Origin of the sequence: Ideonella margarita, from assembly GCF_038066635.1 — a bacterium.
Lineage (GTDB): Bacteria > Pseudomonadota > Gammaproteobacteria > Burkholderiales > Burkholderiaceae_C > Ideonella > Ideonella margarita.
In genome coordinates, this window is record NZ_JBBUTI010000003.1 from 115,344 (window position 1) to 172,889 (window position 57,546).

46 protein-coding genes (2 of these 46 running past the window's edge) are annotated in these 57,546 nt (G+C 68.5%); 18 read left to right on the plus strand and 28 right to left on the minus strand.

The genetic code is table 11. The annotated features are described in order from the left end of the window. A protein-coding gene (gene gshA / locus AACH00_RS04985; RefSeq protein WP_341397982.1) for a glutamate--cysteine ligase crosses the window boundary here: on the plus strand, window positions 1-828 show its 3' portion. 468 nt of this gene lie to the left of the window's left edge; 828 of the gene's 1,296 nt are visible here — the last part of the coding sequence; the start codon falls outside the window, past its left edge; its stop codon occupies window positions 826-828. Here the strand turns inward: gshA and AACH00_RS04990 are convergent. The 3 genes from AACH00_RS04990 to AACH00_RS05000 form a co-directional block, all read right to left on the minus strand. Next, window positions 819-4,547 (minus strand): glycosyltransferase, encoded by a 3,729-nt coding sequence (locus tag AACH00_RS04990; protein ID WP_341397983.1) that lies wholly within the window; start codon window positions 4,545-4,547, stop codon window positions 819-821. The two genes, gshA and AACH00_RS04990, sit on opposite strands and share 10 nt — an antisense overlap. Before the next feature lie 111 nt (window positions 4,548-4,658). Further along, the gene (locus tag AACH00_RS04995) at window positions 4,659-5,948 is read right to left on the minus strand and encodes a hypothetical protein (protein WP_341397984.1); all 1,290 of its coding nucleotides are present in this window, start codon (window positions 5,946-5,948) and stop codon (window positions 4,659-4,661) included. Further along, the gene (locus AACH00_RS05000; RefSeq protein ID WP_341397985.1) at window positions 5,945-6,685 is read right to left on the minus strand and encodes a CatB-related O-acetyltransferase; all 741 of its coding nucleotides are present in this window, start codon (window positions 6,683-6,685) and stop codon (window positions 5,945-5,947) included. The genes AACH00_RS04995 and AACH00_RS05000 overlap by 4 nt, the downstream gene beginning before the upstream one ends. Window positions 6,686-6,909: 224 nt before the next feature. Between AACH00_RS05000 and AACH00_RS05005 the strand changes: the two genes are divergently transcribed. Beyond that, window positions 6,910-8,799, plus strand: a complete 1,890-nt coding sequence (locus tag AACH00_RS05005) for a potassium transporter Kup (protein WP_341397986.1) — start codon at window positions 6,910-6,912, stop codon at window positions 8,797-8,799. A 14-nt stretch (window positions 8,800-8,813) separates the two neighbouring features. After that, window positions 8,814-9,971, plus strand: a complete 1,158-nt coding sequence (locus AACH00_RS05010; RefSeq protein WP_341397987.1) for a benzoate/H(+) symporter BenE family transporter — start codon at window positions 8,814-8,816, stop codon at window positions 9,969-9,971. A 3-nt stretch (window positions 9,972-9,974) separates the two neighbouring features. Here the strand turns inward: AACH00_RS05010 and AACH00_RS05015 are convergent, their stop codons facing one another. Further along, on the minus strand, window positions 9,975-10,529 hold the full coding sequence (locus tag AACH00_RS05015; RefSeq protein ID WP_341397988.1) for a hypothetical protein: 555 nt from the start codon (window positions 10,527-10,529) through the stop codon (window positions 9,975-9,977). 163 nt (window positions 10,530-10,692) lie between these two features. On the opposite strand from AACH00_RS05015, the gene gshB reads away from it, so the two are divergent. Further along, on the plus strand, window positions 10,693-11,652 hold the full coding sequence (gene gshB / locus AACH00_RS05020; RefSeq protein WP_341397989.1) for a glutathione synthase: 960 nt from the start codon (window positions 10,693-10,695) through the stop codon (window positions 11,650-11,652). Window positions 11,653-11,665: 13 nt separating this feature from the next. On the opposite strand, the gene AACH00_RS05025 is transcribed toward gshB, so the two are convergent. Continuing rightward, window positions 11,666-13,459 carry a GGDEF domain-containing protein gene (locus AACH00_RS05025; protein ID WP_341397990.1) on the minus strand — a complete coding sequence of 598 codons (1,794 nt, stop codon included), beginning with the start codon at window positions 13,457-13,459 and terminating at the stop codon, window positions 11,666-11,668. Window positions 13,460-13,671: 212 nt separating this feature from the next. On the opposite strand from AACH00_RS05025, the gene AACH00_RS05030 reads away from it, so the two are divergent. The 6 genes from AACH00_RS05030 to AACH00_RS05055 all read left to right on the plus strand — a co-directional run bounded on the left by AACH00_RS05030 (window position 13,672) and on the right by AACH00_RS05055 (window position 21,620). Then, entirely contained in the window at window positions 13,672-15,558 is a 1,887-nt protein-coding gene (locus tag AACH00_RS05030; RefSeq protein WP_341397991.1) for an ATP-binding cassette domain-containing protein, read from the plus strand. A gap of 90 nt (window positions 15,559-15,648) precedes the next feature. Continuing rightward, complete coding sequence (locus AACH00_RS05035; RefSeq protein ID WP_341397992.1) at window positions 15,649-15,882, plus strand: DUF2256 domain-containing protein; 234 nt, start codon at window positions 15,649-15,651, stop codon at window positions 15,880-15,882. Further along, complete coding sequence (locus tag AACH00_RS05040; protein WP_341397993.1) at window positions 15,879-17,141, plus strand: FAD-binding domain-containing protein; 1,263 nt, start codon at window positions 15,879-15,881, stop codon at window positions 17,139-17,141. Before AACH00_RS05035 ends, AACH00_RS05040 begins: the two co-directional genes overlap by 4 nt. A gap of 53 nt (window positions 17,142-17,194) precedes the next feature. Then, on the plus strand, window positions 17,195-18,568 hold the full coding sequence (locus AACH00_RS05045) for a M16 family metallopeptidase (RefSeq protein ID WP_341397994.1): 1,374 nt from the start codon (window positions 17,195-17,197) through the stop codon (window positions 18,566-18,568). Then, a complete protein-coding gene (locus tag AACH00_RS05050; RefSeq protein ID WP_341397995.1) occupies window positions 18,565-20,037 on the plus strand; it encodes a M16 family metallopeptidase in 1,473 nt (490 codons plus the stop codon). Before AACH00_RS05045 ends, AACH00_RS05050 begins: the two co-directional genes overlap by 4 nt. Beyond that, window positions 20,034-21,620 (plus strand): cryptochrome/photolyase family protein, encoded by a 1,587-nt coding sequence (locus AACH00_RS05055; RefSeq protein ID WP_341397996.1) that lies wholly within the window; start codon window positions 20,034-20,036, stop codon window positions 21,618-21,620. The genes AACH00_RS05050 and AACH00_RS05055 overlap by 4 nt, the downstream gene beginning before the upstream one ends. A gap of 55 nt (window positions 21,621-21,675) precedes the next feature. On the opposite strand, the gene AACH00_RS05060 is transcribed toward AACH00_RS05055, so the two are convergent. Continuing rightward, window positions 21,676-23,493, minus strand: a complete 1,818-nt coding sequence (locus tag AACH00_RS05060) for a cation acetate symporter (RefSeq protein WP_423221897.1) — start codon at window positions 23,491-23,493, stop codon at window positions 21,676-21,678. After that, entirely contained in the window at window positions 23,493-23,801 is a 309-nt protein-coding gene (locus AACH00_RS05065; RefSeq protein ID WP_341397997.1) for a DUF485 domain-containing protein, read from the minus strand. The genes AACH00_RS05060 and AACH00_RS05065 overlap by 1 nt, the downstream gene beginning before the upstream one ends. Window positions 23,802-24,021: 220 nt before the next feature. Between AACH00_RS05065 and AACH00_RS05070 the strand changes: the two genes are divergently transcribed. Further along, window positions 24,022-26,109, plus strand: a complete 2,088-nt coding sequence (locus AACH00_RS05070; protein ID WP_341397998.1) for an ATP-dependent helicase — start codon at window positions 24,022-24,024, stop codon at window positions 26,107-26,109. A gap of 94 nt (window positions 26,110-26,203) precedes the next feature. Continuing rightward, window positions 26,204-26,842 carry a phage tail protein gene (locus AACH00_RS05075; RefSeq protein ID WP_341397999.1) on the plus strand — a complete coding sequence of 213 codons (639 nt, stop codon included), beginning with the start codon at window positions 26,204-26,206 and terminating at the stop codon, window positions 26,840-26,842. Between the two features lie 4 nt (window positions 26,843-26,846). On the opposite strand, the gene AACH00_RS05080 is transcribed toward AACH00_RS05075, so the two are convergent. The 8 genes from AACH00_RS05080 to AACH00_RS05115 all read right to left on the minus strand — a co-directional run bounded on the left by AACH00_RS05080 (window position 26,847) and on the right by AACH00_RS05115 (window position 35,252). Beyond that, the gene (locus AACH00_RS05080; protein ID WP_341398000.1) at window positions 26,847-27,569 is read right to left on the minus strand and encodes an ABC transporter ATP-binding protein; all 723 of its coding nucleotides are present in this window, start codon (window positions 27,567-27,569) and stop codon (window positions 26,847-26,849) included. A gap of 57 nt (window positions 27,570-27,626) precedes the next feature. Next, window positions 27,627-29,555: a branched-chain amino acid ABC transporter ATP-binding protein/permease gene (locus AACH00_RS05085; RefSeq protein ID WP_341398001.1), complete on the minus strand. Its 1,929-nt coding sequence runs from the start codon at window positions 29,553-29,555 to the stop codon at window positions 27,627-27,629. 7 nt (window positions 29,556-29,562) lie between these two features. After that, window positions 29,563-30,438, minus strand: coding sequence for a branched-chain amino acid ABC transporter permease (locus AACH00_RS05090; protein ID WP_341398002.1), 876 nt, complete (start codon window positions 30,436-30,438; stop codon window positions 29,563-29,565). Window positions 30,439-30,532: 94 nt separating this feature from the next. Beyond that, window positions 30,533-31,750, minus strand: coding sequence for an ABC transporter substrate-binding protein (locus AACH00_RS05095; RefSeq protein WP_423221899.1), 1,218 nt, complete (start codon window positions 31,748-31,750; stop codon window positions 30,533-30,535). Window positions 31,751-31,917: 167 nt separating this feature from the next. Next, window positions 31,918-32,550, minus strand: coding sequence for a response regulator transcription factor (locus AACH00_RS05100; RefSeq protein WP_341398004.1), 633 nt, complete (start codon window positions 32,548-32,550; stop codon window positions 31,918-31,920). A 6-nt stretch (window positions 32,551-32,556) separates the two neighbouring features. Next, a complete protein-coding gene (locus AACH00_RS05105) occupies window positions 32,557-33,927 on the minus strand; it encodes a cache domain-containing protein (protein ID WP_341398005.1) in 1,371 nt (456 codons plus the stop codon). Window positions 33,928-33,937: 10 nt separating this feature from the next. After that, window positions 33,938-34,429 (minus strand): GNAT family N-acetyltransferase, encoded by a 492-nt coding sequence (locus AACH00_RS05110; protein ID WP_341398006.1) that lies wholly within the window; start codon window positions 34,427-34,429, stop codon window positions 33,938-33,940. Window positions 34,430-34,523: 94 nt separating this feature from the next. Then, complete coding sequence (locus tag AACH00_RS05115; protein WP_341398007.1) at window positions 34,524-35,252, minus strand: cytochrome b/b6 domain-containing protein; 729 nt, start codon at window positions 35,250-35,252, stop codon at window positions 34,524-34,526. Window positions 35,253-35,444: 192 nt separating this feature from the next. Here AACH00_RS05115 and AACH00_RS05120 point away from each other — a divergent pair, with 192 nt between their 5' ends. The 3 genes from AACH00_RS05120 (at window position 35,445) to AACH00_RS05130 (ending at window position 38,798) form a co-directional block, all read left to right on the plus strand. Continuing rightward, window positions 35,445-35,897: a c-type cytochrome gene (locus AACH00_RS05120; protein WP_341398008.1), complete on the plus strand. Its 453-nt coding sequence runs from the start codon at window positions 35,445-35,447 to the stop codon at window positions 35,895-35,897. Window positions 35,898-35,990: 93 nt separating this feature from the next. Continuing rightward, complete coding sequence (locus tag AACH00_RS05125; protein WP_423221900.1) at window positions 35,991-38,105, plus strand: ATP-dependent helicase; 2,115 nt, start codon at window positions 35,991-35,993, stop codon at window positions 38,103-38,105. 39 nt (window positions 38,106-38,144) lie between these two features. Beyond that, window positions 38,145-38,798, plus strand: coding sequence for a DsbA family oxidoreductase (locus AACH00_RS05130; RefSeq protein ID WP_341398009.1), 654 nt, complete (start codon window positions 38,145-38,147; stop codon window positions 38,796-38,798). Between the two features lie 54 nt (window positions 38,799-38,852). Here AACH00_RS05130 and AACH00_RS05135 read toward each other — a convergent pair whose 3' ends face one another. The 6 genes from AACH00_RS05135 to AACH00_RS05160 all read right to left on the minus strand — a co-directional run bounded on the left by AACH00_RS05135 (window position 38,853) and on the right by AACH00_RS05160 (window position 43,947). After that, complete coding sequence (locus AACH00_RS05135; protein ID WP_341398010.1) at window positions 38,853-39,530, minus strand: VOC family protein; 678 nt, start codon at window positions 39,528-39,530, stop codon at window positions 38,853-38,855. A 62-nt stretch (window positions 39,531-39,592) separates the two neighbouring features. After that, the gene (locus AACH00_RS05140; protein WP_341398011.1) at window positions 39,593-40,432 is read right to left on the minus strand and encodes a PhzF family phenazine biosynthesis protein; all 840 of its coding nucleotides are present in this window, start codon (window positions 40,430-40,432) and stop codon (window positions 39,593-39,595) included. 30 nt (window positions 40,433-40,462) lie between these two features. Beyond that, window positions 40,463-41,677, minus strand: coding sequence for an aminotransferase-like domain-containing protein (locus tag AACH00_RS05145; protein WP_341398012.1), 1,215 nt, complete (start codon window positions 41,675-41,677; stop codon window positions 40,463-40,465). A 21-nt stretch (window positions 41,678-41,698) separates the two neighbouring features. Then, entirely contained in the window at window positions 41,699-42,403 is a 705-nt protein-coding gene (locus AACH00_RS05150) for an aspartate/glutamate racemase family protein (RefSeq protein WP_341398013.1), read from the minus strand. Further along, window positions 42,400-43,347, minus strand: coding sequence for a DMT family transporter (locus tag AACH00_RS05155; protein WP_341398014.1), 948 nt, complete (start codon window positions 43,345-43,347; stop codon window positions 42,400-42,402). Before AACH00_RS05155 ends, AACH00_RS05150 begins: the two co-directional genes overlap by 4 nt. Window positions 43,348-43,350: 3 nt before the next feature. Next, complete coding sequence (locus AACH00_RS05160; RefSeq protein WP_341398015.1) at window positions 43,351-43,947, minus strand: LysE family translocator; 597 nt, start codon at window positions 43,945-43,947, stop codon at window positions 43,351-43,353. Between the two features lie 129 nt (window positions 43,948-44,076). Here AACH00_RS05160 and AACH00_RS05165 point away from each other — a divergent pair, with 129 nt between their 5' ends. Further along, window positions 44,077-45,543 carry an aminotransferase-like domain-containing protein gene (locus tag AACH00_RS05165; RefSeq protein ID WP_341398016.1) on the plus strand — a complete coding sequence of 489 codons (1,467 nt, stop codon included), beginning with the start codon at window positions 44,077-44,079 and terminating at the stop codon, window positions 45,541-45,543. Between the two features lie 16 nt (window positions 45,544-45,559). Here AACH00_RS05165 and AACH00_RS05170 read toward each other — a convergent pair whose 3' ends face one another. From AACH00_RS05170 to hemE, 7 genes are all read right to left on the minus strand, one after another. Further along, a complete protein-coding gene (locus AACH00_RS05170) occupies window positions 45,560-46,729 on the minus strand; it encodes an SMP-30/gluconolactonase/LRE family protein (protein ID WP_341398017.1) in 1,170 nt (389 codons plus the stop codon). Between the two features lie 4 nt (window positions 46,730-46,733). Beyond that, a complete protein-coding gene (locus tag AACH00_RS05175; protein ID WP_341398018.1) occupies window positions 46,734-48,707 on the minus strand; it encodes an aminotransferase class I/II-fold pyridoxal phosphate-dependent enzyme in 1,974 nt (657 codons plus the stop codon). 148 nt (window positions 48,708-48,855) lie between these two features. Further along, complete coding sequence (locus AACH00_RS05180) at window positions 48,856-49,911, minus strand: MBL fold metallo-hydrolase (RefSeq protein ID WP_341398019.1); 1,056 nt, start codon at window positions 49,909-49,911, stop codon at window positions 48,856-48,858. A gap of 20 nt (window positions 49,912-49,931) precedes the next feature. Next, window positions 49,932-50,867 carry a DUF805 domain-containing protein gene (locus tag AACH00_RS05185; RefSeq protein WP_341398020.1) on the minus strand — a complete coding sequence of 312 codons (936 nt, stop codon included), beginning with the start codon at window positions 50,865-50,867 and terminating at the stop codon, window positions 49,932-49,934. A 61-nt stretch (window positions 50,868-50,928) separates the two neighbouring features. Next, window positions 50,929-52,284, minus strand: coding sequence for a tryptophan--tRNA ligase (locus tag AACH00_RS05190; RefSeq protein ID WP_341398021.1), 1,356 nt, complete (start codon window positions 52,282-52,284; stop codon window positions 50,929-50,931). A gap of 99 nt (window positions 52,285-52,383) precedes the next feature. Continuing rightward, window positions 52,384-54,570 carry a primosomal protein N' gene (locus tag AACH00_RS05195; RefSeq protein WP_341398022.1) on the minus strand — a complete coding sequence of 729 codons (2,187 nt, stop codon included), beginning with the start codon at window positions 54,568-54,570 and terminating at the stop codon, window positions 52,384-52,386. A 386-nt stretch (window positions 54,571-54,956) separates the two neighbouring features. Beyond that, the gene (gene hemE, locus AACH00_RS05200; protein ID WP_341398023.1) at window positions 54,957-56,048 is read right to left on the minus strand and encodes a uroporphyrinogen decarboxylase; all 1,092 of its coding nucleotides are present in this window, start codon (window positions 56,046-56,048) and stop codon (window positions 54,957-54,959) included. 144 nt (window positions 56,049-56,192) lie between these two features. Here hemE and AACH00_RS05205 point away from each other — a divergent pair, with 144 nt between their 5' ends. Both AACH00_RS05205 and AACH00_RS05210 read left to right on the plus strand, forming a co-directional pair. Continuing rightward, window positions 56,193-56,852 (plus strand): LemA family protein, encoded by a 660-nt coding sequence (locus AACH00_RS05205; protein ID WP_341398024.1) that lies wholly within the window; start codon window positions 56,193-56,195, stop codon window positions 56,850-56,852. A gap of 12 nt (window positions 56,853-56,864) precedes the next feature. Beyond that, a protein-coding gene (locus AACH00_RS05210) for a TPM domain-containing protein (protein WP_341398025.1) crosses the window boundary here: on the plus strand, window positions 56,865-57,546 show its 5' portion. The gene runs 302 nt beyond the window's last position; only the first 682 of its 984 coding nucleotides appear in the window; it begins with the start codon at window positions 56,865-56,867; its stop codon lies off the right edge, out of view.

Consider the following 57,546-nt stretch of genomic DNA (forward strand, 5'->3'; position numbering starts at 1 on the left):
CGCAGCGCGCGCCGCCTGGGCCTGAAGCACTTCGACCCCTGCACCATCCTGCTGAACAACGATCTGTCTGCCGGCATTCCGAAGGTGCTGGAGAACCTGCACGAGCAATACCTGCTGCCGCCGCTGCACGCCGGCTGGGCCATGCGGCGCAAGTCGCAGCACTTCCAGAGCTACGAGGAAGTGGCCAAGAAGTTCGCCAAGCTGCTGGGCATGGACCCGTGGCTGATCAACCCGATGTTCAGCCAGTGCGGCGAAGTGAACTGGGATGAAGGCACCGGCCTCGACTGCGTGCAGACGCAGGTCGACGCGCTGCTGACCAAGATCCGCCGCAAGCACAAGGAATACGGCATCAACGAGAAGCCGTTCGTGGTGGTGAAGGCCGACAACGGCACCTACGGCATGGGCATCATGACCGTGCGTGACGCGAAGGAGCTCGACGAAGTCAACCGCCGCACCCGCAACAAGATGGGCGTGATCAAGGACGGCCAGGAAGTCACCCAGGTCATCATCCAGGAAGGCGTGCCGACCTACGAGCGCATGAACGAGGCGGTGGCCGAGCCCGTGGTCTACATGATCGACCGCTATGTGGTGGGCGGCTTCTACCGCGTGCACGCCGACCGCGGCATCGACGAGAACCTGAACGCCCCGGGCGCGAGCTTCGTGCCGCTGGCTTTCTCGGAAAGCCACCACCTGCCCAAGCCCGGTGCCAAGCCGGGCGCCAGCGCACCGAACCGCTTCTACATGTACGGCGTGATCGGCCGGCTGGCGATGCTGGCGGCCTCCTACGAACTGGAAGCCACCGACCCCGACGCCGAGGTCTACGACTGAAGCGACGGCGCCGTCACGCCCAGGGCCTGCCACAGGGCCTGCGGCTGCTGCGCCAGTGACAGCGGCACGATGTAATCGGTGAAGCCCATGGCGCGCAGGCGCCGGGCCGGCGCGCCGATGTCGAACACCGCCACGCGGCAGCCCGAGGCAATCGCCGCGCTCAGCACATAGCTGTAGGTTTCCGGCCAGATCGACGGCAGCAAGATCAGATCAGGCGCCGTCCGGGCCAGCAAGCCGGGCAACTGGGTGTCGTCATAACGGCCCAGCACATGCACGCCGGCGGCCGTCAGCGCCGCATCGTCCATCGAATAGCCCAGCAGGCTGATGCGCGTGCCCAGCTGGTCGCGCCGGCTTTGCAGCGCCAGCTGGCGCACCACCTCATAGCCCTTGATCACGCCGAGCGCGCCGATCACCGCCACATGGTGCACGGGGCCACGCTCCGCCCAGGGGCGCGGGTCGGGTGATGCCACCTCATCGTGCGGGGCCACCTGCACATCGAGGCCGGGGAAGTAGCGCGCCATGCGCTGCGCCACGTCGTCGTCGGGCACCCGCACCTGCCGGGCGGCGCGCAGCAACTCGCCGGCGTCGCGGCGCCAGGTGACGATGCTGAGCGGCTCGTCAGACGGGCCCGCCAGCGGGGCCACGCAGCGGTCACAGGTGGCCGCCTCCACGGGCTCGCCACAGAACTGCCCGTCGGCATTCACCAGGTTGATGCGCGGACACACCAGGTGGTAGTCGTGCAGCGTCACGTCCATCGACACGCCCAGCCGCTGCACCAGCGTCTGCATGTGGCGGCGAAACACGGGCGGGAAATCAACGAGGTGGTGCAGCTGCACGGCTTCCACCGCCAGCGGCTGCAGCAGGCTGATCAACTCGTCCAGCGGTTGCTGGCCTTCCAGCGGAATGAAACCCAGGTTGGGCAGCTCCAGCACATCGGGCGCACGCAGGCACAGGCCCTGCCCGTCGGCCGAGGGGCGCAGCAGCAGCACGCCACGGCCGAGCGCCTGCAGGCGCCGGGCTTCTTCGGTCTCATGGCGCGCAGTGCCGCCGCCACGGTCGTGGCTGACCATCAGCACCACCGGGCCGGGCATGGCGGCCTGGAGCCGGGCGATGTCGAGGCGGGCCCGAACGCCGCGCAGCGGATCGACTTTCAGCCAGTCGTCGATGCGCTGCTGGTAATCGGGATACAGGCCTTGCAGGGTGCTCAGTGCGGCCTGGATGCGCGGGCTGGTTTCACCCTGGAACGAGACGGAGCCCAGGTGCTCGACATACACATCGGTGGCCGCCAGATGGCGCCAACCTGCGCGGCTGGCACGCATGCACCAGTCGTTTTCCTCACCGTAGCCGCGACCGAAGCGCTCGGCGTCGAGCAGGCCGATGTCGGCCATGCAGGCCCGGCGCAGGAACATGCAGAAGCCCATGCCGGTGGGCACTTCAATGCCCACGCCGGCGTGGGCGGTGGCCATCAGGTGATCGACCTCGGCGGGCGGCAGGTCAGGCAGCGCCGCGTTGTCGGCGTTCATCAGCGGGTAGCTGAAGATCGTCGCGTTGTTGGACATCGGCGTGATGCTGGCCACCGTGGTGTCGCGGCGCGCATGGGCCGTGATGCGGCTCAGCCAGTCGGCATGCACCCGGGTGTCTGAGTTCAGGATGACCACGTCGCGCTCATCGTGCAGCGCCAGACCGCGGTTCACCGTGCCCACGAAGCCCAGGTTCTGCGGATTGACGTGCAGGCTGATCAAGCCGGCCTGTGCCAGCCAGCGCAAGCGGGCGCTCAGGGCGGGCTCGGGGCTGCAGTCGTCCAGCACCACCAGCTCGAACGGCAAGGGCTCGGCGGCGGCCAGAACCGACCACAGACAACGCAAGGTTTCCTGTGCGCCTGCATACACCGGCACCACCACATCCAGCTTGGCCGCAGCCTGCCGGGCAGCGCTGTCGCCGCGGGGCGTCAGGCCTTGCCACGGTGCATCGGCCAGGTAGTTCACGCCGTCCAGCGACTGCGGCGTCTGCCACGGCAGCAAGCCGTGGATGGGCCGCGGCACGTTCGCGGGCAAGCCCGCCAGCAGCGCGGCCATGCGGGGGTCGGCCACGCGGGCGCTCAAGACCCGGCCCATGCGCTGCGCCAGCGGCTGGTTCAGCTTCGGTGCGGTGTCAAAGCCGGTGCAGGTGGCGCGACCTTCTCGCCAGCCCCAGACCAGGTAGTGCAGCAGCGGGTCCAGCGTGCTGGCGCGCACATCGGCGTAGGTCTGCAGATAGAACGGCGCGTTGAACCACGCACTGGGCGAGTACCCCTCAAAGCGGCCGACCAGCGCGTAGTGCAGCAGACGGTTGACGCCGGGGTGGCGGCGGCCGGGCAGCTGGCCCGTGTAGAAGCGCGCATCGAACAAGGCCTGCGGCACCAGCACCCGGGCGTCGCCGTGCATCACGTAATGGCGGAGTGCCGACAAGCTGCCCAATTCGCCCGGGGCCAGCTGGCTCGCATAGAGCGTTGAATCAAACAGGCCGGTCGCGCGGGTGAGCTTGATCTCCAGGCGATCGGCCCGCGCGCTCTGGCCCGCCGTGCGGCGAAGCAACAGCAAGGTCTGCAGCGCCAGGCGGCACCACCAGCGCCTGCGCATCCAGTGCTGCAGGCGGCTTTCCAGCAACTGGGGCTGCACCTCGAAAGTGCCTGCTCCATCGCCCGGGCCAGCCTTGCTGGTGGTTGGCAACAAGGCGTCTTGCCAGCCCCAGCTCTTGGCCAGCCGCAGGGCCAGGGCCCGATCGGCCGGCAAGGCAGCGTGCATCGAGCCCGCGTGCATGAGGTGCTCGATCACCAACCGCCCGGTGCGCTCGCGCCAGGCAAGGTCACCGGAGCGATCAGCGGCCTGCAGCAGCGGCCACAGTTGCCGGCGCTCCAGCACCAGCCCGTCACCCAGCGGCTGGCCGGCGACGCGCACCTCCAGCTGCAGGATCGAGGCGTCTCCGCCGTGCAATTGGGCCCAGAGCGCGCCGGGCAACTCGATCTCGAAGCCCAGGCCCTCGGCGGGCACACCCAGCGCGTCGGCCACATCGGCCCGGTCCACCCGGCGGATGGGCACATCCACCAACGCGCCGTGGCACCACAACTCAACCGGGCCTGCCGGGCCGGACGCACACAGCGACCAGCCCTGCACAAACAGCCCCGACAGGCCGTCGAGGCCGGCCAGGAACTGAGCGGCGTCCGGATGGGCGGCCGTGGCGTCAGCCGTGTTGGCGGGCATCGCCGCTTGGTATGCAGCTTGATGGGCCGACAGATGCGCCGCCAGCGTCGCCCGCAGTGCCGGGCGGTCGGCCTCGGCGCAGTGGTACAGCGCCTGGGCGCCCCACCACACCAGCCCGGCCTGCGACAGAGCCACCTCGGGAACGGGCACCCGCGGCCCGTCACCCAGCTGCAGGCTCAGGGGAGCGGCGGGATGGGCGGCTTTGGCAGACCAGTACGCGGCTGGCAGATCGATCTCGAACCCGGGATCGACGCTGGTGGCACCGCGCGCCGCGTTGACGTCTTCCCGAGGCAAGCGCCGCAATGCACCCGCCGGCAGCACGACATCACCCAGGCGCAGGGTGAACGTCAGGTGCGCCTGGCCGGCGGCCTGCGCCGCCCAGCCCACCAGCCGGATACCGGACACGGATTCCAGCGCCATGGCCATGGCGACGGAGCCAGAGGCAGGCGCGCGGACAGTGGAGGTGGGTGACATGAACATGGGCTCAGTGGCGCCGAACCGCTTGTGCAGCGCAGCAAAAAGGAAGCGACGGGCGGATCGTGCCGTCAATGCGGGCACTGCACCACCCCCAACACATCGGGATACGCACGCTCACGGTGGCTCCACGCTGAGAACCAGGCTGCGCACCGCCCCGCCGATGACCGCCGCCCGCGCCGGGTCGCGGTTGTAGGTTTCCTGGGCGACCGAGGTGCTGAGCAGCACCCAGGCCTGCGGCTGGTTCCACTGGCTGCCGAACACCTCCACCAGTTCGTCATCACGCACATTGGCGGCCGCCTTCTTGAGCTGCCTGGCCACCGCCGCGCGCTGCGCCACCAAAAACGCCTTGAACGGCACACGCACCTCGAAGGCCCGCGCATCAAACGGCGAATGCCCGGTCGCCTCGCCCTCCGAGCGGTACAGCGCCTGGCCGCTCGCAGCTTCGTTCACCACCTGGCCCTTGGGCGGGATGGGGCCCTGCACCACCGGCATGCCGCCCTGGGCCGGGTCAAAAAACACCATGCCGCGCTGGAACCAGGCCACCTTGGCCCAGTCGCTCACCGCCGAGCGGGCGATGGCCGTGTGAAACAGGTACTGCAGCTGGCAGGCGCGGGGGCGCTCGCGGCGTTCGGCCTGGCACGAGGGGTTCAGCACCACCGCGACGATCTGCTGCTTGACCTGGGCCAGGCTGTCTTCGGTCGACGTCGGGTCGACCGACAACTGCTGGATCGACTGGCTGGAGCGGATCACCCACTCGTCGTCCACGCCTTGCCACATTGGCTGCACGGCCGGCCCGGACGCCGGCTGGCGCCAGATGGCGAACGCCCCGGCAATGTAGGCATTGGCGCCGCGGCCGTTCTGCCCGGCGGCATCAAACGGGCCGAACTGCGGCGCGCGGCCGCGGGCATCAGGACCGCTGGGGGTGTAGAGGCCCAATCCGGTTTGCCCCGGCGTGGCGTTGACTTGCAAAAACGGCGTGGCGCCCGCTTCATCGGCCGACAAGCCGGCGCAGCCTTCCGAGCGCGGCGACGGCATCCACACCCGGCGGCGGGCCTCCTCACCCGCGGGCAGGCCGGTGAACGCCGCCAGCGGCTGGCCCTTGCCCAACTCGGCCTCCCGGCTGCTCAGCACCGCGCCGGCCGAGGTCGCCATCGTGGCGGACGACGGACAGCCTCGCGACTGCCCGTAAAACGCCAGCTTCACACCGGGCTGGAAAAACGTCGGCGACGCCTTCGGATTGAAGCCGGTGTAGACCGACTCGGCGAGCATCTGGCTGGTGTAGGCCGGCGAGAGCAAGTCAATGCGGGCAGGGGCGACAGGTGGTGCGGCGACGGCCGCGCCCGTGAGCCCTGCCCAGGCCAGCAACAACAAGGCCCGTGCCAGCACCAGACCGCGGGCGCTCATGCCCTGTCCACCAGATCCTGCACGAGCACCTTTTCGGTCGTGTAGGGTTTGACGCCGCGTCCACGCAGTTCGGCCAGAAAATCGAAGAAGGCCGGCATCTGGTCCACCGGTGCGCCCTTCAGGTCCCACGGCGCAAATTCCCACCAGCGGCTGCGCAGCAGGCGGTCTACCCGCTTCTCGGCGAATCGGAAACGCTTGACCACCGCCGGCACGCCCGCCACCAGCGCATACGGCGGCACATCCTTCGTGACCACCGAGTACGCCGCGATGCAGGCGCCGTCGCCAATGTGCACGCCCGGCGCGATGAAAGCCCCGTGGCCGATCCAGACATCGTTGCCGATCACGGTTTCCTTCAGCACGACCGGGGGCGACTGGCGGGGGAAATCACGGCCGGGTTGCAAGTCGATGCCGGGAGGGGCCGGGCGGTCGAGCACATCCTGATAGCCCTGGTAGAAAAAAGGCGAGGTACTGAACCAGTGCATCGGATGGGGGTGGCGGCCGACCTGCACGTCTTCCCCGAACGAGCAATAGCGGCCGATGCGGCAGGCGAAGTAGGAGCCGCTGACCCCGTAGCTGAACGCACCCATCTCCAGCGAGTGCGACGCTTTCATCCATTTCAGACTCAGGGGCGGCTCCAGCAAGGCTTTGGCCGGCACGGTGTCCCCGGGGCTGAGCAGCATTGAGACTCCGCGTTGAGCCAGCCGATCAATCAGGAGTTGAGTCAAACGCACGGTCATGGGCACATCTCTTGAAGGAGCGGAAACTGACTCTAGCAGCGTGGCGCGGAGGCACCACCGCCGCCGAGGCCTGCAAACACGGGGGTGCCGACGTTTACACTGCCGCCCATGGATGTGCGTTCCCGCAGGATGCAAGAAGTTCCCGCAGCACACTTTCCCTTCCCACCAGACCGCCTGTGCGGCCTGGCACTGCCGGCCGTGCAAGCGGCCTTGGCGGAGTTTCCATGAGCTCACACGACTCGCGCACACCGGCCACCGGTGGCGCACTGGCCACGCTGACACTCGCCGCCCTCGGCGTCGTCTACGGCGACATCGGTACCAGCCCGCTGTACGCGATGAAGGAAGTTTTTCACGCCGGCCACGTGAAGGCTACGCCGGACAACGTGCTCGGTGTGCTGAGCCTGATCTTCTGGACGATGACCATCATCGTCTCGCTGAAGTACGTGCTGCTGATCCTGCGCGCCGACAACAACGGCGAAGGCGGCCTGATCGCCATGCTGGCCCTGGCCACCACCGCCGTGAAAGACCGCCCCAGCCTGCGCCGGGTGCTGATGGTGGTGGGCCTGTTCGGCACCGCGATCTTCTACGGTGACGGGGTCATCACCCCGGCCATCTCCGTGCTGTCGGCCGTGGAAGGCCTGGGCGTGGCCGAGCCCAGCCTGAACGCCTGGGTCATCCCGATCACGCTGATGGTGCTGACCGGTTTGTTCTCCGTGCAGCGCTTCGGCACCAGCGGCATCGGCAAGTTCTTCGGCCCGATCACCTTTGTGTGGTTCCTGGTGCTGATCGCGCTCGGCCTGCCCCACGTGCTGGACAACCCGGCCGTGCTGGTGGCGCTGAACCCGATGTACGCCATCAACTTCTTCATCGCCAACCCGCTGGTCGCCTTCATCGGCCTGGGCGCGGTGGTGCTGTGCGTGACCGGCGGCGAAGCGCTGTATGCCGACATGGGCCACTTCGGCCGCCGGCCGATCCGCATCGCCTGGTACGGCATGGTGATGCCGGCGCTGGTGGTGAACTATTTCGGCCAGGGCGCGATGCTGCTGGACAACCCGGAAGCGGTGGTGAATCCGTTCTTCATGATGGCGCCGGAGTGGGCGCAGCTGCCGCTGGTGTTTCTGGCCACGGCCGCCACGGTGATCGCCTCGCAGGCCCTGATCACGGCCGCCTTCTCGGTCACCAAGCAGGCCATCCAGCTGGGCATCCTGCCGCGCATGGCGGTGCGCCACACCTCGGTGAAGGAAGCCGGCCAGATCTACGTGCCCTTCGTGAACTGGGGCCTGTTCGTCTTCATCGTGCTGGCGGTGGCCCTGTTCAAGAGCTCGTCGAACCTGGCCTCGGCCTACGGCATCGCCGTGACGCTGGACATGACCATCACCACCGTGATGACCTTCTTCGTCATCCGCTACGGCTGGAAGTACCCGCTGGTGCTCTGCCTGGCCGCCACCGGCTTCTTCTTCATCATCGACATCACCTTCTTCCTGTCGAACCTGCTCAAGCTGATCGCCGGGGGCTGGTTCCCGCTGGTCATCGGCACCGGCATGTTCGTGCTGATGCTGACCTGGAAGCAGGGCCGCGCCCTGATGCGCCACCGCGTGCGCGACGAGGCCATCGAGCTCAGCGGCTTCCTGGATGCCGTGTTCGTCAGCCCGCCGGTGCGCGTCAGCGGCACGGCCGTGTTCCTGGTGGCAGACGAAGGCCTGACGCCGAACGCGCTGATGCACAACCTGAAGCACAACAAGGTGCTGCACGAGCACAACCTGTTCGTCACGGTGAAGCACCACGAGGTGCCGTGGATCGGCTTCGACAAGCGGCTGACGATGAAGTCGCTGGGCCACGACTGCTGGCAGGTCACGCTGAACTTCGGCTTCAAGAACGACCCGGATGTGCCCGAGGCACTGAAGCTGCTGGAAGGCCGCGGCGTGCCCATGGACGACATGGACACCAGCTACTTCCTCTCGCGCGACACCGTGATCCCGACCTTCGGCGACGGCATGGCCATGTGGCGCGAACGCCTGTTCGCCAGCATGCACCGCAATGCCGCCGACATGGCCGACTTCCTGAACCTGCCGGCCAACCGCATCGTGGAACTGGGCGCCAAGGTCGAAATCTGACCGGACGCTGATCGATGCGCTGGTTGAAGGATGTGTCGCTGTCCGCCGGCGTGGCGGGCTTCGTCGCGGTGCTGGTGGGCTTCACCAGTTCGGTGGCGGTGGTGTTTGCCGCTGCGCAGGCGCTGGGTGCCACACCAGCGCAAACCGCCTCCTGGATCTGGGCGCTGGGCCTGGCGATGGGCCTGTGCAGCCTGGGTCTGTCGCTGCACTACCGCCAGCCGGTGCTGGTGGCCTGGTCGACCCCGGGCGCCGCACTGATCGCCGCCACCCAGGGCGTGGCGATGAGCGACGCGATCGGCGCCTTCCTGCTGTGCGGCGCCCTGATTGCCCTGGCGGGTTACAGCGGCCTGTTCGAGCGCGTGATGGACCGCATCCCGATGGCCATTGCCGCTGCGCTGCTGGCCGGCGTGCTGGCGCGCTTTGGTCTGGACGCGGTGCTGGCCACCCGCAGCGCACCCGTGCTGGTGCTGGCCATGGCGGCCGCCTACCTGGCGGGCAAGCGCTGGTGGCCGCGTTACGCCGTGCCCGGCGTGCTGCTGGCCGGTGTGGCGGTAGCGGCGGCCCGGGGGCAATTGCACCTGGGTGATGTGCAGGCCGGCCTGGCGATGCCCGTGTGGACCAGCCCGACCTGGTCGGCCAGCACATTGCTGGGCATTGGCGTGCCCCTGTTCGTGGTGACGATGGCCTCGCAGAACCTGCCCGGCGTGGCGGCGCAGCGCGCCTCGGGCTTCCGCATCCCGGTGTCACCGGTGGTGGGTGCCACCGGCATCGCCACGCTGCTGGCTGCGCCGTTTGGCGGGTTCACGGTGAACCTGGCGGCCATCACCGCCGCCATCTGCATGGGCCCCGAGGCCCACGAAGACCCGAAACGCCGCTACACCGCCTCGGTGATGGCGGGCTTTTTCTACCTTGCCATGGGCCTGGCCGGCGGCACGGTGGCGGCCCTGCTGGCCGCCTTCCCGCGCGAGCTGGTGGTGGCCGTGGCGGGCCTGGCCCTGATGGGCACGATCGGTGGTGGCTTGGCCGCCGCGCTGAAGGACGAGCAGCACCGCGACGCCGCCACGCTGACCTTCCTCGTCACGCTCTCTGGCCTGAGCATGGCCGGCATCGGCTCGGCTTTCTGGGGCGTGGTGGCGGGTGGCCAGGCGCTGATGGCCACCCACCGGCGCTGAAGCTCAACGGGCCGGCGCGCTGGTCGACGTGGGCGCAGACTCCGCGTTTGCGGATGTCGTTGCTGGTACGGCCAGCACCTGCCTGAGCACCCCCAGCTGCTTGCGCACCGCCGGGCCCACCAGTTCATCCAGGCGCTGATCGTCGCTCGTCGTGGCCACACCAGCCGCCAGCAGGCGCTCACGCATCTGGGCCACCGGAACACCCCCCACCTGGGCCAGCACCGTCAAGGGCGCACGGGCCAGGGCCTGCACCGGCACGGCGAACGGCGGGCCGTCCTGCTTCTGGCTGCCCAGCAGCGGAAAGAACGACAGGCCCAGCACCAGCACGAATGCGCCCACCACCGCCTGCCCACGCTGGCCCTTGAGGTGGCGCTTGAACGGCGCGAGGTTGGTCAGCACGTGCGCCACCACCGCGGCCACCAGCACCCAGCTCAGCCATTCATGGGCGAGCTTGTTCAGCGCGATGTCGAAATGGAAGAACATCAGCACGCCGGTGACGGCCGACAGTGTAAAGGCGCCGATGGTGGCGGGGGTGACCCAGTCGCGTTGAAGACGCATGGTGGCGGTGTGGCTTGAAATGGAAAGTGGCCAGTTTGTGGCTCGCGCGTTGCTGCGTGCTTGCTGCCGCACGACAAAACATGTCAACCCCGCGCCGGCAAGCCTCGCAGCTTCGGTGCACACTGGCGCCCTGTTGCCGCACACTGCCTGAACGCACGCCACCATGAACATCCTGTTTGTTGCCGACCCCCTGGACAGCTTCAAGACCTACAAGGACTCCACCTTCACGATGATGCGTGAGGCTGCAGCCCGCGGCTGGAACCTGCTGGCCTGCCAGCCCCAAGACCTGCACTGGCAGCGTGGTGGCCAGGTCAGTGCCCGCATGCGGCAGGTGCGGCTGACCGGTCGCTCCGGCAAGGGCGTGACCGACTGGTTCGAGGACACCGGCAGCGACGTGCGTGCACTCGCCAGCGTCGACGCCGTGGTGATGCGCAAGGACCCGCCCTTCGACAGCGAATACTTCTACGCCACCCACCTGCTGGAGCGCGCTGAAGTGGAAGGTGCGCGGGTCTTCAACTCGCCGCGCGCCCTGCGCGACCACCCCGAGAAGCTCGCCATCCTCGAGTTCCCGGAATTCATCGCGCCCACGCTGGTCACCCGCAGCGAAGCCGACATCCGCGCCTTCCACGCCGAGCAGCGCGACATCATCCTCAAGCCGCTCGACGGCATGGGCGGCATGGGCATCTTCCGCGTGCGTGACGACGGCCTGAACCTCGGCGCGATCATCGAAACCCTGAACCGCGACGGCGCGCAGACCGTGATGGTGCAGCGCTACCTGCCCGAGATCGTCGACGGCGACAAGCGCGTGCTGGTGATCGACGGCGAGCCCGTGCCGTTCAGCCTGGCGCGCATTCCGCAGGGCGGTGAAGTGCGCGGCAACCTGGCGGCCGGCGGCAAGGGCGTGGCCCGCCCCCTCACCGAGCGTGACCGCGAGATCGCCGCCGCCATCGGCCCGAAGCTGGCCGAGCGCGGCCTGCTGCTGATCGGCCTGGACATCATCGGCACGCACCTCACCGAGATCAACGTGACCAGCCCGACCTGCTTCCGCGAAATCCACGACCAGGCGGGTTTCGACGTGGCGGCGCGCTTCATCAGCGCACTGGAAGGCCGGCTGGGTCGCTGAGCTTCGCTGGGGGTCAGGCGGGGGCCGAGACCGGCCCTCGCACCACCAGCTGGTCACGCCCGGCCGCCTTGGCCTCGTAGAGCGCGTGGTCGGCCCGGTCGAGCAGCTGGTCGAGGGATTCCCCCTCGGTGCCCACATCCACCGCGCCCATCGAGAAGCGCACGCCGTGGGGCACGGGCAAGCCCAGCACCTCCACCGCGGAAAACGCGCTGCGCAGCCGGTCAAACACGGCCGGCATGTCGGCCAGCGCGCTGCCCGGAATCACCAGCAGGAACTCCTCGCCACCCAGGCGCCCGAAGCGGTCATGGCTGCGCAGCACATGGGCCGAGGCCTTGGCCAGCGCCTTGAGCACGGCATCGCCCGTGGCATGGCCGTGCACGTCGTTGACCTGCTTGAAGTGGTCGATGTCGATCAGCGCCAGCACGCACGGGCCTTGCCAGCGCTGCGCCTGCTCGATCTGGGCCTGGGCCGCCGCACGGATGGCGCGCCGGTTGGGCAGGCCGGTGAGCTCGTCACGCAGCGCCAGCTCGGCCAGTTGCCGGCGATGCCGCCAGCCACGCACCACCATCACCACCGCGCCCACCAGCAGCAGGCACGCCGCGCCCAGCGCCGTCCACAGCGCGCGCTGGCCGGCCTCGCGGGCCTGCAGCGCCAGCTGGGCGGTTTCGGTCTGGCGCCGCAGTTCGGTGGTTTCAACGTCACGCCGCGCCGTTTCGTAGCGGGCCTGCAGGCGCAGCATCTGGGTGTCGCGCTGGCCTTCCAGGCTCTGGCCGCGCAGCTGGTTGGCGCGCTGCAGCTCGGCATACGCACGCGCATGCTGACCCAGCAGCGCCAGCGCTTCGGCCATCGCCTGGGCAAGCTCCGCCCGGCGGGCCGGCGGCACATTGGCAGCATCGGCGCGGCGGGCAGGCTCCAGGGCCGCGGCCACGTCCGGGCGCTTGAGCGCCGTCATGGCCTTGAGCACCAGCATATGGGCTGCTGTCAGGCGCAGCTGGTTGCCCTGGGCCTCCATGAGCGGCAGGGCACTGCGGGCCATTTGCAGCGCGCTTTCTGCGTCGCCCATCAACAGCATCATCTCGCCGGCCCGAATCTGGCCCGCCGCCACGCCGGCCTTGTCGCCGAGGTCCTGGCTCAGGGCCAGGGCGCGCAGGAAGTGGTCACGGGCCGAGCCGGGCAGGCGCGCGGCGTTCAGCGCACCACCCAGCTCGAACTCGATCAGGCTGCGCTGGAAGCGCGCCGGCAGCTTGTCGAGCCGGGCCAGCGCACGCTGGAAATAATCTTCGGCCTGCCCCACCGCCGGCACCTTGCCGCTGACCCGGCCGCTCAGCGAGCCGAGCTGGGTGATGGCTGAAACCTCCAGATCGAGGTAACCCGTCTCCGCGGCACAGCGCTCGATGGCCTCGGCGGCCGCCCAGGCGTCGTCGTTGTTGCCCACGTCCACCAGAGCCCACAACTCGACGCTGTCGACTTCGCAGAGCAGGTCGGGCATGCCGAGCGGCACCGCCTCGCGGCGCAGCGACAGCACACGCGCCATCAGCTCGACCGTGGGCACCAGCCGCACGTCGGCCAGCGCCTGGGTGGTGCCCAGCCACAGCCGGTGCATCGGGCCGGCGCCCGGCCAGGTGGCCAGCAGGCGGCGGGCTTCGGCCAGGTAGCCTGCGCTGCGCTGGGCGTCTTCCAGGGTGGTGGCCATGCGGGCGCTGCCGAGCAGCATCCAGAACTGGGTTTCCACGTCCTGGGCCGCGCGGGCCTTGGCGAGCTTCTGCTGGCTCCAGTCCAGCCCGCCCTGGGGGTCGTCGAGCGCCATGGCGTCGAGCTCCTGCCAGGCGGGCGGGCGGGCGTGGGCAGACGCTCCGCCGAGGGCCAGTGCCAGCAGCAAAATCCCGCCGACGGACAAGCGGCGAGGACCCCGTATCTGTCTCCAGAACCCACCCAACAGCTTTTTCATTGTGAGCTGATTGTGGTGCAGTTGGGCACGCCGTGAAACCCCCGGCGGCCACACAGGGGACAATCGGGGTTATGGCATTGCTGACCCTCACCAACGCGCACCTCGCGTTCGGCCACGTGGCGCTCCTCGACGGCGCTGATTTTTCACTCGAAGCTGGTGAGCGCGTAGCGCTGATCGGACGCAACGGCACAGGCAAATCCTCGCTGCTGAAGATCCTGGCCGGGCAGGACAAGCCCGATGACGGAGAGTTGCAGGTACAGGGCGGTGTGCAGCGCTTCTATGTGCCGCAGGAACCACAGTTCGCCGAAGGCGCCACGGTGTTCGACGCCGTGAGCGAGGGCCTGGCGGAAATCAAATCGCTGCGCGAACGTTATGAGCGCCACGACCCGGCCGACGACCTGGACGCGGTGCAGACCCGCATCGAAGCCCTGGACGGCTGGAACTGGGAGCGCCGGGTGGATGAGACCCTGCAGCGCCTGCACCTGAAGCCCGAAGCGCTGGTGGCGTCGCTCTCTGGCGGTACCAAGAAGCGCGTGGCGCTGGCCCAGGCCCTGGCCGCCAACCCCGACGTGCTGCTGCTCGACGAGCCGACCAACCACCTGGACCTCGATGCCATCACCTGGCTGGGCGAGCTGCTGAAGGCCTTCCGCGGCGCGCTGGTGCTGATCACCCACGATCGCGCCTTCCTCGACGTGGTCTCCACCCGCATCCTGGAACTGGACCGCGGCCAGCTGCGCAGCTACCCCGGCAACTTCAGCGAATTCGAAGGCGCCAAGCAGCGCGAGCTGGAAGCCGAGGCCCAGGCCAACGCCCGTTTCGACAAGCTGCTGGCGCAGGAAGAAATCTGGATCCGCAAGGGCGTCGAAGCCCGCCGCACCCGCAGCGTGGCGCGTGTCCAGCGCCTGCAGGAGCTGCGCTCGGAGCGCGCTTCGCGCCGCGACGTGCAAGGCAAGGTGCGGCTCGACATCGACCGCGGCACCACCTCGGGCAAGCTGGTGGCGGAGCTGGAGAACGTCACCAAGGGCTACGGTGGCGCACCGCTGGTGAAGGACTTCACCGCCTCGCTGATGCGCGGCGACAAGATCGGCCTGGTCGGCCCGAACGGCGCGGGCAAGACCACGCTGCTCAAGCTGATCCTGGGTCAGCTGCAACCCGACAGCGGCGTGATCCGCACCGGCACCAACCAGACCATCGCCTACTTCGACCAGATGCGCGATGCGCTGAACCCCGAAGCCACGCTGGCCGACACCATCAGCCCGGGCAGCGAGTGGATCGAGATCGGCAACCAGCGCAAGCATGTGAAGAGCTACCTCAGCGACTTCCTGTTCTCGCCGGCCCGCGCCAACTCGCCCGTGAAGAGCCTGTCGGGCGGTGAGCGCAACAGACTGCTGCTGGCCCGACTGTTCGCACGCCCCGCCAACATCCTGGTGATGGACGAGCCGACCAACGACCTCGACATCGAAACCCTGGAGCTGCTGGAAGAGCTGCTGACCGACTACAACGGCACCGTGTTCCTGGTCAGCCACGACCGGCGCTTCGTTGACAACGTGGTCACCAGCGTCATCGCCTGGGAGGGGGACGAGGCCCCGGGCCGCTGGCGCGAATACGAAGGCGGCATCGAGGACTGGCTGGTGCAGCGTGACCGCAGCCGTGCCGCCGCAGCCGCTGCTGCCAAGGCCGCCCCTGCCCCCACGCCGCCGGCCCCTGCTGCAGCCCCGGCCGCAGCGGTGAAGCCGCGTGTGAAGCTGAGCTACAAGGACCAGCGTGAGCTGGACGAGTTGCCCGGCCGCATTGCGGCGCTGGAAGCCGAACAGGCCACGCTGGCCGCGCAACTGGCCGGCACCGAGCTGTATGGCCAGGGTGCCGCACGCATCGCCGAAGTGACGGCGCGCCACGGCGCCATCGACGAGCAGCTGCTGGGCCTGATGGAGCGCTGGGAAGCCCTCTCGAACCGCTGACCGGGCTTTGCCTCGGAGAGGGCCGGCGACCAGGTCGGCGGCCCTCGGTGCCCACCCGGCCGGCCCGGGCGGCCGCCACAATGCCGACGGATGCGATCGGCCAATGTCACCTCCTTCAAGGGCAACAAAGCCCACCTGCCCAGCAAGCCGTGCACGGTCTGCGGCCGCGACATGGTCTGGCGCAAAGCCTGGGCCCGCAACTGGGACGAGGTGAAGGTGTGCTCGGAGCGCTGCCGCCAGGACGGCCGGCGCGAGGTGCGCAGGGCCAAGGCCGGTGGTGGTGGCAGCAACAACAGCAGTAGCCACGGCGGGTCGCAGCCATGACGCCCATCCAGCGCTGGACACCCGTTGAGGGCCAGCCCCAGCAAGTCGCTGACCCGGCCGCCGCACGCGCCGCGCTGCGGCAACTCAGGCCCGCCGATTACGCCCACAGCCGCAACCACCTCGGTGGCGCGGTGACAGGCCTGTCGCCCTGGCTGACCCACGGCGTGATCGACCCGCCCGATGTGGCCGCTGCGGCCGAAGCCGCACTCGGCAGCCCCCTGCCCCCGGGCCATGCGCTGACGCTGCAGCTGGCCTGGCGTGAGTACTTCCTGCACGTGGCAGAGCACCGCGGCGCGGGCCTGCTGCAATCGCTGCATGAAGGCCCGCTGCCGGATGCGCTGTATGCCAGCACCGTGCCCGACGATGTGCGCGCCGGCCGCACCGGCGTGCCGGTGATTGACCAGGCCGTGCACCAGCTGCATGCCTGCGGCTGGCTGCACAACCATGCGCGCCTGTGGCTGGCCAGCTACCTGGTGCACATGCGCCGCGTGCACTGGCGCGCCGGCGCCGACTGGCTGCACGCGCTGCTGCTGGACGGTGACCTGCCCAGCAACCACCTGAGCTGGCAATGGGTGGCAGGCACCGGCAGCCACAAGCCCTACGTATTCAACGCCGACAACGTGGCGCGCTTTGCGCCGCGCGCCTGGCACAGCCCCGGCACGGTCATCGACACCAGCTACGAGCAGCTCGATGCCATCGCCCGCGGGCAGGTCGCCCTGCCCCAGCCGTACCGCGCGGCACAACAGGCGGCCGTGGGTTCGGACGCGCCCGTCGTGTCATCAGCACCGCCAACTGAGCTTGCCGCGCTGCTGCAGCCACCCGCTGCTGGCGCTCCCGAGTGGGCCGGGCAGCCGGTGTGGCTGGTACACCCCTGGGCGCTGGGCGACGTGCCAGATGACCTGCCGCCGAACACCGTGGTGCTGGCCGTGCTGTGCGAGGAATTCCACCGCGCCTGGCCCTGGTCGGCGCAGCGCTGGCAGTTCGTGCTGCCGCGCATGGCCGCACTGGCCCGCAGCCGCGGCGCCGACGCTGGCGTCATCAGCGGCACCTCCAACACCTTGCTGGGCCTGTTGAAGCACGCCGGGCCGGTGATGGCGCGCCAGACCTGGCAGCCGCATTACCGCGAACTGCTGGAGGCTGGCCGGGTGACCACGCGGCCCGTGCCGGCGCGCTGCACTTCGCCTGACACGGTGTGCGCGTCGTTCTCGAAGTTCTGGTCCCGCCAGCCCGGCGCCGAGCGTTTCAGCCACCGACGATGAGGCCGGGCGCGGGTATGCTGCGCGCACACCCGCATACCCTGACGGAGACCACAATGACCTTGTCTTTGCGACGACGCGACTGGCTGACCCGGCTGGCCGCTTTCGCCGGCACCAGCGGCCTGCCGCTGGCCACTTTTGCAGCCCCGCTGCTGCATGTTCCCCCGATGACCCTGACCCGCCGCACCCTGGCCAATGGCCTGGACGTGGTGGCGCAACCCGGCGGTGCCGGTGGCAGCGTCAGCGTGCAGGTCTGGTACCGCGTCGGCGGCAAGGACGACCCGGTGGGCCGCTCCGGCTTCGCCCACCTGTTTGAACACCTGATGTTCAAGGCCACCCGCCATCTGAAGAGCGAACAGTTCGACCGCCTCACCGAAGACGTCGGCGGCCAGAACAACGCCTTCACCGCTGAAGACGTGACGGCCTACCAGAACGTCGTGCCTTCGCACCACCTGGAGCGACTGCTGTGGGCCGAGGCCGAGCGCATGTCCAACCTCAGCGTGGACGACGCCGGCTTCAAGAGCGAACGTGCCGTGGTGCAGGAGGAATTCCGCCAGCGCGTGCTGGCCGCGCCCTACGGCCGGCTGTTCGAAGCCATCGCGCCGAATGCGTTTGATGTGCACCCGTACAAGCGGCCGGTCATCGGCAGCATCGAAGACCTGGACGCCGCCACGCTGGACGACGTGCGCGCCTTCCACGCCACCTACTACCGGCCCGACAACGCCGTGCTCATCGTCACCGGTGATTTCGACCCGGCCGAGCTGAACCGGTGGGTGGACCGCTACTTCGCGCCGCTGAAGCACCCGGCCGGTGCCGTGCCGCGCGTGACCGTGAAAGAGCCCGTGCGCACCGCCAGCCGCGAGGTGGCCCTGACCGGCCCCAACGTGCCGCTGCCGGCCACGCTGATGATCTGGCAAGGCCCGTCGGCCCGCCACCCGGACCGCGCTGCGCTGCAGGTCGCCCAGGCGCTGCTGTCGGCCGGTGAATCGGCCCGCATGAATGAATCACTGGTGTACCGCCAGCAAGTGGCGCAGAGCGCGGGCTTCGAGGCCCAGTTCTACACCGACGCGGGCTCGCTGGTGGCCTACGCCATCGCGGCCGGCAAGCAGCAACCCAAGGCGCTGGTGAAGCCCTTGATGGCCGAGCTGGAACGCCTGGCCCGCGGCCCGATCAGCGCCGCCGAGCTCGACAAGGTGCGCAGCCAGCTGCTGACCACCGCCCTCACCGCCCGCCAGACCCCGCTGGGCCGCGCTGACGCGATCGGCTGGGCGATGATTCACCACGACGATCCACAGGCCGCCAACCTGGCGCTCACGCAGTTGCAGGCCGTCACGGCCGCCGACGTGCAGCGCGTGCTGCGCACCTGGGTGCTGGGCCGCCCCCGCACCACCCTCAGCTACACCGCCCAAGCCCGCAAGGAGGGTGCATGATCCGCCGCCATCACCCCACCCTGGCCGCCGTGGCGCTGGCCGTTTTCAGCCTGCTGGGCAGCAGCGCCGCATTGGCCGCACCCGGTGTGGACGAGCCGCCGGTGCCCGGCACGCCGCGCCCGCTGCAGCTGCCCGCGATGCACGACAGCGCCCTGCCGAACGGCGTGCGCGTGATCGTGGTGCCGCGCGCCGACCTGCCGCTGGTGAGCGTGGCGCTGCACCTGCGCCTGGGCGCCGCCGCTGACCCGGACGGCCAGGCCGGCCTCGCCAGCCTCACCAACACCTTGCGCACCAAGGGCGCCACCCGCGGTGGCAAGGCCCTGGACGCGACCCAGCTGGCGCGCCAGGCCGAAGCCCTGGGCGGCACGCTGGAGGCCGTCACCAACTGGGGTGGCAGCACCATCAGCACCACCGTGGCCAGCTCGAAGCTGGCCGAGGCCCTGGCGCTGGTGGCCGACACCCTGATGCAACCCACGCTGAAGGCCCAGGAGCTGGCGCGCCTGCGCGAGCAGACCGCCGACGGCCTGAAATTCTCGATGTCAGACCCGATGGCGCTGGCCGGCCTGGCCGCGCGCCGCGCCTGGTGGGGCAGCGCCGTGTATGGCGGCTCCCTCACCCCGGCCAGCCTGGCCCGCATCACGCTGGCCGATGTGCAGGCCTTCCACCGCCAGCAGCTGCGGCCGGAACTCGCCACGCTGGTCATCAGCGGTGACGTGACGCCCGAGCAGGGCCTGGCCCTGGCCACCCGCCAGCTCGGCGGCTGGCGCGGCAACCGCATGGCCCTGCCGCAAGCCCGGCAAGAACCTGCCAGCCCGGCCACCCCCGCCACGGTGCTGATCAACCTGCCTGGCGCCGGCCAGAGCGGCGTGGTGGTGATGGCGCCCGGCGTGCCTGCAGCCTCGCCGCAGCGCCGCGTGGCGCAGGTGGCGGGTGCGGTGCTGGGCGGCGGCTACTCGGCCCGGCTGAACACCGAGGTGCGCATCAAGCGCGGCCTGAGCTACGGCGCGTCCGCCAGCCAGGAATACCAGCCGGTGGGCGGCGTGCTGAGTGCCGCCACGCAAACCAACCACCCCACCGCCGCGCAGGTGGCCTTGCTGATGCAGGGCGAGATCCTGAAGCTCGGCACCGAAGCCCCGTCGGCAGAAGAGCTGGGCGCGCGTCAGGCTACGCTGGTGGGCAACTTCGGCCGGCAGGTGGAAACCACCGCGGGTCTGGCCGCCTCGGTGCTCGACCAGGTGGTGCGCCAGCGCCCGTTGACCGAGCTGCGCCAGTTCGCGCCCGAGGTGATGGCCGTCACGCCCGAGCAGGTGCGCAGCTTTGCGGCTAGCCAGTGGCCGGCCAGCGCGCTGCGCACGGTCATCGTAGGTGATACTGCCGCTGCCGGCGACAGCCTGAAAGCGCTCGACCCGAAGGCCTTGCAGATCGACGCTGCCAAGCTCGATCTGGACGCCGGGAAGCTCAGCCGATGAGCCAGCCGCCGCTGCGCCATCTGGTCGTCGTGCTGGGCGACCAGCTCGACCTCGACGCAGCGGCCTTCGACGGCTTTGATGCGGCCGTCGATGCGGTGTGGATGGCCGAGGTGGCGGGTGAATCGACCCGCATCACCTCGGGCCAGCCACGCACCGCGCTGTTCCTCTCGGCCATGCGGCACTTCGCGCAGGCGCTGCGCGCGGCAGGCCGGCCGCTGCACTACCGGCAGCTGGATGACGCCGACAACACCCACACCCTGGCCAGCGAGTTGCAGGCCAGCCTGGCTGCGCTGAAGCCAGAGGCCATCGTGCTGACCGCGCCGGGCGACTGGCAGGTGTGGCAAAGCATCAAGGCCGTGGCCAAGGCGGCGGAGGTGCCGGTGGACGTGCGCGACGACCGGCACTTCTACGCCACGGTGCGTGAATTTGCCGCGCATGCCCAGGGCCGCAAGCAACTGCGGCTGGAGTACTGGTACCGCGAGCTGCGCCAGCGCCACGGCGTGCTGATGCAGCGCAGCCCCGATGGCACCATGAGCAAGTTGCCCGTGGGCGATCAATGGAATTTCGACGCTGACAACCGCGCCGCCTTTGGCCGCGACGGCCCGGGTCTGCTGCCCGCACCCATGCGCTTTGCGCCTGACGACATCACCCTGGAAGTGATCCGCGTGGTGCGCGAGCACTTCCCCACGCACCCGGGTGATCTGGATGCTTTCGACTGGCCGGTGACGCGCGCCGAAGCCCTGCGCGCCCTGAGCGATTTCATCGACCACCGCCTGCCCTTGTTCGGTCAGTTCCAGGACGCCATCTGGCCGGGTGAGCCGTGGCTCTATCACTCGCGCCTGGCAGCGGCGATGAACCTGAAACTGCTGAACCCGCGCGAGGTGGTGAACGCGGCTGAGGCCGCCTTCCACAGCGGCCATGCGCCGCTGCCGGCGGTGGAAGGTTTCATCCGCCAGATCCTCGGCTGGCGCGAATATGTGCGTGGCATCTACTGGACGCAGATGCCGGCTTATGCCGAGCGCAATGCGCTGGAAGCCCACGCCGATCTGCCTGCGTTTTACTGGACCGGCGACACGCCGATGGCCTGCCTGAAAGACGCCATCGGGCAGACGCTGAAGCTGGGTTACGCCCACCACATCCAGCGCCTGATGGTGACCGGCCTGTACGCCTTGCTGCTGGGCGTGAAGCCGCAGCAGGTGCACGAGTGGTACCTGGGCGTGTATGTGGACGCGGTGGAGTGGGTGGAGTTGCCCAATGTGCTGGGCATGAGCCAGTTCGCCGATGGTGGGCTGATGGCCAGCAAGCCTTATGCGGCCAGCGGCGCCTACATCGCCCGGCAGAGCCCGCTGTGCAACCAGTGCCGCTTCAAGCCCACGCAATCGACGGGCGATGCGGCCTGTCCGTTCACCGTGCTGTACTGGGATTTCGTGGCTCGCCATGAAGACCTGCTGGCGCGCAACCCGCGCACGGTGATGCAGGTGCGCAACCTGGCGCGCAAGTCGGAAGCCGACCGCGCCGAGGTGGCGGAGAAGGCGCAGGCACTGCGCGAAGGGCGCTGGCCGGCGCCTGACAAGGCCACTTGAGCGCGACATGAAAAACGCCGGCACGAGGCCGGCGTTGCACACATCAAATTGACGTTCAGTGGCCTGATGCGCCGGAAGCGCCAAGGCCGGTTTCAGAGCGCACTTGCTGCGCTTCGAAATCAGCCCGTTCCTTGGCCGCTTGCGGGCTGCGGTCGAGCACCGAGAACAACCAGATGCCGACGAAGCCGATGGTCATCGAGAACAAGGCCGGCGAGGTGTACGGGAACCAGGCCGAGCCCTTCGGATAACCCAGCGTGGCTTCCCACACCGACGGCGAGACCACCGTCAGGCCGACCGACGAGATCAGGCCGAGGAAGCCGCCGATGACCGCGCCCTTGGTGGTGCAGTCCTTCCACAGCACGCTCATGAAGAGCACCGGGAAGTTGGCCGAGGCCGCGATGGCGAAGGCCAGGCTCACCATGAAGGCGATGTTCTGCTTTTCGAACACGATGCCCAGCGTGACGGCCAGTGCGCCCAGGCACAGCGTGGTGATGCGCGAGACCTTCAGCTCTTTCGCGCTGTCGGCCTTGCCGCCCTTGAAGACCGTGGCGTACAGGTCATGCGACACCGCCGAGGCGCCCGAGAGCGTCAGGCCGGCCACGACCGCCAGGATGGTGGCAAAGGCCACGGCCGAGATGAAGCCGTAGAACACGTCGCCGCCCACCGACTTGGCCACCAGCACCGCGGCCATGTTGGCCGTGCCCGCGCCGCCCTTGATGACACCCTTGGCGGTGTCGGCGAATTCGGGGTTGGTCAGCACCAGGGTGATGGCACCGAAGCCGATGATGAAGATCAGCACGTAGAAGTAGCCGATCCAGGTGGTGGCCCAGAACACGCTCTTGCGGGCTTCCTTGGCATCAGGCACGGTGAAGAAGCGCATCAGGATGTGCGGCAGACCGGCCGTGCCGAACATCAGCGCCATGCCGAAGCTGATGGCCGAGATCGGGTCCTTCACGAAGCCGCCCGGGTTCATCAGGGCAGCGCCCACCTTGGCGGGGTCCATCGCCGCCGCCTTGGCCGCTGCTGCAGAGGCCGCAGCCTGCGCCTCCGGCGTGGTGGCCATCGCCGCACTCGCCGCGGCCGCTGCCATGGCGGCCGCCTTGGCGTTCTCAGCGATCAGCGCCTTCACGGCCACACCCTTGGCGAACAGCGCCTCGGGCGAGAAGCCGAACTGCGCCATCACCATGAAGGCCATGAAGGTCACGCCGGCCAGCAGCAGGCAGGCCTTGATGATCTGCACCCAGGTGGTGGCGGTCATGCCGCCGAAGAGCACGTAGACCATCATCAGCGCGCCGACGATGACCACGGCCATCCAGTACTCCAGGCCGAACAGCAGCTTGATCAGCTGGCCTGCGCCCACCATCTGGGCGATCAGGTAGAAGGCCACGACGACCAGCGTGCCCGAGGCCGCAAAGGCGCGGATCGGACCCTGCTTGAAGCGGTAGCCGGCCACGTCGGCGAAGGTGAACTTGCCGAGGTTGCGCAGGCGCTCGGCCATCAGGAAGGTGATGACCGGCCAGCCGACCAGGAAGCCGATGGAATAGATGAGACCGTCATAGCCTGAGGCCATCACGGCAGCGGAAATGCCCAGGAAGGACGCGGCCGACATGTAGTCGCCGGCAATCGCCAGGCCATTCTGGAAGCCGGTGATGCCGCCACCGGCGGTGTAGAAGTCAGCGGCCGAGCGCGTCTTGGCGGCGGCCCACTTGGTGATCCACAGCGTGCCGGCCACGAAGGCGGCGAACATGCCGATGGCCGTCCAGTTGGTGGCCTGCTTGGCGGCCTGGCCCACGTCAGCACCCGCCGCGAAGGCTGCACCGGCGGCCAGCAAGGCGGCCACACCGAGGGCGAGTTGCATTGCGCGTCGGTTCATCACTTGACCTCCTCGGCCAGGATCTGGCGCGTCAACTCGTCGAATTCACTGTTGGCCCGGCGCACGTAGATGCCGGTGATGACGATGGTGAAGATGATCACGCCCATGCCGATGGGCACACCGATGGTGGTGACGCCGGCGCCGAGCTTCTGCGAGAGGAACTCCTTGTTGAAGGCGATCAGGGCGATGTAGCCGTAATAGACCGCCATCATCAGCAGGGTCAGCCACCAGCCGAAGCTGCTGCGCTTGCGCTTGAGCGCCTGGTATTTCGGATTGGCCCGGATGCGGGCGACGACGGGATCGGTCATCTGTCTTCCTCCTCGTTCTTTGCGGGCTGCACGGACGGTGTCGTGCAGGATTGGGGCGGAGTGTGGAAGCCGACCCTGACCGCTTGCTGACCCTTTTTGTGCAGCGCAACAGCGAGTCTTGACTCTGGACAAGACTCGATTTGCTGCATCGCCACAAATCTGAGCAGGTGCACCCGCTCGCGCTTGGCTATGATCCGCGGCCTTCTCCTGTGTCAGCCCCATGTCCTCCAGCCCTCCAGTCGCCTCCACCTTGAACCCTGCCCAGATGGAGGCCGTGCATTACCTGAGCGGCCCGTGCCTGGTGCTGGCAGGCGCCGGATCAGGGAAAACACGGGTAATTACCCACAAGATCGCTCGGCTTCTGCAGGCGGGCCTGAACCCCAAGCGCATCGCCGCCATCACCTTCACCAACAAGGCCGCGCTGGAAATGCGTGAGCGGGCCCGTTCGCTGGTGGGCCCGAAGGCGGCGAAGGACCTGGCCATCAGCACCTTCCACTCGCTGGGCGTGCGCATGCTGCGCGAGGACGGCGTGAAGCTGGGCCTGAAGGAGCAGTTTTCGATCCTCGATTCGGACGACGTGCTGGGCGTGCTGCGCGACGCGGGCTCCTGCACCGACAACAAGATCGCCCGCCAATGGCAATGGACGATCAGCCTGTGGAAGAACATGGGCCTGACCAGCGACACCGCGCTGGACGCCGCCAAGGACGACGACGAACGCGTCGCGGCCAAGGTGATGAAGCTGTACGAGGAACGCCTGGTGGCCTACCAGGCCGTCGACTTCGACGACCTCATCAGCATGCCGCTGAAGCTGCTGCGTACCAATGACGAAGCGCGCCAGAAGTGGCAGCGCCAGTTCGGCCATGTGCTGGTCGACGAATACCAGGACACGAACGCCGTGCAGTACGAGTTGCTGAAGGCGCTGGTGGACCATGAAGACGAGCATCAGCGCGGCCTGTTCACAGCAGTGGGTGACGACGACCAGAGCATTTACGGCTGGCGCGGCGCGACCATCGAGAACCTGAAGCGGCTGCCGGAAGAGTTTCCGCGGCTGAAGGTGATTCCGCTGGAGCAGAACTACCGCTCGACCAGCGCCATCCTGCGCGCCGCCAACGAGGTGATCGCCGGCAATCCGAAGATCTTCGAGAAGAAGCTGTGGAGTGACCTGGGCGAAGGCGAGCCGGTGCGTGTGGCCGAGTGCGACGGCGAAGAGCACGAGGCCGAGCGTGCCGTGGCCCGCATCCAGGCGCTGATGGCGCAGGACGCGCGGCTCAAGCCCAGCGATTTCGCCATCCTCTACCGCACCAATTTCCAGGCCCGCCCGTTCGAGCAGAAGCTCCGGGCGGCGCAGATTCCATACAAGGTGTCAGGCGGCCAGAGCTTCTTCGACAAGGCGGAAATCAAGGACCTGTGCGCCTGGCTGCGCCTGCTGGTGAACCAGGACGACGACCCGGCGTTCCTGCGCGCGGTGACCACGCCCAAGCGCGGCATCGGCCACACCACGCTGGGCAAGCTCGGCGAGTTCTCGGGCAAGTGGAAGGTCAGCATGTTCGAGGCGCTGTTCTCCGACACGCTGGCGGCCGCGCTCGGCCCGAAGACCATCGGCGGGCTGCACGAGTTCGGTCGCTACGTGAACGACATGCAGTACAAGGCGCGCCACACCGTGGGCGCGGAAGACGCCAAGACGATGCTGCTGGGCTGGCTGAAGGACATCGACTACGAGAAGCACCTCTACGACAGCGAGGACAGCGAGAAGGTGGCCGCGGCCCGCTGGTCGAACGTGATGGACTTCGTCGACTGGGTGGCCAAGCGCTGCGGCGGGCAGATCGAGCAAGACGGCGGCGCCACCTTCGAAGCCGAGAAGAAGAGCGTGCTGGACGTGGCGCAGACCATCAGCGTGATCCTCAGCCTGGCCGAGCGCGGCGAGGAGCAGGACCAGGTCACCCTGACCACGTTGCACGCCTCCAAGGGCCTGGAGTGGCCGCATGTGGTGCTGGTGGGCGTGAACGAGGGCATCCTGCCCTTCAAGAGCGACACAGAAGAGATGACGCCCGAGCGCCTGGAAGAGGAACGCCGCCTGATGTACGTGGGCATCACCCGGGCGCAGCGCAGCCTGCTGGTGGCCACGCTGCGCCGCCGCAAGAAGGGCCGCGAGACGGTGCAGGGCATCCCGAGCCGCTTCATCAACGAGATGAAGCTGCACGAGGCGACCAACCGCGAAGATCCGAAAGAGCGACTCAAGCGCCTGCGGGCCGAATTGGGTGCCAAGGTGGCCGCCGCTGCCGCCAACCCGCCGGCCGAAGCGCCCTGACCTGCCCGGCGGCGCTGCGCCATCCCCATGTCCGCGGGTGACGGGGCTGTGGCGAAGGTGGACGATGCGCTCTCCCAAACCGGAGGAGACGCTCATGTCCAAGTTGTCTGTGTTGTCGAGTTTGCTGGTGCAGCAGCGCCGCCCCGCCGCGCGCGCGGTGGCCGTGGCCTTGTCGATGGTGGCGCTGGCGCCCGGTGCGCAGGCGCAAGCTGAGCCCTACCTGGGCCAGATCATGTGTGCGGGTTTCAACTTCACTCCGCGAGGCTGGGCACCACTCAATGGACAGCTGATGTCCATCCAGCAAAACTCTGCGCTGTTTTCACTGCTGGGCACCTACTTCGGGGGTGACGGCGTGCAAACTTTTGCGCTGCCCGACGCCCGCGGCCGCATGGTGCTGCACACCGGGCAGGCCCCGGGCCGCAACGCGTACCAACACGCCCAGACTGGCGGCTCGGAAACCACCGTCCTGCAAACCAGCCAGTTGCCCGCCCACGTGCACTCCGTGGCTCCGCGCGGCAGCAGCGCCGTGGGCACGCTCGGTGAGCCGGGCAACGCCGTGCCGGCCGCCGCAAAAAAGGCCGACACGCGCTACGCCGCAGGCCCGGGTGATGTGGCCATGAGCAGCACCACCACGTCGCCAACGGGCAGCAACCAGCCCATCGACAAGATGCCGCCCTACCTGGCGATCAATTGCTTCATTGCCACGCAGGGCGTCTACCCGTCGCGCGACTGAGGGTTCAGTGGCCGCCGCCCAGGTAGGCGGCCTTCACGGCCGGGTCGTTGCGCAACTTCTCGGCCGCGCCGTGCACATTGATGCGGCCGTTTTCCAGCACGTAGCCGTAGTCGGCCACGGCCAGGGCGGCGGCGGCGAACTGCTCGACCAGCAGCATCGTCACGCCCTCGCCCTTCAGCCGCTCGATGATGCGGAAGACCTCGTCAACCAGGATGGGCGCCAGGCCCATCGACGGCTCATCCAGCAGCACCACCTCGGGGTTGAGCATCACGGCGCGGGCCATCGCCAGCATCTGCTGCTCACCGCCCGACAGCGTGCCGGCCAGTTGCAGCCGTCGCTCCTTCAGCCGCGGGAACAGCTCCATCGCGCGTTCCAGATCGCCCGCCACATCGCCCTTGGGGCGCGCGCCGGTGAGCCGCGGAAAGGCGCCGAGCATCAGGTTGTCGGCCACGGTCATCGTGGCGAAAACGCGCCGGCCTTCGGGTGAGTGGGCCAGGCCCAGCTTGGCGACGTGGAAGGATTCGAGGCCGTCGATGCGCTTGCCGTTCAGCGTGATCTCGCCGCCAGTAGGCGCGATCATGCCGCTGACCGCGCGCATGGTGGTGGTCTTGCCGGCACCGTTGGAGCCGATCAGCGTCACCACCCGGCCCTTGGGCACGTCCATCGAGATGCCGTGCAGCACCTGCACCTTGCCGTAGCCGGCACTGAGGTTCTTGATCGTGAGCATGGGTTCAGTCCTTGTTCGAGGAAATCGGCTGGTGCGAGGCGACAGGCTGGGGGGCCGTCATGTCGCCTGCCCACCGAGGTAAGCCTCGATGACCTTCTCGTTGGCCTGCACTTCGGCCGGCAGCCCTTCCGCGATCTTCTGGCCGAAGTCGAGCACCGAGACGGTGTCGCACAGGCTCATCACCACGTCCATGTGGTGCTCGATCAGGATCACCGTCACGCCGTGCTCGCGTATCTTCTGGATGATGGCCAGCAGCTCCTTGATGTCGGGCGCGGTCAGGCCGGCCGCAGGCTCGTCGAGCAGCAGCAGTTCCGGGTCCAGCGCCAGGGCGCGGGCGATTTCCAGCAGGCGCTGCTTGCCGTACGGCAGGTTGCGCGCTTCCTCGCCGGCCAGGTCCGCCAGGCCGACGAAGCGCAGCAGGCCCATGGCCCGCACGCTGGCCTCGCGGTTCTCGCGCAGGTAGCGCGGCAGGTGCAGCGCCACATCCAGCAGGTTGGAGCGGAAGCTGTGGTGCAGGCCCACCATCACGTTCTGCAGCGCGCTCATTTCACCGAACAGCTGAACGTTCTGGAAGGTGCGGGCCACGCCGCTCAGGGCGATGTCCGACGAGGTGCGGCCGGCCAGCGTCTTGCCGGCAAAACTCACCGTACCGGCCGTGGGCGTGTAGATGCCGGTGAGCACGTTCATCATCGTGCTCTTGCCGGAACCGTTCGGGCCGATCAGGCCGTGGATGGTGCCGCGCTTGACGATCAGATCGACGTTGTTCAGCGCCTTCAGGCCACCGAACTGCATCAGCACGCCTTGCGCCTGCAGCAGGGTGGCACCGTTGCCACCACCGGCATGCGTGAGGGCGTCGCCGCCCGAGCTCATCGCCGCCACGTCGTCAGCGTCGGTGGCTGCATGGCCGCGCAGGTTCAGCGCATTGCGCACGAAGCCGACGATGCCGTCCTGCAGGTAGTAGACGACGAACAGCGTGATCAGGCCGAAGATCGACAGACGCCAGTCGGTCATGGTCTGCAGCTTGAAGCTGACCGCTGCCAGCGCCACGCTGCCGATCACCGGAATGGCAGCCGCCTGCAGCGTGGTCTTGCCACGCTTGAGCGCCACGCCGGCCGACACCGCCACCACCACCGCCAAGGCGATCGAGACGATGCGGAACATCTCCAGGTCATCGAGCAGCTTGGGCAGCATCACGATGATGGCTGCGCCCAGCAGCGCGCCGGTGCGGGTCTTGCGGCCACCCATGATGATGGCCAGCAGGAACAGCACGGTCTGCTCGAAGTTGTAGGTGTTGGGCGAGATGTACTGCTCGGAGTACGCGTACAGCGCACCCGCCAGACCGGCCAGGCCCGCGCTGATGACGAAGGCGTAGACCTTGTACCGATACACCGACACGCCCATGCAGTCAGACGCCACGGGGCTGCCGCGCAGCGCCTCGAAGGCCCGGCCGAGGTGCGAGCGCAGGATGCGGTGCACCACGACCAGCGAGACCAGCAGCATCACCGCGACGACCCAGTAGAACTCGGTCTCGTCGAGCTTGTGGCCGAACAGCGCCGGCTTGCTCAGGGTGATGCCGAGCGGGCCTTCGGTGAGGAAGGTCATCTCGTTGATCAGGATCTGGATGATGGTGCCGAAGGCCAGCGTCACCATCGCCAGGTAAGGCCCGGTGACGCGCAGGGCCGGCAGCGCCAGCACCGCACCGAAGGCCGCCGTCACGGCAATCGCCGAAGGCAGCGTGACCCACAGCGAGGCGTCGAGCTTGAAGACCAGCACGCCAGCGGTGTAGGCGCCGATGCCGAACAGGCCGGCATGGCCGAGCGAGACCTGGCCGGTGTAGCCGACCACGATGTCCAGGCCGAACAGCACGATCGCGTAGATCATGATGGTTTCGACCAGGTGGATGTAATACGGGTTGCCGACCACGCCCGGGAAGGCCAGCAAGGCCCCGAAGGCGATCAGCGCAAGGGTGAGTTTTCGTGCGTTCATGGCGGCCTCAGACCTTCTTGATGGCAGTCTTGCCGAACAGACCCGCAGGCTTCACGGCCAGCACGATGAGCAGCAGCACCAGGCCGGGTACGTCCTTGTAGCCCGTCGACAGGTAGAAGCCGGTGGTGGTTTCAGCCACGCCGAGGATGATGCCGCCCACGATGATGCCCATGCCGCTGGTCAAGCCGCCGATGATGGCCACCGCAAAGGCCTTCAGGCCCAGCACCGCCCCCATGGTGGCGCCGGTCAGCGTGAGCGGTGCGATCAGCACGCCTGCGAACGCCGCCGTCAACGACGACAGCGCATACGAGAAGGTGATGACGAGCCCGGTGTTGATGCCCATCAGCTTGGCCGCGTCGCGGTCATTGAAGGTGGCCACCACGGCCTTGCCGTAGATCGAGCGGCGGTTGAACAGCTCCACCGCCAGCATCATCAGCACGGCGCCGACGACGACCAGCACTTCCATCGGCAGCACGTTGGCGCCCAGGAACTGCATCGGCGATTCCGGCAGCGGCGAGGGGAACTTCAGGTCGTCGCGGCCCCAGATGTTTTCAGCCACGTTCTTGAAGATGATGCCCAGCGCGATGGTGGACATGATCCAGCCGAACTCGGACTTCATCTTGATGGCCGGGCGCACGCCGATGCGCTCGACGAACGCGCCCTGCAGCGCACCGAACAGACACACCAGCGGTATCATCAGCCAGTAATTGACCCCGAAGCCGACCAGCGACAGACCGACCAGCGCGCCCAGCATCAGGGCATCGCCCTGGCCGAAGTTCAGCGTGTCGGACGTGGCGAAGGTGAGCTGGTAGCCGAACGCGATGACCGCGTAGATCATGCCCAGCGCGATGCCGCTGAACACCAGTTGTGTGAGGATTTGCATGGTGAGCTTTCGGGTGCGCCCCAACAGGCCCGCCGGGCAGAACACCCGGCAGGCAGGACAGGCCGGCCTTGTTGAGCAAGGCCAGCGTGCCGGCTTACTTCTTGACGGCCAGCGCGCCCTTGGCGTTGACGTCCTTCACGCGCACTTCGGAGGCCTTCTTGAAATCAGCCTCGTAGGCGTACACCACGCGCTGGCCCTTGACCTCGCCGAACACCGGGATGTTGGCGGTGATGGCCTCGTGGTCGGTCTTGGTGAACGGCTTGTTGTAGGTCGTCACCACGCCTTCCACCGGCGCCTTCAGGTCTTCCAGCGCGGCCCGCACCTTGGCGCCTTCGGTGGAGCCAGCCTGCTTGATGGCCGCGGCGAGCAGGTAGACCGAGTCATAACCCTGGGCAGCCGACACCGGTGAGTCGATGCGGGCGTTCTTCGGGTTGAAGGTCTTCAGGTAGTTGATGATGAAGCTCTGGCGCTTCGGCGTGGTCGGCTCCTGCACGAAGGTCTGCGGCATGCGCGCGCCTTCACCGCCGGGGCCGGCGTTGTCGATGAAGTTGGCCATCGACAGCGTCCAGGAACCGATCATCGGCACCTTCCAGCCCAGCTTGGTCATGCCGTTGGCGATCTGCGCCAGCTCGGGGCCGATGCCGTACGTCAGCACGGCTTCAGCGCCGGCTTCCTTGGCCTTCAACAGCTGCGGCGTCATGTCGACGTCCTTGATGTTGAACTTCTCGACGGCCACCGCCTTGACGCCCTTGAGCTCGAGCGCCTTCTCCAGGTCAGCGCGGCCGAGCTGGCCGTAGTTGGTGGAGTCGGCCAGGATGGCGACCTTCTTGTAGCCGCGGCGGGTGATGGCCTCTTCCACGATCATCGGCGCCTGGATGCTGTCGTGCGCGGCGTTGCGGAAGATGTAGTTCTCGGGCTGGGTGTCGAACTGGTGGGTCACGGCCGAGCCGGTGGCCACGTTGTTCATCACCGGGATCTTGGCTTCCTGGTAGAAGCGCTGCGAGGCCAGGGCCACGCCGGTGTTGATGAAGCCGACGGTGGCCGCCACCTTCTCCTTGTTGATCATTTCCTGGGCGATCTGGACGCCGCGCTCGTTCTTCGCCTCGTCGTCACGCTCGACCAGCAGCAGCGGACGGCCCAGCACGCCGCCGGCCTTGTTGATTTCCTCGGCGGCCAGACGCACGCCGTCGCGCATGCTCACGCCCATCGAGGAAGAGCCACCGGTGAACGGCCCGGAAACACCGATCTTGATCGGCTCGGCGGCATGCGCCAGGGACATCGAGCAGGCCAGCGCCACGGCGCTGAAGGACATCGCAACGAACTTCATGGTGTGTCTCCGGGAATCTTGGTTTGATGGAGACCACAGTCTGTGCCGATGCCTGCGCAGCCGCTACCGCTGGACTACGCAAAAATGAACCGCAGCATTACGCACTCGTAAACCCGCTCGGGCGCAACCCTGTCGGATGCAACCCGCAGGGCTCAGGACGCCGAGTCGGCGTGCTCGACGGCGTACTTGATGAGCTCGGCCTGCCCGGCCAGATTGAGCTTGCGGCGGATGCTCTGGCGGTGTGATTCGACCGTGCGCACGCTCAGGTCCAGCGCACTGGCGATCTGCTTGCTGGCCAGGCCCTGGCCGAGGAACTGCAGGATCTGCTGCTCGCGGTCAGACAGCACCGCCCGCGCGGTGGGCGCCCGGAACAGCCGCTGGGCAATCACCGGGCTGAGGAAGGTGCCGCCGCCGTGCACCGTGCGGATGGCGTGCACGATTTCGCTGGATGGCGAATCTTTCAGCACATAACCGCGGGCACCGGCGCGCAGGGCCCGCTGGGCGTATTCGATGCCGTCATGCATGGTGAGCATCAGCACGGCACGCTCAGGCTCTTCATCCAGCAGGCGCTGCGCCACCTGGATGCCGCTGTCGCCCTTCATGCTGATGTCCATCAGCACCACGTCGGGGTGGCTGCTGCGGGCGCGCTCCATGGCCTCGACATCGTTCGCGGCCTCGGCCACCACCTCCAGGTCATCAACCAGGCCGAGCACCGCCTTCAGGCCGTCGCGCACCACGGCGTGGTCGTCAACAATCATCAGGCGGATGCGGTGTGGGGTGTCCATCAGGGCTCAGAGTTGTTCAAAGCGTTCAATCGCGTCGACCGGCACCACCGCGGTGATGCGGGTGTCGCCGGCCCGGGAGGTGACCTGCAGCTGCCCGTCGATCGAGGCCAGGCGCTCGCGCATGTTGCGCAGGCCGATGCCCTGGCTCGGGTGGTGCAGCACGAAGTCGGTGTCAAAGCCGCGGCCATTGTCTTGCACGACCATGCGCAGGGCTTCCTCGGAAAACACCAGTTGCAACTCGACCTCGGAGGCGTGGGCGTGCTTCTCGATGTTGGTCAGCGCCTCCTGGGTGACGCGGAACAGCACGGTCTTGACCTCGTCCGGCAAGTCACGCGGCACGCCGCTCACCCGCATCCGGAAGCGGGTGGTGCTCTGGCCCCACATCTCGTCGGCGAGCTGGCTCATCGCGGCGCTCAGGCCCAGGGTGTCGAGCATCACCGGCCGCAGCCGGTGCGACATGCCGCGCACCTCCGCCAGCGCGTCCTTCAGGCGCTCCACCGCCCGGCCCAGCGCAGCGCGCACGGGGCCGCCGTCCTGCGGCATGCGCTCCAGCACCGACTCGATCAGCAGCTTGACCGACACCAGCGTCTGGCTCGTGCCGTCATGCAGCTCACGCGAGAGGTAAGCGCGCTCTTCTTCCTGCGAACGCACGATCTGGCGCGCCAGCAGCGTGAGCTTCACGTCGGCCAGCCGCAGCTCATGCATGCTCACCCACAAGCCGCCGCTGAAGATGACCACCAGCGCCAGCACCGTGATGCCGGCGATCCAGCTCATGGTGTTGTTCACGCTGGCGGCCAGTTCGGTGTCGAGCTGCAGCAGCACCTTGTCCATGTCGTCCACGTACAGGCCGGTGCCGATCCACCAGTGCCAGCGCTCGAGCGGCGTCACGTAGGCCAGCTTCTGGGCCGGCGCCTGGGCCGAGGGCTTGTGCCAGCTGTACTCCACGAAGCCTCCGCCTGACGCCGCCTTCTGCATCATCATCAGGATGGGCTGCTCACCGTTGGCGTCGCGCAGGCCGCTGAGGTTGCGCCCCACCAGCTCGGGCTGGCGCGGGTGCATCAGGTTCACGCCTTCGTCGTTGTAGAGGAAGAAGTAGCCGTCGGCGCCGTAGTCCAGCAGCGCCAGCTGGCGCATCGCCTGCTGCTTGATGTCGTCGTCGTCGCGCCCGGTGTTGTAGAGCGGGCTGATGGTGCTGAGCGCCAGCGCAGTGAAGTGACGCAGCTCGGAGCGTGCGGCCTCCATGTAGGCGGTTTTCACCAGGGCCTGCTGGCGCGCGGCCAGCACTGCTTCCTGGTGGCGCTGGGCCATGATGATCAGGCCCACGGCCACCACCAGCGGCACCACCGCCAGCAGGATGACCTTGTGACGCAGCCGCATCACACGCTGCTCAGCCAAGCTCGACCTTGAGGTAGTGCGCGCCGGCGATCGGGTTGAAGTAGTAGGGCGGGATTTCCTCGAAGCCCAGCGAGGCGTACAGCTCGCGCGCCGCTTCCATGTCGTCCAGGGTGTCGAGCAGCATGGCCGAGTAGCCGGCCTGCGTGGCATCGTCGATCAGCGCCTGCGCCAGCTGCCGGCCCAGGCCGTAGCGGCGAAACGCCGGCCGCACGAACAGGCGCTTCATTTCGCAGGCATTGGCGTAATCGGCATCCGGCAGCGGGCGGAACGCGCCGCAGCCGGCCAGCTCACCGCCCACCCAGGCCAGCAGCAGGCAGCCCGTCGGGGCGGCGTACTCACCCGGCAGCGTGGCCAGCTCGTCGTCGAAGTTCTGGAAGCACAGGTCCACACCCAACTGCGCGGCGTAGTCTCGGAAGATGCCGCGGACCGCCTCGATCTCGTCGGGCGTCTGCGGTGTCTGCAGCAATATCTGGGGCGTGTCCATCGCCGTGGGGGCGCAGTGTCGAAGCAGCTAGTCTAGCGGCGCGGGGGCCCTTCTGCGCCTGCGCGACAGCCCACCTCAGGGAAGACCATGGCTTTCAGAAAGCCGCCACCGCGCCCAGGCTGTTCACCCACACGGCAGTGCCGATGCAGGCCGCCAGCAGCACCGCCGCCAGCACCCGGGTCACCCAGGAGTCGCGGCTGGCCGGCGTGACCGCAGGCAAGGGCTTGTCGCCCGTCACCATCGGCTTGACCAGGTTGATGCGCTTGCGCTTGAGGTAAAAAACGATGGCCCCCACGTGCAGCAGCACCAGCAAGATCAGCAGCAGCTTGCCGTTTTGTGTGTGCCAGCTGGTGGCCAGGCTGACCCAGCGCGGGCTGACAAAGCGGTTCAGCGGGCCGGTGGTGGCGATCTCGTCATCGGCCACCAGGCCGGTGGCCACCTGCACCAGCAGCACGGCCAGCAGGCCCAGCACGCTCAGCATGCCCAGCGGGTTGTGGCCCACCTCCACATGTTCATCGGGCCGGCTCTGGCCGCGCAGGTAGCGCAGCATGGCCGCCGGGCCGTAGATGAAGCTGGTGAAGCGCGACCAGCGCCCACCCACCAGGCCCCACACCAGGCGGAACACCAGCAGCGCACCCACGCCCAGGCCGAGCTTCAGGTGCACCTCGATGAGGTTGCCGCCGATCTGGCCGGTGGCCACCAGCGCCACCACACCGACCACCAGCAGCCAGTGGAACAGCCGGGTGGGCAAGTCCCACACACGCACGGGCTGGGTGTCAACGGCGGGGGTGGTCGAGGGGGTCTGGGTCTGGCTGTCGCTCACGGGGGCTCCTGAAGGTCGATCGCCGCCATCATGCGTCGCCACCTTCTCGCTGCCAAGCGTCTGAGGGGTTTTATGGGGTGGTGGGCTGAAGGGTGTGGCGCGTGCGTACACTCAGCGCGGTGTTTGTCGGGTTTGCGTCTGTCGATGCGCATGGCAACACGTCGTCCTGGTTGATCCCTTTGGAGGAAACGCATGAAACGTATCGCTCTGGCCACCTTGGCCTGCATCTCTGTGCTGGCCAGCCTGCCCGCAGCAGCCCAATTCCAGAAGCCTGAAGACGCGGTGAAGTACCGCAAGGCCGCCTTCAGCGTGATGGCCACGCACTTCGGTCGCATCGGCGCCGTGGTGCAAGGCAAGGCCCCGTTTGACGCCAAGGCCGTGCAGGCCAACGCGGACGTGGTCGCCACCCTGGCTGCCCTGCCATTCACGGCCTTCGGCGAAGGCACCGGCGTGGGCGAAACCCGCGCCAAGCCGGAAATCTGGAGCCAGGCCGACAAATACAAGGCCAGCGCCCAGGCCATGACCGACGCCGTCGCCAAGCTCGACGCCGCCGCCAAGACCGGCAACCTCGACCAGATCAAGGTGGCTTTCGGCGAAACCGGCAAGACCTGCAAGGCCTGCCACGACGCCTTCCGCAAGGAATAAGGCCCACGCCCGGTGCGGCCCTGCGGCTGCACCGGGCCTCAGGGCGCTTCACTCGCAGCACCCTGTTGATGCATCCAGTATGCTTGCCGGATGTTGTCCCCTCCCGCCACCGCCCTGCCGCCTGATGCGGCACCCGCCATGGCGGTGTTGCACCCCTTGAATGAGCAGCAACGCGACGCGGTGCTGCATGTGGATGGCCCGCTGCTGGTGATTGCCGGCGCAGGCACGGGCAAGACGCTGACACTGGCGTCGCGCGTGGCCCACCTGGTGCTGGCGGGGGCAGACCCGCAGCGCATCCTGCTGCTGACGTTTTCTCGCCGCGCCGCCCAGGAAATGACGCACCGTGCAGGCCGGCTGCTGCACCAGGCGCTGGGCCTGCAAGGCCACCAAGGCGCGCCACTGCTGCCCTGGGCCGGCACCTTCCACAGCGTAGGCGCGCGCCTGCTGCGCGAAGCCGCCCCCCGCATCGGCCTGCCGCCTGATTTCAGCGTGATCGACCGCCCGGACGCCGAGGACCTGATGAACTGGGTCCGCCAGGCGCAAGGGCTGGCCCACACCGACGGCGCGCGGTTTCCGCTCAAGGGCACCTGCCTGTCGATCTATTCGCGTGCGGTAAACAGCCGCGTGCCGCTGGAGGAACTGCTGGACGCCCACTGGCCCTGGTGCGCCAACCATGCCCCGGCCCTGCGCGGCCTCTTCCGGGCCTATGTGGCCGCCAAGCAAGACCAGCACCTGCTGGACTACGACGACCTGCTGCTGGCCTGGCACGAGATGCAGCAGGCCAGCCCGGAATTGGCCGCCGAGCTGGCCGGCCGGTTCGACCATGTGCTGGTGGATGAGTACCAGGACACCAACCCGCTGCAGGCCGCCATCCTGCACGCGCTGGCGCCGCAGGGCCGTGGCCTGACGGTGGTGGGCGACGACGCGCAGTCCATCTACAGCTTCCGCGCCGCCGAGGTGCGCAACATCCTCGACTTTCCGCAGCAGTTCACCCCGGCGGCGCGCATCGTTACCCTGGCCCGCAACTACCGCGCCACCCAGCCGCTGCTGGCCGCTGCCAATGCGGTGATGGCGCTGGCGCCCGAGCGCTTCGAGAAGGCCCTGTGGAGCGACCTGGCCGAAGGCGACAAGCCGCGGCTGGTGAGCGTGCTGAACGAAGCCGCGCAGGCCCGCTGGGTGGCCGACGAAGTGCTGCGCCTGCGTGAAGGCGGGCTGAAGCTGAAGTCGCAGGCGGTGCTGTTCCGCACCGCCACCCACAGCGCCCCGCTCGAGCTGGAACTGGCCCGGCGACGCATCCCGTTCGTCAAGTTCGGTGGCCTGAAATTCCTCGAAGCCGCGCATGTGAAAGACCTGCTGAGCGTGCTGCGCTGGGCCCAGAACCCGAGCTGCCGGCTGGCCGGTTTTCGCCTGTTGACGATGCTGCCCGACATCGGCCCGATACGCGCCCGCCGCCTGCTGGACCAGCGCGCCCTGGAAGGCTGCACGCTGGAAGAGATGGCTCACGCGATGAGCCAGCTTGCCTTGCCCGGCCCGGCGCGCGAGGCACTGCTGCCGCTGTGCAGCCTGCTGGCCACCCTGCGCACTCCGGGCGCCCCGTGGCCTGACGATGTGGCGCTGGCCGTGGCGTGGCTGCAGCCGCACCTGGAGCGCCTGCACGACGACCATGTGGTGCGCCTGCTCGACCTGCAGCAGCTGCAGCGGCTGGCGCCGGGCTTCAGCTCGCGCGAGCGCTTCCTCACCGAGCTGACGCTCGACCCGCCGGAAGCCACCAGCGACGAAGCCGGCGTGCCGCTGATCGACGAGGACTACCTGATCCTCTCGACCCTGCATTCGGCCAAGGGGCAGGAATGGGCGTCGGTCACGCTGCTCAACATGGTCGACGGCTGCCTGCCGTCTGATCTGTCGACCGGCTCACCGGTGCAGCTGGAGGAAGAGCGCCGGCTGCTGTACGTGGGCATGACACGCGCCCGCCGGCACCTGCAGCTCATCGTGCCGCAGCGCTTTCACGTCACCCAGCAACGCGCGCTCGGTGACCGCCACCTGTACGCCGGCCGCACGCGCTTCATCCCCGACGCCTTGCTGCCGCTGTTCGAGCCCGACGGCCCGGCCGAGCGTGCCCGCGCGTCCGAGGCGGAAGCCGAAGCGCTCAAAGGCCCGCCCACCATGCCGCCGATCGATTTGCGGGCCCGGCTGCGTTCAGCCTGGTAACCAACCCGTGGCCTGCACGGGTCGGCCAATCGGCGGACAATGGCGCCCATGAAAATCGACTTCGTCTCTGACGTGGTGTGCCCGTGGTGCATCATCGGCCTGAAATCGCTCGACATCGCCCTGGCCCGCATCGGCGATGACATCGGCCCGATCGAGCTGAACTTCCAGCCGTTCGAGCTGAACCCGCAGATGCCGCCCGAGGGCGAAGACATCACCGAGCACCTGTCGCGCAAGTACGGCCTGACGCCTGAGCAGGTGGCGCAGAACCAGGCCAACATCCAGGCGCGCGCCGCCAGCGTGGGCTTCGAGTTCAACATGGACAAGCGCAGCCGCACCTGGAACACCTTCGACTGCCACCGCCTGCTGTTCTGGGCGCACCTGTCGAGCCCGGAGCGCCAGAAGGCGCTGAAGGAAGCGCTGTTCGCCGCCTACTTCACGCACGGCCTGAACCCCGGCGACCACGACCTGCTGTGCCGCCTGGCCGGCGAGGTGGGCCTCGATGCCGACGAAGCCCGCGCGGTGCTGGACGGTGATGAATTCGCCGACGACGTGCGCGCCGAAGAGGCGGTGTGGCAGCAATCGGGCATCCGCTCGGTGCCGGCGATCGTGATCAACAAGCAGCACCTGATCAGCGGCGGCCAGCCGCCCGAGGTGTTCGAGCAGGCCCTGCGCGAGATCGCTGCTGCCACCTGACGAGGTCGCTCGACGACACCCCAAGACGGGCCCATAGGCCCGCCCGTCAACAGCTCACAGCCCCGTGTGGCTGTGCAGCGTGACTGTGCCCTTGGGCGTGTTGAAGTGGGCCGAAAGCGCCGCACCCGGGCGTGACGCGCGGGTGATGGGTTGCAACTTCAGGCCCTGGGCCACGATGTCGGCCATGCCGCGCACGGTGATGGCCGTCAGGCCCACGCCGCTCTCGGGCAGCCGGTCGGCTGGATGGCCACCTTGCCACTGGATGAGCATCGGCACCGCGCCTCCTGCCAGCGGCCGGCCGTCATCCGGAATGGCAATCTGCCATTCGAGCAGGCCGTTGGGCGTCTGGCGACTGGCCGTCACCACCTCGCCGGGCTGCAGGTGCGCCGCCAGCAAGGCCCAGCGGTGGGTGTTGATCTGGTTGGAGCGCGCCACGTACGACACCAGCTCCGGCCCGGTGCTGGCCAGGCGGGCCTGCAGGGCCGCGTCGTCCAGACCAAACCAGCGGGGCCGCCGCGGCGGCTTGGCCGCGGGGTCGATGGCGATGATTTCGAGGTAGCACTGCGGGCACTCGGGCGAGCTGATCTGCAGAAGCCGGTTGTGCGTGCCCATCAGCGGGTGCTGCCCGCCCGGCAGCGGGCTGGCGCCGAGGCGCTCTTCGCACCAGGCCTGGCCCTGGTCCAGGGTCTGGGCTGCGATGACGATGTGGTCGATGGCCGATTCAAGTTGCATGGGTGGATTGTGCAACCAGCGGGCGGCCGAACCACCCCGTCATCCCGTCACCCTGCCAAGGCTCAGAGCGTGACCGTGCCGCTGATGCAGGCCGCCACGTCGCCGCCGATCCAGATCGTGTCGCCCTCGCGCTGCACATGCACGCGGCCCGCCCGGCCCATCGCCGTGCCTTGTGCGGCCACGTAGTGGTCAGGCGCGGCACCGCTGCCGATCAGCCATTGCGCCAGGCCGGCGTTCAGGCTGCCGGTCACCGGGTCTTCGTTCACGCCCAGCGGCGAGACAAACCCGCGCACTTCGAACTGGGTGTCAGCGCCTGCTGCCTGCGGCGCCACCACGCCCACCTTCGCCAGGTGCTTGAGCAGGCCGTGGTCGGGCATCAGCGCACGCACACGCTCGGCGCTGCGCACATGGATGCCCAGCCACTTCGGGCCGTTCTCCAGCCACTGCGCCGCGATCACCTCGTCGGGCTGCAAACCCAGCGCGGCCACCACCTCGGCCAGCAGGCCCGGCTCCACCTCGCCGCGCAGGCAAGGCGGCGCTGCAAACGCCAGGCGCTGGCCCTCGCGCCGCACCGTCACCAGGCCGATGCCGCACTGCTGCACCACCTGCCCGGGTTGACGCGGCAGGCCATCGGCCGCCAGCCAGGCGCGGCAGCTGCCCAGCGTCGGGTGGCCGGCAAAGGGCAGCTCGCCGCCCGGCGTGAAGATGCGCACGCGGTAATCGGCGGCCGGGTCGGTGGGCTGCAGCAGGAAGGTGGTTTCGCTGAGGTTGGTCCAGCGGGCAAACGCCGCCATCTGCTCGGACGACAGGTCGTCGGCGTCATGCACCACCGCCAGCGGGTTGCCCTGGGTGGCGGTGGCGGTGAAGACGTCGAGCTGGGTGTAGCGGTGCAGGCGGGGCATGGCAGGTGGTCCTGGTTCAGCGTTCGGGGTTCAGGGCGTGTCGGGTTGCAGCTCTTCGGTCTGGTGCTTGCGCAGCACTCCGCCCAGCAGCGCCACGGCATGGCCGATCTGCTCGGGCGTCAGCGTGACGAAGCTCAGGCGCATCGTGCGCACATCGGGCTGGTGAGCGTAGAACGCTTCGCCCGGCACGTAGGCCACACCCGCGGCCACGGCAGACTTCAGCAGCGCCATCGCATGGAAGCCGGCCGGCAGACGCACCCAGAAGAACATGCCGCCTTCCGGGGCCTGCCACTCGCTGCCTGCGGGCAGGTGCTGCTGCAGTGCGGTGGCCATGGCGTCGCGCTGGGCCTTGTAGAGGGCGCGGATGGTGGGGATGTGCTGGTCGAGGAAACCGTTGCGGATGACCTCGTGCACCACGCGCTGGTTGAAGCCCGGCGTGTGCAGGTCGGCGGCCTGCTTGGCCTGCAGGAACTTCGGCATCAGCGCAGGCGGTGCCACCACATAGCCCAGACGCAGGCCGGGAGCCAGCACCTTGCTGAACGAGCCGAGGTAGATCGTGCCTTCGGCCCAGCGCGACGACAGCGACGGCGGCGGCTCCTGATCAAACCACAGATCGCCATACGGGTTGTCTTCCACCAGCGGCAGGTTGATGCCCTGCGCCGCGGCCACCACGGCCTGGCGGCGCGCTTCCGGCATCACGCGGCCGGTGGGGTTCTGGAAGTTCGGCAGCACGTACATGAAGCGGCAGCCCGGCGCGTCATGGCGCAGCTGGCTGATGGCTTCGGGCAGCGGGCCGAGGTGGTCGCCGGCCACGCCGGTGAAGATCGGCTCGTACGGGGCAAAGGCCTGCAGGGCGCCCAGGTAGGTGGGCGTTTCGACGGCCACCGGCGCGCCGGCATCCACCAGCACCTTGCCGACCAGGTCCAGGCCCTGCTGCGAGCCGGTGGTGATCAGCACCTGGTCCGCCGTCACGCGCTGGCCGCGGGCGTTCAGCGTGGCGGCCACCCATTCGCGCAGCGGGCCATAGCCTTCGCTGGAGGCGTATTGCAGCGCCTCACGCGGGGTGTCGGCCAGCACCTTGGTGGTGGCTTCGCGCATGGCTTCGATCGGGAAGGTGTCCGGCGAGGGCAGGCCACCCGCCAGCGACAGGATGCCGGGCTGCTCGGTGACCTTCAGAATCTCGCGGATGATGGACGGGTTCATCCGGGCGGCACGTTGCGCCAGCGTCCAGGGGGTGTTGCTCATGGGCATGGATTGTCCTCTTCCTCAGTCGTCGCAAAGCATCCACTGCACAGCCGCTTCGGCGTGCAGGGCGGTGGTGTCAAACAGGGGCACGGGCCAGCCGGGGGCGGCCGGATCGATCAGCAGTGAAATCTCGGTGCAGCCCAGCACCACGCTGTCGCAGCCGCGCTGCGCCAGACGCTCGATGATGCGGGCGAAACGCTCACGCGAGGCAGGCCGGATGATGCCGCGGCACAGCTCCTCGAAGATCACGCGGTGCACTTCGTCGCGGTCTTCCAGTGAGGGCACTTCGGTCATCACGCCGTGGTGCTGAGCCAGGTGTTCCCGCAGGAAATCATCTTCCATCGTGAAGCGCGTGCCGAGCAGGCCGGTGCGCCGGCAGCCCGCCGCACGCAGGGCCTGGCCGGTGGCGTCACCGATGTGCAGCAGCGGCAGGCCGCTGGTCTGCACGACCACGTCGGCGACCTTGTGCATGGTGTTGGTGGCAATCACCAGCGACTGCGCACCGGCCTCACGCAGGCCCGCACCCGCCTGGCCCAGCATCGCGGCGGCGCCCGCCCAGTCACCGGCGCGCTGCAGCGCGGCAACATCAGCGAAATCGAGGCTGGCCATGCGCAGCGGGGCGCTGTGCAGCCCGCCGCAGCGCTCGGCCACGCCCTGGTTGATCAAGCGGTAGTACACCAGCGTCGATTCCCAGCTCATGCCGCCGAGCAAACCCAAAGTCTTCATGATTGCTTTCCGTTCACGGGCTGCACCGGCATGCGCTTGCCCACCACCACCACGGCCATCACGACCAGCGAAAACGCCAGCGTGCGGCCACTCAAAGGTTCCCCGAGGACCGGCACGGCCAGCAGCAGCGCCAGAAAGGGTTGCACCAGTTGCACCTGGCTGACACGCAAGGTGCCGCCCAGCGCCAGCCCGCGGTACCAGGCAAAAAAGCCCAGCCACATCGAGAACACCGTGACGTAGGCGAAGCCGCCCCAGGCCGCAGCGCTGGCCGGCTGCACAGGCCAGGCCAGCCAGGCCACCGGCACGGTCAAGGGCATCGACAGCACCAGCACCCAGCAGATGACGTGTTCGGCCTTCCAGGTGGCGCTGAGGCTGGCACCGGCCACATAACCGGCCGAGGCGCTGAGCACGGCCAGCAGCAGCCAGCCATCAGCGCGGCTCAAGCTGCCCGCGCCTTCCCAGGCCGCAAAGGCCAGCACCAGCGCACAGCCCGCCACCGCGCACACCCAGAAGCCGATGGAGGCCCGCTGGCGCAAGGCCACGGCCGCCATCGCCGCCGTGGCCAGCGGCAGGATGCCCGTAACAACAGCCGCATGCATGGCCGGCACTTCGCGCAGCGCCAGGCTCAGGAACAGCGGAAAGCCCACGACCGTGCCGAGCGCACTCGCCAGCAAACGGACGAGGTGATGGCGCTGCGGCCGCGGCGCATGGGTGAGCCACAGCCACAGCAGGCTGAGCACGCCAGCGCCCGCCGCCCGCCCGGCCGTCACGAACAGCGGCGGCAACTGCGGTGCGTCGATGCCGCCCACGGCCAGCCGAGTCATCGGCAGCGTCATCGCGAAGATCAGCACGCCCAGGGCGCCGAGCCACAGGCCGCGGCGCTGCGCGGCACTGTCACCGGTGGGTGTTGTGCCGGGTTGGGGGGCCTGCGAGGTGATCGTCATGGCTCAGGCCTTCAGCATCCAGAGGGCGGTGGCGAGCAGCACCAGCGCCATGCCACGGTTGAACCACAGCAGGCGCTTGCCCTGTGCCAGCCAGGGGCGCAGCACGGCGCCAACCACGGCATAAGTGGCATTGCTGGCGAAGGCGTACACGGCCATCACTGGCGTGACCACCAGCAGCCGCTCGGCCAGCGGGCCCGGTGCCACCCAGCCGGCCACGACCAGCAGCGCCGCCAGCCAGGCCTTGATGTTCACGGCCTGCAGCATCGCGCCCTGCCAGAAGCCCACCTGCAAGCGCTGCGGATCAGCCTCAGACAAACGCGCGCTGCCCGCCAGCCGCCAGGCCAGCCACACCAGATACGCCAGCCCGCCCAGCTTCAGCGCACCGCGCAAGGCAGGGTGCGCGTCCAGCAGCGCGCCAACGCCGGCACTGCACGCCAGCATCAGCAGCACCCAGCCTACCGGCACGCCCAGGCAGAAGCGCCATGCCGCCCGCCAGCCGCCATTGGCGCCGAGCGACGCGGCGAGCGTCGTGTTCGGGCCGGGGGTGAAGGACATTGCGGTCACCAGCGCCAGCAGGGCGATGAAATCGGTCATGGGCATCTGGACAGTGTAGGCAGCACACCAGTACAGTTGCAGTACAGATTGCCAGCGCACAGGCCGGTTCTGTATTGGTCATTGAACAGACACAGTGCGCCGGGTGGCCTGCCCGGCGCCGCACACAGGCCCGCCATGTCCGCCCGAGAAACCCGCCCGGAAACCGACACCGATGCACCGTCCGCCGGCGCCAGCAGCCCCCGCGGCGGCCTGGACCGCAGCGCCGCGCAGACGCTGACCGACCAGATCGCGAGTCAGTTCACCGAGCACATCCGGCAGCGCCTGCTGGCCCCCGGCGCCAAACTGCCCTCGGTGCGCGAATGCGCCCGCCGCCAGGGCGTGAGCCCACACACGGTGGTGGCCGCCTACGACCAGCTGCTGGCGCAAGGGCTGGTGGAAGCCCGCCGCCAGCGCGGCTTCTTCGTGCGTGAGCAGCGCCAGTCGGCACAGCCGCATGCGGCGGCGGCCGTGGCCTCGGTGCCGCCGGTGGACGCCACGGCGCTGATCCGCGGGATGTTCCACGGGCTGTCTGACAAGCCGGCGCCGGGCCTGGGCACCCTGCCGGCCGATTGGCTCGACCTGCCGATGCTGGCCAGCGCGCTGCGCCGGGTGCTGGCCCAGGGCGATCCGATGATCTCGCTGCAATACGGCCACCCGGCCGGTGACCGGCGGCTGCGTGAAGCGCTGTGCGTGAAGCTCGCCGACTTTGGCGTGCGGGCCCAGGCCGCGCAGATCATCACCGCCACCGGCGCCACGCACGCGCTCGACATCATCTCGCGCACCCTGCTGAAGCCCGGTGATGCGGTGCTGGTGGACGAGCCCGCCTGGGCGGTGGAATACGCGCGCCTGACGCAACTCGGCGTGCGCCTGCTGCCCGTGCCACGCGGCGCCGACGGCCCCGACCTGACCGTGATGGCCACCCTGGCCCGCGAGCACCAGCCGCGCATGTACGTGACCGTGCCGGTGCTGCACAACCCGACCGGCGGCTCACTCAACCTGTCGACGGCGCACCAGATCCTCAAGCTCGCCGAGCAGCATGATTTCTGGCTGGTGGAAGACGACACCTATGCCCACCTGGCGCCGGCTCACCTGCCCCGCATGGCAGCACTCGATGGCCTGCAGCGCACGCTGTATGTGTCGGGCTTCTCGAAGATCCTCACGCCCAGCTGGCGCGTGGGCTACCTGGCCGTGCCGGAGCGGCTGGTGGAGCGGCTGGTCGACACCAAACTGCTGTCGACCCTCACCACCCCGGCGGTGCTGGAGCAGGCCGTGGCCATTTGCCTGGAGCAAGGCAGCCTGCGGCGCCATGCCGAGCGCGTCACCACCCGGCTGGACGCGGCGCGGCACCGCACCGTGCAACTGGCGCAGCAGCACGGCTGCCGGTTTGTCACACCGCCGCAAGGGCTGTTCGGCTGGGTCGAGACCGGCGTCAATACCGAGGTGATGGCGCAGCTGATGCACGACGAGGGCTGGCTGCTGGCCCCCGGCCATCTGTTCCATGCCACGCGCCGCACGGGCACGCTGATGCGCATCAACTTCGCCACCAGCCAGGACGCCCGTTTCTGGCGGGATTTTGATCGGCTGCGCGCGTCGGTGCGTTAAAGCAGGTTCGCTGAACTCAGCGAGACAAGCCCGCAGCGCTGGTGGAAATCCAGCCCAGGCCGCGCGCATGCAGGCTCTGCACATACAGCCGGTCCGGCGTTTCGCTCACCGCCGTGGTCTCGGGGTAGCGGCCGGAAATGTCCTGCAGGTCCAGCAGCACCTGGCCTTGTTCGTTGAACGCGAACACGTGGCCGTAGGCCTTCGGAATGGGCCAGAGGGCACGCGGCAGGCGCAGCGTCACCTCGCGCAGCCACGGCGTGCCCGCCATACGGTCGATCACCGGGTTGCGCGGCTTGGTCAGGCCCACCCAGATGCGGCCATCGCGGCCCCGCATCAGGTTGTCCGGGTAGCCAGGCAGGCTGTCGATCAGCACCTTGGCCTGGCTCGGGGTGGCGCCGGCTTTGGTGTCGAGATCAACACTCGCCAGATCAAGGTTGCTGGCATCGGTGCTCACGCGCCAGATGCGGTAGCGGCCGGTCTCGGCCACCAGCAGCTGCTGCTCGTCCTGGCTCAGCACCACACCGTTGGCGAAGCTCAGTCCGTGAGCCACCACCCGGCTCTGCCCGGTGCGCAGATCATGTTCGATGATGCGGCCGGTGGCGCTTTGCTCCAGGATATCGAGCACGCTGGCCTCGAAGGTGCCGCCCCAATCCTTCGGTGCGAAGCGGGTGGACGCATCACTGAGGTACACCTTGCCGGCGCTTGACACCACCACGGCGTCGGCATACCGGATGGGGCTGTCGCCCACGCGGTCGGCAAGCACCGTCACCTCGCCCTGCCGGGTGATGCGCAGCAGGCCGCGCACCGCATCGGCGGCGATCATGGTCCAGTCGCCATCGGGCTTGCGCTCGAAGTCGAAGCCCAGCACCCGGCCGCCGCTGTTGGCAAACACCGTCTGCCCGCTGCCATCCGGTGCCATGCGCAAGACCTTGCCGCTGAGCACCGCGGCGTACAAGGCGCCATCGGGGCCGATGGCGATGTGCTCGGGGCCTTCTTCACCGTGCAGGTCGATCACCTGCAGCCCGGCCAGGCGCTGGTTGGCGGCATGCACGCCGGTGTAGCCGCTGTCGCCGGGCGCCGTCCAGGCCACGGCACGCACCGGCACCGGCCACAGCAGCAGGTAGGCCGCCAGCAGCAGCACGGCCAGACACAGCGAGAGGAACAAGGTACGCCAGAAACGTCGCATGGCTTCAGCGCTCCGGCAGCGCGGCGCGCTCGTCGTCGCTCAGCACCCGCAGGCGCCACTCGCCGTCCATCTGCGCCAGGCCGTGCAGATCGATCGAGCGCTGGGTCTGCAGCAGCCGCACCAGGTAGGCCACCACCGCGGGCTCGATCACCTGACCCGGCACCAGCACCGGAATGCCCGGCGGGTACGGCACGATCTGGTCGCAGCACACGCGGCCATTCAAGGCCGCATTCGGCTGGCCCTGCTCGTCGAGCAGCGGCATGCGCACGCCGGCTTCATAAAACGCATCACGCGGCAGGCAGGCCAGCGCCGTGAAGCGCGGTGCCTCGGGCATGCGGCCGTAGGTGAGTGGCGGCCGACGGTCTTTGGCCAGACGCAGCATCGAATCAAACAGCCGGCTGACCTTGCTGCGCGTGGTGCCGATGGTCAGCAGCAGCGTCAACGTGTTGTGCGTGTTCTTCTCGACCTGGATGTTGTAGCGGTTGATCAGCTCGTCGCGCAGCTCGTCAGCCGACCAGCCGCTGGCCGAGATGTCGATGGTGAGCTTGGTCGGGTCCAGGCGAATGCCGTCGTCCTTCACTTCCTCGGGCAGCATGTCGGCCAGCGACAGCACACGGAACGCACCGGTGGCGTTGATCTTCTCGCGCAGCTCGTGGGCGAATTTCAGCGAGCGGTCGAGCAGGCGGTAGCCCTCCATCACGGCCTGCTTGCGGGCCACGTCGAGGCTGGCGATCAGCGTGTACTGCGGGCTGGTCGACGCGTGCATGTTGAAGTTCTCGCGGAACAGATGCTCGTCGAAGGCCGGGTCGTTCACATGGATCATGCTGGCCTGCGAAAACGCCGACAGCACCTTGTGGGTGCTCTGGGTGACGTAGTCGGCGCCGCACTCCAGGGCGGTCGGCCGCAGCTCGGGGTGGAAGCGGGCGTGGCCGTACCAGGCCTCGTCGACGATCACCTTGATGCCGGCGGCGTGGGCCTCGCGGATGATGGGCGCGAGGTCGTAACGGAAGCCGTCGTAGGTGCAGCTGGTGAGGATCAGCACCTTGGCATCGGCGTTGGCGGCGATGGCCGCGCGGATGGTGGCCAGCGGCACCGGCCCGAAGATGCCGTATTGCCGGTTCACGGACGAATCGAGGTACACCGGCCGCGCGCCCGACAGGATCACGCCGTGATGCACCGACTTGTGGCAGTTGCGGTCGAGCAGCAGCTTGTCGCCCGGCGCTAGTAGGGTCTGGAAGATGACCTTGTTCGACGTGCTGGTGCCGTTGGTGGCGAAGTAGGTCTTGCGGGCACCGAAGGCCTTGGCGGCCAGCCGCTGGCTCTGCGCAATGACGCCCGTGGGGTGCAGCAGCGAATCAAGCATCGGCACGCTGCACGACAGGTCGGCGCGCAGCATTTCCTCGCCGACGAAGTCGTAGAAATCGCCCACCCACGGGCTGCCCTTGAAGCTGTCGCCACCGGCGTGGCCGGGCGTGTGCCAGCTGTCCTTGGCCTGGGCCACATAGGCGCGCAGCGCGTCGTGGAACGGGGTTTGTGCCTTCTCGGCCACCTCGGCCGCGAGGATGCGGAACCAGCCGGAAAAATCGTGTTCGTTGCGGAAGAAGTAGCCGTCCACCGCGTCGCTGGCGAGCTGTTCCACCAGCAGCTTGTCGCTGTCGTCTTCCAGCAGCATGTAGACCGAGAGCTCGGGCCGCGCGTCGATGATGCGCTGGGCCAGGATGACGGCGGGCGCGCCCTGCCCCTCCGGCCCGGACGGGCCGTGGTCGATCAGCACCACCTGCAGATCAACGCCGCTGGCAGGGGTGGCCAGCACCATGTCGAGGGCGCTCTGGTCACACGGGCAGCCAACAGCCTGCAGGCCATGCGGGTTGTCGCCCGAAGCCTCGCGCTTGTGCGCGGCGGCGTTCAGTCCGTCGGTGACTTGCTGGCGAAAATTCGCATCGGCGCTGATGACCAGCACCTGGGTCGCCGGTTTCATGGCGCTCACTCCTGATGGTTGTGTTCTTCAGGCCGTGCCCGCTTGTGGCGCGCACGGCTTGTTCATGCAGGCAGTGTAGGCAAGGTGCGTGCCGCCCCCGGGCAGGGTTGACGCGGGGTGTGGGGTTCCGCCTGAGGCGGCGAGGCCTTCAGCCGCGGCGCGGAGGCAGCACCCGGGTGCCGCCGATGGGCAGCACGAACACGGCATCGTCCGACACGTTCTGCGCAGCGCGCAGCCGCTGCAGCTCACGCGGGGGCTCGTCGAGCGGCTCATCGGTGAGCGCGAACGTGCCCCAGTGCACGCCCAGGCTGCGCTGGGCGCCGAGGTCGTGGTGGATGCGCAGGGCCTCTTCCACGTTCACATGCTGCGGCGCCATGAACCAGCGGGGCTCGTAGGCGCCGATGGGCAGCAGCGCGATGTCAAAGCCGCCGGCCTGCTGACGCTCAGCGAAGCGGGCCTTGAGCGCAGCGAACTCCCGCGAGTACGCCGTGTCACCCGCGAAGAACAAGTGGCAATCAGGCGCGAACATCGCAAAGCCGCCCCAGAGCGTGGCCATGCGGTCGGCGATGCCGCGCGCCGACCAGTGCTGTGCGGGCACCAGCATCACCTCACTCTGGCGGCCGCAGGCGCTGTCCACCATCACCGACTGCCACCAGTCGAGCTCGTCGACCGTGTGGATGCCCAGCTTGGCGAACCAGGCTTTCAGGCCCAGCGGCACCACGAAGCGCGGCGGGCCACCGGCTTGTGCGGCCAGCGCACGCACCGAGGGCGCGCACAGATGGTCATAGTGGTTGTGCGACACCATCACCACGTCGATGTGCGGCAGCTGCGCCAGCGACAAACCCGGTGGCTGTTCACGCCGCGGGCCGACAAACGACACCGGCGAGGCGCGCTCGGCAAAGATCGGATCGGTCAGCACATTCAGCCCGCCCAGCTGGGCCAGCACGGTGGCATGGCCCACCCAGGTGACGGCCGGCACCATGGCCGCACCGGCGGTGGCATTGGCGTGCAGCCAGGCCAGGTCAGGCGGCACCTGGGGAATGGGCGCCTGCGGCGGCTTGGGCAGGCCCTCGGCACGCGCATTCCAGCGCCAGCGCAGCACGTCCGCCAGCGACTTCACCTCGAACGGCGCGGCCACGTTGCGAAACCCATCGGCCGTGTGGTGCGGCTGGTCAGGTTGGAAGTGCGGGTTGCGGCGTGCCACGGGGGTCTCCGGAAGGGGGCTCAATGGCCAGCGAAGCGGGCCAGCATGCGGATGGAGCTCCACAGCAGCAAGGCGCCCACGGCCACCAGGGCCAGCGTGGCAATCACGATGCTCATCACGCTGCCGGCTTCAGGCCGCGGGCCGTAGTCGTTGTCATCGGGGTTACCCGGCCAGAGCATCAGCACCAGGGTCATGATGGTGCCCACGGTGGGCACCACGCTGAGCACGGCCCACCAGCCGGTGAGGTTCAGGTCGTGCAGGCGCAGCACGTTCAGGCGGATGCTGAGGAACAGGTACGCCACCGCCGAGATCAGAAACACCAGGCCCGACACGATGCCGATCGAACGCAGGGCAACGGTCAGGATGGCCAGAAAGACCACCATCATCCAGAGGCTGCTTGACGCGGCACGCAGGCGGCCCACGCGGCCCTCCATGCTGGTGCCGAACAACGCAGGCTCATCCTCATGGGCCCAGCTGCGGAAATCGCGCGGGGGCGGTGCATGGCGCGTGCTGCCAAAACCCTGGCGGGTTGGCGGCGCGTCCATGTCGCCGCGGGCCTCGGCTTTGGTGCCCGCATCGAACTGGGGCGCGGGTGCGGGCTCAGGCAGGCGGGGTGCGGCGGGCTCTGGCTCTGACGGCGGCATGGCCGCCACGGCCATTGGCACCAGGCTCAAGCCGGCAGGCGCGGGTGTGGCCGCAACGGGGGCGGCTGGCGCCGCTGCAGCAACGTCCTCCTCCATGCTCAGCTGCGCACCCAGCGCCGCAAAGCGTTGCACCCACTGCTGCGCCTTCTGCAGGTCCAGCCCGCGCTTGATGACGGCGCGCCGGCCGCTGAACAAGGCACCGAGCCGCGCCTCATCGAGCTGGAGTTGCGCGCCCAGCGCCGCACGCACGGCGGCGGGCTCGAAGCCTGGCAGCACGCCGGCTGCATAGACGAGGTGGTAGGTGGTGCTCATGAGGTGTGCGTGGACTGGCCCGCCACCGGGGCCTGCACCCCCGTGGCGAGGCGGGTGCGGATCAGGTGTTGGAAGCGCTCGACGCGTTCTTGTCGGCTGCGTCAGCGGCCTCAGCCGCGGCAGCCAGCAGCGCTGCCAGCGCATGGGCCACATCGTCTTCGCTCACGCCATCACCGCGCTGCACGGGGGCGCCGGCCAGCGCAGCGGCGCCGTCGGTCTTGAGCTTCTTCACCCATTCACCGGCATCCCTGCCGCCGGCAAAGGCACTGCTCTGCAGCAGCACGCGGCCATCGGCGGCGCTGAGCTTGAAGTAGAACTGGCCGTCGGCTTCGCGGTATTGCTTGAACACGGCGAGCGCCGGCTTGGCGCGCGCCACCGGGGCGGTTGACGCCGCCAGTGGCTGGAAGGTGCGCAGGCCTACGGCATGGCGCAGGCGCGCCAGCAGCGGCGCGGCTTCGGCACGGGCACGGGCAGCGCCGGCCTGCAACGTGGCCTCGATCTCTTCCGGGTGCGCCATCAAGGCGTCGTAGCGCTCGCGCATCGGGCCGATCTGGCCGTTGATCTGGTCAAACAGGCGCTGCTTGGCATCGCCCCAGCCCAGGCCGGCACGCAGCTCGTCGCGGAAGGCCGCGCGCTGCGCCGGCGTGGCAAACGCATCAAAGATGCTGACCAGGTGCGAGCCGTCCGGGTCCTTGGGCTCACCGGGGAGCTTGCTGTCTGTGACGATGCGGGCGATGGCCTCGCGCAGGGCCTTCTCGCCGCCTTCGAACAAGGGAATGACGTTGTCATAGCTCTTGCTCATCTTGCGGCCATCCAGGCCAGGCAAGAGCTCCATCTCGGCTTCAACCTCGGCCTCGGGCAGCACGAAGAAATCTTCGCCACGGCCGAACAGGTGGTTGAAGCGCTGGGCCACATCACGCGCCATCTCGATGTGCTGGACTTGGTCCTTGCCCACCGGCACGCGGTGCGCGTTGAACATCAGGATGTCAGCGGCCATCAGGATCGGGTAGCTGTACAGGCCCATCGTGATGCCGGCGTCCGGGTCTTCGCCGGCGGCCACGTTGGCGTCCACCGCGCCCTTGTAGGCGTGTGCGCGGTTCATCTGGCCCTTGGAGGTGACGCAGGTCAGCAACCAGGTCAGCTCCGGAATTTCAGGCACGTCGCTCTGGCGGTAGAACACGACCCGCGCGGTGTCGAGGCCGGCAGCCAGCCAGGTGGCGGCGATCTGCAGGCGCGAGGCTTCGATGCGGGCCGGGTCGTCGCACTTGATGAGCGCGTGGTAATCGGCCATGAAGAAGAAGCTGTCGACGCCGGGCTCGCGGCTGGCGGCGATGGCCGGCCGCAAGGCGCCGACGTAATTGCCCAGGTGCAGGGTGCCGGTGGTGGTGATGCCGGTCAGGACGCGGGTGGAGGCCATGGTGCGCAGAAGGATCAGGAGTGACAACGAGGGGAGCAGCCGCAGCCGCTCCGCAAGCCGTGATTGTGGCTGGCTTTGCCGCCAGGGCGCCACGCAGGCTCAGATCGACAGCGGATCGACGTCGATGGCCCAGCGCACGATGCCCTTGTGCTGGCTGCGCAACGCGGGCAGCGCGGGCGTCCACACGGCCAGCAGGCGTTGCAGCAGCGGCCGGGTCGGGCCTTCCACCAGCATCTGCCGCCGCTCGAAGCCAGCCACCTTGGCCACATGCGGTGGCACGGGCGCATAGAACATCACGTCGGTCAGTTGCTCGGCCGGCAGCAGGCTGCGAGCCAGGTCGCGCGCGGCCTTGAGGAAGTCCTCGGCAACCGCTGCCTCGCGCGCCTCGCAGCGCAGCAGCGCCAGGTGGCTGAACGGCGGCAGGCCGGCCATGTCGCGCTCGGTGAGCTGGCTGGCGGCAAAGGCGTCGAAGTCGTGCTTGCGCAGGGCGGCGAACAGCGGGTGTTCAGGCACCGAGGTCTGCACCCACATTTCGCTGCGGGCCGCGGCTTCAGCGTCGCGGCCGGCGCGGCCACCGGCCTGCATCAGCGTGGCGAACAGGCGCTCCGGCGCACGGAAATCGGCGGTGAACAGGGCGCTGTCGGGGTTGACGGCGGCCACCAGCGTGACGCGGCGGAAATCATGGCCCTTGGTGACCATCTGCGTGCCGATGAGCACATCCACATCGCCGGCATGCACCGCAGCGAGTTGCTGCTCCAGCGTGCCCTTGAGGCGGGTGGTGTCGGCGTCGATGCGCGCCACCCGCGCGCCGGGCAGCGCTTCAGCCATCTGCTCTTCAAGACGCTCGGTGCCGCGGCCCATCGGCTGGATGTCCTGGTTGCCGCAGTCCGGGCAGGCGCGGGGCACGCGCTCGGTAAAGCCGCAGTGGTGGCAGCGCAGCGTGCGGTCGAGCTTGTGGAACACGCGCCAGGCGCTGCAATGCGGGCAGCCGCTTTTCCAGTCGCAGGCGGTGCAGTGCAGCACCGGCGCAAAGCCGCGGCGGTTGAGGAACAGCAGGCTCTGCTCGCCGCGCTCGATGCGCTCTTTCACCGCGGCCAGCAGCGGCGGCGCCAGCGCGGGCGGCTCTTGCCCGCGGGGCGGCCGGGGCTGGGTTTTCATGTCGATGATGCGCACCGCGGGCAACACGCCCTGCCCCACGCGCTGCGCCATGGTCAGCAGCCGGTAGCGGCCCGTCTGCGCGTGCTGCCAGCTTTCAAGCGAGGGCGTGGCGGAGCCCAGCACCACCGGGGCGCGCTCCAGCCGGCCGCGGTACACGGCCAGATCACGCGCGGAATAGCGGGCGCCGTCCTGCTGCTTGTAGCTGGGGTCGTGCTCTTCGTCGACGACGATCAACCCCAGCCGCGGCAGCGGGCAGAAGATGGCGAGCCGCGTGCCCAGCACCAGATCCGCATGGCCCAGGTGCGCCGCCAGCCAGTTCTGCAGGCGCTGCGCCGCCGTGAGGCCGCTGTGCAGCGACACCAGCTTGCGGCCCGGGAAGCGCTCAGCGAAGCGCTGCTCCAGCTGGGGCGTCAGGTTGATTTCGGGCACCAGCACCAGCGCCTGGCGCCCGATGCTAAGCGCATGCTCCGCCGCGCGCAGGTAAACCTCGGTCTTGCCGCTGCCAGTCACGCCGTGCAGCAGGTGGCAGGCGGGTTGGGCGGCGTTGAAATCGGCCGTCAGGCTGGCCAGTACGGTGTCTTGCTCGGGCGTGAGCGGCGGGCGCTGCGGGGCCTCGGCGGCTGTGGTGGGCGTGTCGTGTGGCTCAACGGCCAACTCAGTTGCGATTTCGGCAGCTTGTGCCACCTCAGCCGCAGCCGATTTGCGTTTGCGCTTTGGCGCAGGCGGCGGCAGCAGGCCCAGGGCCTTGTCGAGCTTGCGCAGACGCTTGAGCAGGCCGGCATCGTCCAGCTTGCGCAATTCCGGCGGCAACACCGACAACGCGACCTCGCCCAGCGCACGCTGGTAATAGCGCGCGGTGAAGCTGACCAGGGCACACCAGGCAGGCGGCAGGGGCGGCAGGCTGCCCAGCGCCTCGATCACCGCCTTGAGCACGACCGGCGAGCCGTCAGCGGCGCTGGCGTCAGGCGCGTCATCGTCTGCCTGCCAGACCACGCCCAGGGTTTCGCGCTTGCCCAGCGGCACGCGCACCAGCGTGCCCGGCGCCCAGGCGTCGGCGGCCTCGTAATCAAGCACGTCGCCCAGGCCGGCGTGCTGGGGGGTATCGACCGCAACCGCCAGTCGGTACATCAGGGTTGTCCCGCCAGAGTGTGGATAAGCGCCTGAAAGCTCGATGTTTTCTGAAGGAAAGCGTTTAAGTCCATGATTGGAAAGCACTTTTGCGCTTACCCACCGAGGCTGTGGATAACTTTGTGGGAAAGCTGAACAAAGATGCGCTAACTGCTTGATCCATCAGGCTTCAGTTCGATCTGCACACTTTTGTCGCAACGGAAAAAATATCAATCGAATCAAGGACTTGCCACACGTTGCCGAGCGATGCGGGTTTGAGCCTATGCGCGTCGCGCCGCGAACGCTCGCTCGGCCCTTTTTGGGGATAAGTCAAGCCCTGAGCGCTCACTCACAGGATAAATACCGACCTCATCCCTTCGGTGGATGACAAGCGGCACCCCAGTTGTTCACACGGGCTGACGCAACTTCCGGGAATGGCTGTGCACCGCCTCGACCAGCGCCGTGACATGCTCCGGCGGCGTGAACTGGCTGATGCCATGGCCCAGATTGAAGATGTGGCCGTCCCAGCCGCCATCAGCGCGTTGCGGGCGGCCGAAGCTGTCGAGCACCTTGATGGCTTCGCGCTGCACGGCTTCCGGCGGGGCGAACAGCACGTTGGGGTCGAGGTTGCCTTGCAGCGCCACACGACCACCCACGGACGCCCGGGCGCGAGCCAGGTTCACGGTCCAGTCGAGGCCCACCACATCGGCGCCCAGATCAGCGATTTCGGGCAGCCACAGGCCGCCGCCCTTGGTGAAGCAGATCACCGGCACGGGTTGGCCGTCCTTGGTGCGGTTCAGTTGCTGCACCACGCGGCGGGTGTAGGCCAGCGAGAACTCCTGGAACGCGCCGTCGGCCAGCACGCCGCCCCAGCTGTCGAAGATCATCACGGCTTGCGCGCCGGCATCGATCTGGGTGTTCAGGTAGGTGGCCACCGAATCGGCGTTCACGCTCAGGATGCGGTGCATCAGGTCCGGGCGGCTGTAGAGCATCGACTTGACCTGGCGGTAGTCGTCCGAGCCGGCGCCTTCCACCATGTAGCAGGCGAGCGTCCACGGGCTGCCCGAGAAGCCGATCAACGGCACCCGGCCGTTCAGGGCCTTGCGGATGGAGGTGACGGCGTCGAAGACATAGCGCAGCTTGTCCATGTCGGGCACGGCCAGCGCGTTCACCGCGGCTTCGTCGCGCACCGGCTTTGCGAACCGTGGGCCTTCGCCCTGCTGGAACGACAGGCCCAGGCCCATGGCGTCGGGCACGGTGAGGATGTCGGAGAACAGGATCGCGGCGTCCAGCGGATAGCGCTCCAGCGGCTGCAGCGTCACCTCGGTGGCATAGTCGGTGTTCGTGGCCAGCCCCATGAAGCTGCCGGCCTTGGCCCGGGTGTCACGGTACTCCGGCAGGTAGCGGCCGGCCTGGCGCATCAGCCAGACAGGCGTGTGGGTGGTGGGCTGGCGCAGGCAAGCGCGCAGGAAGGTATCGTTGACGAGCGGTGCGAACATCCGGCGATTATCCCCGCCAGCGTGAAAGCCACTTTGACGCAGCTTGAACTTCGGGCTCCTCGCCCGCATCTTGAAGAGGTGACAGCGCCAGCGCTGTGCCTACTCCGGCCCCTCGGGGCCCTTTTCCAGCAGGAGATTGTCTTCATGCGTTCCCCCCGAACTTCGCGCGTGCTGCGCACCGTGACCCTGGCCGCCGTGGTGGCTGGCTCGCTGTCTCTCGGCGGCTGCGGCTACAACGAGTTCCAGCATCTGGACGAACAGACCAAGTCCGGCTGGTCGGAGGTGCTGAACCAGTACCAGCGCCGCGCTGACCTGATCCCGAACATCGTGGCCACGGTGAAGGGCGAAGCCAACTTCGAGCAGGAAACGCTGACCAAGGTGGTGGAGGCCCGTTCGCGCGCCACCGCCATCCAGGCCACGCCGGAACTGGTGAACGACCCGGCGGCCTTCCAGAAATTCCAGGCGGCCCAGGGTGAGCTGACCAGCGCACTCAGCCGCTTGCTGGTGGTCAGCGAGAACTACCCCAACCTGAAGGCCAACCAGGGCTTCCAGGATTTGCGCGTGCAGCTCGAAGGCACCGAGAACCGCATCACGGTGGCCCGCAACAAGTACATCCAGTCGGTGCAGGCCTACAACGTGCTTGCCCGCAGCTTCCCGACCAACCTGACGGCCAAGATCTTCAGCTACGAGGTGAAGCCGGGCTTCACGGTGGAGAACGAAAAGGCGATTTCGGCTCCACCGACGATCAGCTTTGACAAGGCGCCTGCAACGCCAGCCCCTGCCTCTCCGTCTGCGTCCAAGTAAGGCGCGGCCACCATGCGGGCCACACTGACCGCCCACGCAGCCTGGCCTCGCGCCCTGGCTGCCTGGTTGATGCTGCCCCTGCTGGCCGCCATGGCCCTGCTGTGCAGTGCCCTGCCAGCGGTGGCCCAGGAGGGGCTGGTGGCGGTGCCCCCGCTGAATGCGCGGGTGACCGACCTCAGTGCCACGCTCAGCCCGGTGCAACTGAAGGCGCTGGAGGCCAAGCTCGCCGGCGTTGAGTCAGAAATCGGCTCGCAGGTCGTGGTGCTGATGGTGCCGAGCACCCAGCCCGAGGACATCACCAGCTACGCCTACCGGGTGGCCGACCAGTGGAAGATCGGCCGCAAGGCCGTGGGCGACGGGCTGTTGATCGTCGTGGCGAAAGACGACCGGAAGGTGCGCATCGAGGTGGCCAAGGCGCTGGAAGGCGCCGTGCCCGATCTGGCGGCCAGCCAGGTGATTGAGCGGGCCATCAAGCCGGCCTTCCGGCAAGGCGACTACGCCGGCGGCCTGAACCAGGCCGTCGACCAGCTGGCCAAGCGACTTCGGGGCGAAAGCCTGCCGGTGCCGGCAGCCACACCGAACAGCGCTCAGCAGGGCTACAGCGACCCGGGCTGGGAGCAGTACGCCATGTTCCTGCTGATTGGCGTGCCCGTGATCGGGGCGGTGTTGACCGGCATCCTGGGCCGCGTGCTGG

Excerpts from the sequence above, each read along its gene's own strand:
- AACH00_RS04990 (WP_341397983.1), bottom strand. The coding sequence starts at position 4,547 with ATGTTCATGTCACCCACCTCCACTGTCCGCGCGCCTGCCTCTGGCTCC.
- AACH00_RS04995 (WP_341397984.1), bottom strand. The coding sequence starts at position 5,948 with ATGAGCGCCCGCGGTCTGGTGCTGGCACGGGCCTTGTTGTTGCTGGCC.
- AACH00_RS05000 (WP_341397985.1), bottom strand. The coding sequence starts at position 6,685 with ATGACCGTGCGTTTGACTCAACTCCTGATTGATCGGCTGGCTCAACGC.
- AACH00_RS05005 (WP_341397986.1), top strand. The coding sequence starts at position 6,910 with ATGAGCTCACACGACTCGCGCACACCGGCCACCGGTGGCGCACTGGCC.
- AACH00_RS05010 (WP_341397987.1), top strand. The coding sequence starts at position 8,814 with ATGCGCTGGTTGAAGGATGTGTCGCTGTCCGCCGGCGTGGCGGGCTTC.
- AACH00_RS05015 (WP_341397988.1), bottom strand. The coding sequence starts at position 10,529 with ATGCGTCTTCAACGCGACTGGGTCACCCCCGCCACCATCGGCGCCTTT.
- gshB (WP_341397989.1), top strand. The coding sequence starts at position 10,693 with ATGAACATCCTGTTTGTTGCCGACCCCCTGGACAGCTTCAAGACCTAC.
- AACH00_RS05025 (WP_341397990.1), bottom strand. The coding sequence starts at position 13,459 with ATGGCGCTCGACGACCCCCAGGGCGGGCTGGACTGGAGCCAGCAGAAG.
- AACH00_RS05030 (WP_341397991.1), top strand. The coding sequence starts at position 13,672 with ATGGCATTGCTGACCCTCACCAACGCGCACCTCGCGTTCGGCCACGTG.
- AACH00_RS05035 (WP_341397992.1), top strand. The coding sequence starts at position 15,649 with ATGCGATCGGCCAATGTCACCTCCTTCAAGGGCAACAAAGCCCACCTG.
- AACH00_RS05040 (WP_341397993.1), top strand. The coding sequence starts at position 15,879 with ATGACGCCCATCCAGCGCTGGACACCCGTTGAGGGCCAGCCCCAGCAA.
- AACH00_RS05045 (WP_341397994.1), top strand. The coding sequence starts at position 17,195 with ATGACCTTGTCTTTGCGACGACGCGACTGGCTGACCCGGCTGGCCGCT.
- AACH00_RS05050 (WP_341397995.1), top strand. The coding sequence starts at position 18,565 with ATGATCCGCCGCCATCACCCCACCCTGGCCGCCGTGGCGCTGGCCGTT.
- AACH00_RS05055 (WP_341397996.1), top strand. The coding sequence starts at position 20,034 with ATGAGCCAGCCGCCGCTGCGCCATCTGGTCGTCGTGCTGGGCGACCAG.
- AACH00_RS05060 (WP_423221897.1), bottom strand. The coding sequence starts at position 23,493 with ATGAACCGACGCGCAATGCAACTCGCCCTCGGTGTGGCCGCCTTGCTG.
- AACH00_RS05065 (WP_341397997.1), bottom strand. The coding sequence starts at position 23,801 with ATGACCGATCCCGTCGTCGCCCGCATCCGGGCCAATCCGAAATACCAG.
- AACH00_RS05070 (WP_341397998.1), top strand. The coding sequence starts at position 24,022 with ATGTCCTCCAGCCCTCCAGTCGCCTCCACCTTGAACCCTGCCCAGATG.
- AACH00_RS05075 (WP_341397999.1), top strand. The coding sequence starts at position 26,204 with ATGTCCAAGTTGTCTGTGTTGTCGAGTTTGCTGGTGCAGCAGCGCCGC.
- AACH00_RS05080 (WP_341398000.1), bottom strand. The coding sequence starts at position 27,569 with ATGCTCACGATCAAGAACCTCAGTGCCGGCTACGGCAAGGTGCAGGTG.
- AACH00_RS05085 (WP_341398001.1), bottom strand. The coding sequence starts at position 29,555 with ATGAACGCACGAAAACTCACCCTTGCGCTGATCGCCTTCGGGGCCTTG.
- AACH00_RS05090 (WP_341398002.1), bottom strand. The coding sequence starts at position 30,438 with ATGCAAATCCTCACACAACTGGTGTTCAGCGGCATCGCGCTGGGCATG.
- AACH00_RS05095 (WP_423221899.1), bottom strand. The coding sequence starts at position 31,750 with ATGTCCTTCAGCGCCGTGGCGCTGGCCTGCTCGATGTCCCTGGCGCAT.
- AACH00_RS05100 (WP_341398004.1), bottom strand. The coding sequence starts at position 32,550 with ATGGACACCCCACACCGCATCCGCCTGATGATTGTTGACGACCACGCC.
- AACH00_RS05105 (WP_341398005.1), bottom strand. The coding sequence starts at position 33,927 with ATGCGGCTGCGTCACAAGGTCATCCTGCTGGCGGTGGTGCCGCTGGTG.
- AACH00_RS05110 (WP_341398006.1), bottom strand. The coding sequence starts at position 34,429 with ATGGACACGCCCCAGATATTGCTGCAGACACCGCAGACGCCCGACGAG.
- AACH00_RS05120 (WP_341398008.1), top strand. The coding sequence starts at position 35,445 with ATGAAACGTATCGCTCTGGCCACCTTGGCCTGCATCTCTGTGCTGGCC.
- AACH00_RS05130 (WP_341398009.1), top strand. The coding sequence starts at position 38,145 with ATGGCGCCCATGAAAATCGACTTCGTCTCTGACGTGGTGTGCCCGTGG.
- AACH00_RS05135 (WP_341398010.1), bottom strand. The coding sequence starts at position 39,530 with ATGCAACTTGAATCGGCCATCGACCACATCGTCATCGCAGCCCAGACC.
- AACH00_RS05140 (WP_341398011.1), bottom strand. The coding sequence starts at position 40,432 with ATGCCCCGCCTGCACCGCTACACCCAGCTCGACGTCTTCACCGCCACC.
- AACH00_RS05145 (WP_341398012.1), bottom strand. The coding sequence starts at position 41,677 with ATGAGCAACACCCCCTGGACGCTGGCGCAACGTGCCGCCCGGATGAAC.
- AACH00_RS05150 (WP_341398013.1), bottom strand. The coding sequence starts at position 42,403 with ATGAAGACTTTGGGTTTGCTCGGCGGCATGAGCTGGGAATCGACGCTG.
- AACH00_RS05155 (WP_341398014.1), bottom strand. The coding sequence starts at position 43,347 with ATGACGATCACCTCGCAGGCCCCCCAACCCGGCACAACACCCACCGGT.
- AACH00_RS05160 (WP_341398015.1), bottom strand. The coding sequence starts at position 43,947 with ATGCCCATGACCGATTTCATCGCCCTGCTGGCGCTGGTGACCGCAATG.
- AACH00_RS05165 (WP_341398016.1), top strand. The coding sequence starts at position 44,077 with ATGTCCGCCCGAGAAACCCGCCCGGAAACCGACACCGATGCACCGTCC.
- AACH00_RS05170 (WP_341398017.1), bottom strand. The coding sequence starts at position 46,729 with ATGCGACGTTTCTGGCGTACCTTGTTCCTCTCGCTGTGTCTGGCCGTG.
- AACH00_RS05175 (WP_341398018.1), bottom strand. The coding sequence starts at position 48,707 with ATGAAACCGGCGACCCAGGTGCTGGTCATCAGCGCCGATGCGAATTTT.
- AACH00_RS05185 (WP_341398020.1), bottom strand. The coding sequence starts at position 50,867 with ATGAGCACCACCTACCACCTCGTCTATGCAGCCGGCGTGCTGCCAGGC.
- AACH00_RS05190 (WP_341398021.1), bottom strand. The coding sequence starts at position 52,284 with ATGGCCTCCACCCGCGTCCTGACCGGCATCACCACCACCGGCACCCTG.
- AACH00_RS05195 (WP_341398022.1), bottom strand. The coding sequence starts at position 54,570 with ATGTACCGACTGGCGGTTGCGGTCGATACCCCCCAGCACGCCGGCCTG.
- hemE (WP_341398023.1), bottom strand. The coding sequence starts at position 56,048 with ATGTTCGCACCGCTCGTCAACGATACCTTCCTGCGCGCTTGCCTGCGC.
- AACH00_RS05205 (WP_341398024.1), top strand. The coding sequence starts at position 56,193 with ATGCGTTCCCCCCGAACTTCGCGCGTGCTGCGCACCGTGACCCTGGCC.